The following is a 57,523-nucleotide window of genomic DNA, read 5'->3' on the forward strand; positions in this document are numbered from 1 at the left end:
GTCAAATCACCGATAGCATTGATTCGTTTAATATAGGATTCAATGGCCTTATTCTCTGTAATTTTTTTGATATCTTCACCCTTGATATTCCCCGCACCACGTGGAGTTCCTTGATTGACCCTGCGGTTGATTTGCATGGAGAAACTATTGGTGATATTTTTAAAGGTTTCTTGAGAAGCCTTGGCTGTCGCACCCTTGATAGACAAGCCGACCAAACTCAAACTAGCCATCAAGAGAATGATAAGAAAGATCACAAGCGACTTGAAAAATTTTCTTGTGACATAGGCAAATGCGTTGTGTAACATAAGATTCCTTTCTAGATTTACTTCGCTTATATGTTTTTATATTTCTTTATTTCCCTTAAATAGTGCGGACGGGAGCAACTTCATTTTAGAATTTCATCCCTAATTTTTGAGCCATCTGTCTCAAAAATCCCGTCCTAGATAATAACAAAGTTATTATCTAGGATACCACTATAGCGGGAAATAACTGTTTAAGAATCACTTCGTTTATAATTCCTTAATAGTTTACTAAAGCAATTCCAAAAGTTTAAGAAGTAGACTCTATTTTTCAGTCAGTTTCTTATCCTTCAATTCAAGTGTAATATCTGATGCTTGTGCCACTTCCTTACTGTGGGTCACAACAATCACACACTTACCTGTTTTCTCAGCAAGAGATTTGAGGAGCTCGATGATATCCCCAGCTGTCTTAGGGTCTAGGTTTCCGGTTGGTTCATCTGCTAAAATCACTGGTGCTTCAGATACAAGGCTACGAGCAATGGCAACACGTTGTTGCTGCCCACCTGATAATTGGAGAACATTCCTCTTGATTTGACTTTCATCTAAACCAAGTTCAAGAAGGGTATCCTTGCTAGCTTTTTTATTAACCAAACGGATATTTTCCAATGGAGAAAGATAATCAATCAAGTTATAGTTTTGGAAAACCAAAGAGATATGGTGCATACGATGATAAGAATAACCTTGTTCACGAATATCCTTGCCTTCGAATAGGATAGCACCTTCGACTGGGCTATCAAGTCCTGCTAATAGAGATAAGAGTGTTGACTTCCCAGCACCTGATTCTCCAATGATGCTATAGAATTTTCCAGGTTCAAAATCGTAATTGATTTTATACAAGACTGCTTCTGCAGTATTTTTATAACGATAAGTAAGATCCTGTAATTGTAGTAAAGTCATGATTTCTCCTTTATTAACTAATAGATGATAAAATTTCTTTCGGTGATTTTCTAAATAAAAATATAAAACAAAGTGCAACTGACAAGCAGCTAATCACAAGGAGAAAGACATAAGATTCTCCAAATGAAAGAAGACTTGTTGAAAGATTAGTTGCTTTTGCTAGCGTATCTTGTAGTGCAGCTTGATCGCCACTTGCTAGTACAGTTTTTAAAAGATAGGAAGTAATGGCATTTCCTGCAAGAAATGCTGGTAGAATTGCTGCCAATGAAACCAGAATGACTTCTAGGCAGAATTGGCTAAAGATTGCTCCTTTTCCCTTACCTAGTGCCAATAAAATACCAACCTCGTAGACTCGCTCTCGTAACCAAAGTGACAAGACCAAGACCAGCGCTCCTACCCCAGCGATCATAACGCCATAGAGGAAAATTTGGAGGAAGGTTTGGAAGGTCGAAACTGAATCCTTGATTTGTTCAAAAGCCTTATTTTCCTTTTCAACTTGATAACCTTTCGTTTCAAGAGATAACTTTTCAACCTCTTGAATAATACTATCCATATCTTTTGGATTTTCTAGATAGAAACGAGCGGCAGTAACTTGAGCTTCCTTATTTCCAAGAAGAGTTTGGCTACTTTCGTAGTCTGTATAGACCGTGTTTTCACTAAAGTCTGATGATAGACCGGTAAATTTCTCTTGCTTCTTACCTGAGAAAATACCTACAATTTCATAGTCTAGTCTTTGTCCACTATTTCCTTCTACTTGACCAGGATTTAAGTTAATCTTATCTCCTAGCTTTAGATTGTTTTTCTTGGCTAAATCTTCATGGATTAAGATTTTTTTACGATCCCCTTTTTCGATATGTCTTCCTTCTTTAAGGGTAAAGGCAGAACTTGTAAAAGAAACATCCTTGGAAGAATCTTCCAAAGCAATTAAACTGATAAGATTTTTTTCAGCCTCTGTCAAATCATCCCTTTGGATACTTTGTTCTCCAGTTACCACTTCTTTGTCAGTCAACTTAGCTATTGTCTCAAGCTCTGGGAAAATCTCCTCAAGACCCTTTATTTTTTTAAGGTCATCTAGTTGAGACAGTTGAAAAATCTGATCTGCTTCTATTCTTTTAATAGAAAAAGACGTATTCAATGAGCGATAGAGATTATTTTCTACTGTTTTGTTGGACTTCATAAGCGTCAGACAAGCCGATATTCCAGCCAATAAGACAAATAGAATCAAGAATAAAATGAGACTTCTCAGTCGTTTTCTGCTGACGTAAGCCCAAGCTCTTTGAGTGGGATTCATATAGCACCTCCATATTTGTAAGACTATTATAATATCCAAATATGAAATGTTTATGAAATAAGAAAAATTTTTGAAATAAAATAAGCCAGTATTTCTACTGACTTTATATTTATAAATCCCCCAGATTAAAATAGAGAAAATGCAACAACTAAACCAGACAGGATGTTAGCTAGTGCATGGATGATCCAACTTGTTAAAATGGACCCTCCAGCTTTCTTTTCATTAACAAAACCAAGATAAGCTGCTATTGCTCCAGTAAAAAATATAATGAAAAAAGTGACTTCTAAACTTACTACTGAAGCAAATAATACTCCATGAAGCAATCCAAAAGCGATAGCCTGTATCGTATTTGCAAAGACAAACGGCATGTGATTTGCCATTCGTTTCAGTAGAAATCCTCTAAATAGCAGTTCCTCTGGCAAAGATGTTTGCAAAATACTGTAAATTAGAATACTTGGTAAAGCCTTATAGCCCATACCAGAAAAAGCCGAAGTAGCCGTTTCTATACTACGTGTTAGAGGAAAGATAAACATATAAAAAATGGTAAACAAGAGAAATCCACCAATTATCCATGAGATCAGATCAGAATCTTTAACCCTTTTAATAGATTTTAAACCAATCCATTCAATAAATGGGACTTTCCCCCTCACAGTCAGAAACCACCAGATAGAAGGTAGTAAAATAATAAAGAGAATTTGAACAAAGGCACTTATGATTCGTTGAAGTTCATTAACCATCGTAATCCTCCTTTACATTTTTGAAATACCTATTTTAAATCAGGAAATACAAGTCTTTAACTATGAAAGCTTTCCCGATAATAACCGTTATAAACTAGGATAGATTAAACTTTTCTACACTACTCTCTATATTTTTTTAATACTGATTTCTTTTCCTTCTTTTCTATCTATATTGTAACACTTTTTAAAAGAAAACAAAAAACATACAAAAAACTATCTTGTATGTTTTTCACTATACCTATTTCAAAAAATAAAGAGCTAGCCGAAGCTAACTCTTATCCTATGCGGAGAGAGGGACTTGAACCCTCACGACCTAAAGCGGTCACAGGATCCTTAGTCCTGCGCGTCTGCCAATTCCGCCATCCCCGCGTTGATTACTTTACTAGTATATCAACTTTCACAAACTTTGTCAACACTTTTTTCAGATTTTTTTCAGTTTTGTTGAATACATTATTCTTTGATTTCAACTAGATTTTCATCAAGGAGTTTCGCTCCTAATGTATTCTTAAAATGTCCAAGTGCAAACTGGTGGTTTTCAGGCCAAATAGATGCGACTGCTGGCTTGACAACTTCTATCTGATACCCAAGATTATAGGCATCGATAGCCGTATGCAATACACAGATATCTGTAAGAACACCTGTTAAGATAACTGTATCCACGCGACGCTCTCTCAGACGGATATCCAAATCTGTGCCAGAAAAAGCCGAATAGTGACGTTTGTCCATCCAGAAAACACGACTATCCTGGGCCTGTTCCTGATAAAATTCAGCTAACTTACCATATAGATTACGCCCGCTAGTCCCAATCAGATTATGAGGGGGAAATAGTTTACTTTCTGGATGAAATACATCATTTTCCTCATGAGCATCAATGGTAAAGAAAATATAATCTCCACGATCAAATGCTAATCTAGTTACCTGATTGATCGCTTCTGATATTGCTTGAGCAGGAGCTCCTGCTGTCAATTTTCCATGATCCGCTACAAAATCTTCTGTATAGTCTATCGAAATTAAAGCCTTAGCCATTAATAGTCCCTCTTTTTCACTTCTTCAAAGATATCTGGGATCAAGACCTTAAGATAAGTTCCCTTCATCCCCAGTGAACGACTTTCAATAATTCCTGCTGATTCGAGTTTTCGAAGGGCATTGACAATCACAGAACGCGTAATACCAATACGGTCTGCAATGACTGACGCAGTTAATTGTCCTTCATTGCCTTTCAATTCACCCAAAATAGCTGATACTGCTCGTAACTCAGAGTAAGAAAGGGTGTTGACTGCCATCGTTACGGCTGTACGACGACGGATATTTTTCTCGTCTTCTTCACGTTGGAAGTTCAAAAGCTGAATACCAACCACCGTACTAGCAATCTCAACAAGAATCAAATCCTCATCTTCGAATTTCTTATCATTACGCCAGATAATCAAAGATCCCAAACGAATCCCAGAAACATGGATTGGAGCAATGGTTGTCAAACCTTCTGCGAAATCTGCACGACTCTCAACTGGAAAGATGCTTAATTCGTGATCTACAGTCAGATTTGCTTCTGTATCGTAAATCATATTTGCACCTTGAATATAGTCCTCAGGAAAAATTTTTGATTGGAAAAATTGCTCTACACGATCATTATTAGTCTTGTAGCGCATAAAATATCCTAAAAGACGTCCCTTACTATTTAGGATACAAGCGTTGCAATCAATAATATCCGCTAACTGGCGTGTGATGGCATTATATGGAAGATCATCTTGTAATTTCTCCTCTGCACGCTTCAGGATAGACGTAATTTTTCTCGTTTTTTCTAATAAATGTGCCATTTTTCACCTCGTATTTAATCGCTTCCATTATATCATAAAATGGCCATTATTTCAATAATTATCTGAAAATTGTTTATTGAATTGCAATTCATGACTGTTCGAAAATTTTTACTAGTTTTTTAAATTTTCTTATTGACAAGTCCCTAAATTTTTGATAAGATAATATCACAAGATAACAAATATATAAATCTATTTTCTCGTATTAAACTTTTCTTGACTCTCGGTCTCCTTATATATAAAAGCGATCCACCTCAGTGAACCGCTTTTTTTATTATTTATCACCCTTGTTACGGATTACAAAACCAGTTTTCTTCTCGCTTGAAGTATTGCGTGGTTTTTTATTATCCTTACGGTAACGGTTTTCCTTCTCAAAGCGGTCGTTTTTGCGACTGCCTTTTTTGAAGTCATCTCGACGTTCACCACGTCGATTGTCGCGACGGCGATCTCGATCGCGACGGTCATCTCCACGACGGCCTCCCTTACCTTTGCCACCAAAGCCACCACCAGATGGTTTAAATGGTAACGGTTTTTCACGTGCAATCTCAACCTCAGGAAGACTATCTGGGTCTTGAACAGTTAAGCTGAGGATATACATAGCCAATTCTTCCGGGCTGAATTCTGAGGCTAATTGACGAGCATCCTTGCCAAACTTCTCAAAGTTGCCACGGATTGTCTCATCTGCAAAATCACGTTCAATTTTCTTAAGAGCTACTTGCTTCTTAGCTTGGAAGGCTTCTTCTGCACTTGCAGGTTTGAGACCTTTCATACGTTTCTTAGTCAAGTTCTCAATGATTTGGAGGTAACCCATTTCATTAGGTGAAACGAAGGTAATAGATTGACCTGACTTACCAGCACGACCTGTACGACCAATACGGTGAACATAGCTTTCAGGATCTTGTGGGATGTCATAGTTGTAGACATGTGTTACACCAGAGATATCCAAACCACGAGCCGCAACGTCCGTTGCTACGAGGACATCCAGATTGCCATTTTTAAAATCGCGAAGGACACGAAGACGTTTGTTTTGGTCCAAATCTCCATGAATTCCTTCTGCACGGAAGCCACGGATCTTCAGACCACGAGTCAACTCATCTACACGACGTTTGGTGCGACCGAAGACAATAGACAACTCAGGCTGTTCAACATCCATAAGACGAGTCATAGTGTCAAATTTTTCTTGTTCCTTAACACGGATATAGTACTGGTCAACTAGTTCTGTGGTCAACTCCTTGGCAGCAATCTTCACATGCTCAGGTTCTTTCATGAACTGAACACCAATACGTTTGATAGCATCTGGCATAGTTGCTGAAAAGAGCAAGGTTTGACGATTTTCTGGGACACGAGAGATGATGGCTTCGATGTCTTCAAGGAATCCCATGTTGAGCATCTCATCTGCTTCGTCAAGGATGAGAGTTTCAATGTCCTGCAATTTCAAGGCCTTGCGTTTAATCAAGTCTAGGAGACGACCAGGCGTTCCTACTACGATATGAGCCCCTGATTTAAGAGCCTTGATTTGTTTTTCAATACTTGAACCACCATAGACTGAACGAACTTTTACACCCTTGCTTCTACCAAAGCGGAAAAGCTCTTCTTGGCTTTGAACTGCAAGTTCACGAGTTGGGGCAATCACCAAAGCTTGGATAGTTGCTTCTTCTGTACGAATCTTTTCAAGGGTTGGCAAGCCAAAGGCTGCAGTTTTCCCTGTACCGGTTTGAGCTTGTCCGATAACATCTTTCCCTTCAAGAGCCAAAGGAATGGTTTGCTCTTGGATAGGACTTGCTTCTACAAATCCTGCTTTTTCAATTTCTGCTAACAAATCAGCAGAAAGATTAAATTCATTAAATTTCACGTTATTCTTCTTTCTAAAGATGGTGCGAAGCCATCCTATAGCGCTTAGTTTATACTTTTCTTGTCATGACGTACTTTCAGTTTTTATGAAAGACCGTGTTGCTTCTTTTCCACAAAAGAAAAGTACTGCTTTCTTTGCAACCTATCTAGTATAACATAAGAGAGGGGCAAAAGATAGTCTAACCTCCCGATTAAATCATGTAAACGATTTTCTTTCGATTTGCTTCACTCAAAAAGTATTTGTTAGAGCATTCGGTTCCTGAAACTATTTTCCGTAGCAGATTTGTGCAAAAGTTTTTTTCTTATGCTAGAATGAAAATCGAACAGGAGGAATAAAAATGTTAACATACGATTTAATTGTAATAGGATTTGGTAAGGCAGGTAAGACGCTTGCTGGAAAACTAGCTTCAGCTGGTAAAAAAGTTGCCCTCGTTGAACGTAGCAAAGCTATGTACGGCGGTACTTGTATCAATATCGGTTGTATCCCAACTAAAACTTTGCTAGTTGCTGCAGAAAAAGACCTGTCATTTGACGAGGTCATGGCAACAAAAAATACGGTTACTACACGCCTCAATGGTAAAAACTATGCTACGATCGCTGGTACTGGAGTTGATATCATTGATGCCGAAGCCCACTTTGTTTCCAATAAAGTCATCGAAATTCAAGCTGGTGACGAAAAACAAGAACTAACTGCTGAAACAATTGTCATCAACACTGGTGCTGTTTCAAACGTATTGCCAATCCCAGGTCTAGCAACTAACAAAAATGTCTTTGATTCAACAGGTATCCAAAACTTGGAACAACTACCAGAAAAACTTGGTATCCTCGGTGGTGGTAATATCGGTCTTGAATTTGCAGGTCTTTACAATAAACTTGGCAGCAAGGTAACAGTCTTAGATGCTTTAGATACTTTCTTACCACGCGCTGAACCTTCCATCGCTTCTCTTGCTAAAAAATACATGGAAGAAGATGGTATTGAATTGCTTCAAAACATCCATACTACTAAAATCAAAAACGATGGTGACCAAGTTCTTGTTGTGACTGAAAATGAAACCTACCGTTTCGATGCCCTTCTCTACGCAACAGGACGTAAACCAAATGTGGAACCACTTCAACTTGAAAATACGGATATTGAACTAACTGAACGTGGTGCTATCAAGGTGGACAAACATTGTCAAACAAACGTTCCTGGTGTCTTTGCAGTTGGAGATGTCAACGGTGGACTTCAATTTACCTACATTTCACTAGATGACTTTCGTGTTGTTTACAGCTACCTTGCTGGTGATGGCAGCTACACACTTGAAGATCGTCTCAATGTGCCAAACACTATGTTTATCACACCTGCCCTTTCACAAGTTGGTTTGACTGAAAGCCAAGCAGCTGATTTGAAACTTCCATATGCTGTTAAGGAAATTCCTGTCGCTGCTATGCCTCGTGGTCACGTAAACGGAGACCTTCGTGGAGCCTTCAAAGCTGTTGTCAATACTGAAACTAAAGAAATTCTCGGTGCAACTATCTTCTCTGAAGGATCACAAGAAATCATCAACATCATTACTGTTGCAATGGACAACAAAATCCCATACACTTACTTCACAAAACAAATCTTCACTCACCCAACCTTGGCTGAGAACTTGAATGACTTATTTGCGATTTAAGTTGAAATTTCATCGCATCGAACAGCCCTCCTTAGGCTGTTTTTCTTTTTCTAAAATCTCAAATCTGTCTTTTTCAGCATTTATGATATAATAGAAACATGAAATTAAAAACTACTTTGGGCCTTCTTGCTGGGCGTTCTTCTCATTTTATTTTGAGTCGTCTTGGACGTGGAAGTACTCTCCCAGGAAAACTTGCCCTTCAACTTGATAAAGATATTTTACAACATTTAGCGAAGAACTATGAGATTGTTGTGGTTACTGGTACCAATGGAAAAACCTTGACGACCGCTCTCACTGTTGGTATCCTAAAGGAAATTTATGGTCAAGTTTTGACCAATCCAAGTGGTGCCAACATGATCACAGGGATTACAACCACCTTCTTGACTGCAAAATCTTCAAAAACTGGAAAAAATATTGCAGTACTTGAAATCGACGAAGCTAGTCTCTCACGTATCTGTGACTATATTCAGCCTAGCCTTTTCGTCATCACCAATATCTTCCGTGACCAAATGGACCGCTACGGTGAGATCTATACGACCTACAACATGATTTTGGATGCTATTCGGAAAGTTCCTACTGCTACTGTTCTGCTGAATGGTGACAGTCCTCTTTTCTACAAACCAACAATTCCAAATCCTGTTCAGTATTTTGGTTTTGATTTGGAAAAAGGTCCAGCAAAGCTTGCTCACTACAATACTGAAGGTATCCTCTGCCCTGAATGTCAAAGTATTTTGAAATATGAGCTAAATACATATGCCAACTTGGGAGCTTATATCTGTGATAATTGTGGATGCAAGCGTCCTGAGCTGGATTATCGTCTGACTGAACTGGTTGAATTGACCAACAATCGCTCTCGCTTTGTTATTGACGGTCAGGAATATGGTATTCAAATCGGTGGTCTCTACAACATCTACAATGCTCTGGCTGCGGTTGCTATTGCTCGCTTCCTCGAAGCTGAGCCACAACTTATCAAGCAAGGTTTTGACAAGAGCCGTGCTGTCTTTGGACGCCAAGAAACCTTTCAGATTGGTGACAAAGAATGTACCCTTGTCCTCATCAAGAATCCTGTTGGTGCAACCCAAGCCATTGAAATGATTAAATTGGCTCCTTATCCATTTAGTCTATCGATTCTCCTTAATGCTAACTATGCAGACGGCATAGATACCAGCTGGATTTGGGATGCGGATTTTGAACAGATAACTGACATGGATATTCCAGAAATCAATGCGGGTGGAGTTCGTCATTCTGAAATTGCTCGTCGTCTTCGAGTAACTGGCTATCCAGCTGATAAAATCACTGAAACAAGTAGCCTGGAACAAGTTCTCAAAACAATCGAAGCTCAAGACTGCAAGCATGCCTATATCCTTGCGACTTATACGGCTATGCTAGAATTCCGAGAATTACTAGCCAATCGTCAGCTTGTTAGAAAGGAGATGAACTAATGGTTTATACTTCACTTTCCTCAAAAGACGGCAATTATCCTTACCAACTAAATATCGCCCACCTCTATGGGAATCTCATGAACACCTACGGAGATAATGGAAACATCCTCATGCTCAAGTACGTCGCTGAAAAGCTGGGGGCTCACGTAACAGTTGACATCGTTTCACTTCATGATGATTTCGATGAACATCACTACGATATTGCCTTTTTCGGTGGTGGCCAAGACTTTGAACAAAGTATCATTGCTGATGACTTGCCTGCCAAAAAAGAAAGTATCGACAACTTTATCCAAAATGATGGTGTCGTTCTTGCTATTTGTGGTGGATTCCAACTATTAGGCCAATACTATATTGAAGCTTCTGGAAGACGCATTGAAGGCCTCGGTGTCATGGGACACTATACCCTTAATCAAACCAACAACCGCTTCATCGGTGACATTAAAATTCATAATGAAGAGTTTGATGAAACCTACTATGGTTTTGAAAACCACCAAGGCCGTACCTTCCTCTCAGATGACCAAAAACCATTGGGGCAGGTCGTATACGGAAACGGAAATAATGAAGAGAAAATCGGTGAAGGCGTTCACTATAAAAATGTCTTTGGTTCTTATTTCCACGGGCCTATTTTATCCCGTAATGCAAACTTAGCCTATCGCTTGGTCACTACTGCACTTAAGAAAAAGTATGGTCAGGACATCGTCCTTCCAGCTTATGAGGATATTCTGAGCCAAGAAGTCCCTGAAGAATACAGCGATGTGAAAAGCAAGGCAGAATTTAACTAAACTTCCATTTCCAACATGCTATTAGCTGTTGGAATTTTTTTAGGCTCTTTTCCCCTTCTCCCTTGCATTTTCTACTAATTTTTGCAAAAATAGAGGGGTAGAAAGAAGGTAGCATATGTCTAAATTACAACAAATCTTAACTTATCTTGAATCAGAAAAGCTAGACGTCGCTGTCGTATCTGACCCCGTCACAATCAATTACCTCACTGGCTTTTACAGTGATCCCCACGAACGCCAGATGTTCCTCTTTGTCCTTGGAAACCAAGAACCACTTCTCTTCGTTCCAGCCCTTGAGGTTGAGCGTGCAACTAGCACTGTCTCATTCCCAGTTGTTGGTTATGTGGACTCTGAAAACCCTTGGAAGAAAATCCAAAATGCTTTGCCACAGCTTGATTTCAAACGTGTAGCAGTTGAGTTTGATAATCTCATCTTGACTAAATACCATGGTTTAAGATCTGTCTTTGAAAGTGCTGAGTTTGAGAACTTGACTCCATTGATCCAACGCATGCGCTTGATTAAATCAGCTGACGAAGTGCAAAAGATGATGGTTGCGGGTGTTTACGCCGATAAGTCTGTTAAAGTTGGTTTTGACAATATCTCTCTTGACAATACTGAAACAGATATCATTGCGCAGATTGATTTTGCCATGAAACGCGAAGGCTATGAAATGAGCTTTGATACTATGGTCTTGACAGGTGATAACGCCGCAAATCCTCATGGTATCCCTGGAGCTAACAAGGTTGAAAAAGATGCTCTTCTCCTCTTTGACCTCGGAGTTATGGTCAATGGTTATGCATCAGATATGACTCGTACAGTCGCTGTTGGTAAACCTGACCAATTTAAGAAAGATATCTACAACTTGACCCTCGAAGCCCAACAAGCTGCCCTTGACTTTATCAAACCTGGTGTAACAGCTCATGAGGTTGACCGTGCGGCTCGTGAAGTGATCGAAAAAGCTGGCTACGGTGAGTACTTCAACCACCGTCTCGGTCACGGTATTGGTATGGACGTCCACGAATTTCCTTCCATCATGGAAGGAAACGACATGGTTATCGAAGAAGGCATGTGCTTCTCAGTTGAGCCTGGTATCTACATCCTTGGTAAAGTCGGTGTCCGCATCGAAGATTGTGGTGTTGTTACCAAAGATGGTTTCGACCTCTTTACAAGTACCAGCAAAGATTTGCTTTATTTTGATTAAAAAGTATATTACAAAAAATAAGATGGAAAAGCTTAACTTTCCATCTTATTTTTTGATTTGATAATAAATTTTATCAGCTATATAACCTTTTCGTTCAACTGCATTTGGAATTGTCTTCCAAAAAGTCATTCCAGCCTTTTCCATCACACGACCAGATGCAGGATTTAGACTTACATAGCAAGCATCAACCTCTTTAAATTCAATCTCATCCAGACAGTATGATAAAACTGCCTTCAAGGCTTCTGTCATGAGTCCTCGCCCCCAGTAGTCCATCCCTAAGATATATCCGATCTCACAGCTAAAGTTTTCTTCATCCACACTGACCAGACTAATATCTCCAATGACATAGTCTGCATTTTCTTTGAGACTAATGGCCCATTTGTAGTAATTTGGATCGTCATAGGATTTTACCCAATTGCCAATAGAATTTCGAGTCTGTTCGACATTCAGGTGTGGATTCCAAGTCACATAAGTTAGATTTTCTGAGCGTGAAGCCCAATTATCAAACATGGCTCGAGCATCACCTTCCACAAATCTCCTCAGTATCAAACGTTCTGTCTCAATAGTTTGTGTACCTAGTGCTTTCATAATCGTAACTCGCTTTCTATTTGAATGTTCAAGCTAAGAAGGTCCACTGGACCTTCTTAGTTTTCTTATTTCTAGATGAGAGGGTAAAAAAGTCCCCCGGACTTACTCTCACTTTCTAATTTCTAGGCAAGAAGGTAAAAAGGTCCCCCGGACTTTCCTCGCTTTTCTATTTTCAGGCTTGGGGTAAAAACCTCCCCCAGAGGTTTTTACTCCCAAAACGTATCAAATACGGTGATTGGTAGATGGCGTTTGTGTTGGCCTTTGTACCACCATTTTTCAATGGTTGCTTGGGCTTCTGGGCTGACTTGCTTACCTTCGAGGTAATCATCAATTTCATTGTAAGTAACTCCTAAAGCTACTTCGTCTGCAATACCTGGTTTTTCTTCTTCCAAATCTGCTGTTGGGATTTTTTCATAGAGGGCTGGATCAGCTCCAAGTTCCTTCAAAAGTTGTTTTCCTTGGCGTTTATTGAGGCGATAAAGTGGGAGAATATCTGCACCACCGTCACCAAACTTGGTGAAGAAACCTGTGATATTTTCCGCAGCATGGTCTGTCCCGATAACAGCTCCGCTATGAGCTCCTGCGAGTGCATATTGGGCAATCATACGACTGCGAGCCTTGATATTTCCCTTGTTGAAATCTGAAACAGAACTTCCTGTTGCTTCCACTGCTGTTGTCATAGCATCAGCAGATTCCTTGATATTAACGACCAAGCTCACATCTGGTCGGATAAAAGCTAGTGCTTTTTGCGCATCATCCTCGTCAGCTTGCACTCCATAAGGCAAACGAACAGCGATAAATTTATAGCTGTCATCACCTGTTTCAGCTCGCATTTCTTCCATAGCTAGTTGGGCAAGGCGACCAGCTAAAGTCGAGTCTTGACCACCAGAAATGCCCAATACAAAACTTTTAAGGAAGGGATGCTTTTTTAAATATCGCTTTAAAAAATCAACCGAACGACGAATTTCCTCCTGTGAATCAATCACAGGTTTTACTCCTAATTGTTGAATAATACTTTCTTGTAAGGTCATTCTTCTTCTCCTTCACCTAGAGCTTCCTTACGCATCTTATCAATCAAGTCCATCTTATCTTGCCACACATCACGAGCCAAGTCGACAGGGTAATGTTGTGGGTTAAGAACACGTTTGTATTCGTCCCAGAGCTTGTCAAATTCCTTACGAGCATAGGCTTGAATTTCAGATAAACTTGGTAAATCATAGACTAGCTTACCTTCCTTGAAAATGTCTACCAAGAGAGGAACAGCATCAAAATTACGGACAGTTTTCTTGATGTAAGTATAGGTTGGATGGAACATCTTGATTTCAGTCATACTAGCAACATCGACACCGTCATAGGTAATGTAATCACCTTCTGACTTGCCTTTTTCACGACTGGTGATGCGCCAAACTTGTTTCTTACCTGGTGTTGAAACCTTCTCTGCATTGTTTGAAAGTTTAATGGTATTGCGCATATGACCATTCTCATCTTCGATGGCAACAACCTTATATACTGCCCCAAGTGCTGGTTGGTCATAGGCTGTGATGAGCTTAGTTCCTACACCCCAGACATCAATCTTAGCTTTTTGCATTTTGAGGTTAAGGATGGTATTTTCATCAAGGTCATTTGATGCATAAATCTTAGCATCAGTAAATCCTGCTTCGTCCAGCTGTTGACGAACTTTTTTAGAAATATAGGCGATATCTCCAGAGTCAATACGAACACCAAGGAAATTAATCTTGTCACCAAGTTCACGCGCAACCTGAATTGCTGCTGGAACACCGATGCGAAGAGTATCGTAGGTATCCACTAGGAAGACACAGTTTTTGTGAGTTGAGGCATAAGCCTTGAAAGCCTGATAGTCATTCCCATAGACTTGAACCAAGGCATGGGCGTGAGTCCCTAAAACCGGAATCCCAAAGAGCTTACCTGCACGCACATTACTAGTTCCATTGGCACCACCAATGACAGCGGCACGAGTTCCCCAGATAGCTGCATCCATCTCTTGCGCACGACGTGTACCAAACTCCATCAAAGGTTCATCTTCAATGACTGAACGAATACGAGCAGCCTTGGTCGCAATCAAGGTTTGAAAGTTGACGATATTTAAAAGTGCTGTTTCAACCAACTGACACTGAGCCAAAGGTCCCTCCACTTGAACGATCGGTTCATTAGCAAATACTAAGTCCCCTTCTTGAGCAGAACGTACCGTCAACTCTAACTTGAGATTACGGAGATATTCCAGGAAGGCACCATGATAACCAAGTGACTCCAAATAAGCTATATCGCTATCAGAAAAGCGCAGGTTTTCTAGGTATTTTACAATTCGTTCCAAACCTGCAAATACAGCATAACCATTTTTAAACGGTTGTTGGCGGAAATAAACTTCAAAAACTGCTTTCTTGTTATGAATTCCTTGGTCGAAGTAAACCTGCATCATGTTAATCTGATACAAATCTGTGTGCAATGTTAAACTGTCATCTGGGTACATATACTGTCCTTCTTCCTTATTTGTAAAAAGAAGAAAATATTTCTTCTTTTCTCATAAATTAGTACTATTATAACACATTTTACCAAGATGGAGAAAAAGCTAACAAGCTATTCCATACTCTCAAGTTCATCCATATCCTGCTCAAACTTTTTCTGAGCCCATTCACCATAACTTTTCAAACCTAAGTTTCCAATAAAGACCCAAGGAAGATAAAGGAGATAGGTAATGACCCAAGCAGACAAGTATTTAACGTTCAAAGGACTGTGCTGGTAAATTTCGATATTGAACTGGTAGTTTTGCAGCATCAAGGTAGCTGTAATCACTAGAGTTAATAACAGGCATCCTAAAATTGTAAAATGAAAACGACTATAGTAGTTCACACCCAAATCTCGAGCACGGCCGAAAAAGTAAAAAGTTCCAATAATGATAATGATGAGAATCATTCTCGGATTAAAAAGACTTGGTGCTAATACTGCAATCATATAAGATAAAAGCAAGAAAGCTATAGAGATATAGAAACTTTCAGCCCCCGCTTTATTCATCAGTTGTTCTTCTCTTTCGTCTAGTAATTGATAATAAAAAAATCTATTTTTCATCTTCTTCCTCCCAAAATAATTGATCTAGAGTTTTCCCTAGGCATCTGCAAATGGATTGGCAAAGTGAAAGCGAAGGATTGTACTTTCCAGCTTCTATCAAGCCGATAGTCTGCCTAGTGACACCCACAGCTTCTGCCAAATCACCCTGCGTCATATCAAGCTCTACTCGAGCTAGTTTTAATTTTAAATTCTTAACCACTTGTTACCTCCTCCATAATTTTAAAAGTCGCTCTTCTTTTTTCAACTTTATTATATCATATATTTTACATTGCGCAATATATATCTGTCATTTTGTGCGATTTTTTTTACAAAAAACTCTACCACTTACATGATAGAGAGTTCTATGTTTTCAAATCCTTTTGATAATAGTGCCTTTGTCCAATGTAGGGATAATCTTTTAAGGTAAAGACTTCCTTGTAGCCCTGCTTTTGATAAAAGGCTGGCGCTTGAAACTGATAGGTATTCACAAAAGCAAAGCGACAGTTTCTCTTTTTAGCTTCACTTTCTGCTTGGTGCAATAGTTGGGAGCCGATTCCTTGTCCTCGCAAATCCTCTTTTACAAATAAATACTCGATTTCTAACCAATTCCCGAAAGTCTCTGCTACTAAACCAGCCATAAGTTGACCATTATCATTTTCGACATAAAGGTTAAGGGGCTCACTTTCAGCTGCTTCTCTCTTAGAACGATTATAGGAGCGAATCAAGTCCCCTATTTCCTGTGCTTTCTGAGACTCTGTATTATCCAATCGAATGTGCATCAAAACCTCCTCAAAGACACTCACGCCTTGATTATATTCCTATTTTGAAGAACTGTCAAACTAAAAAAACTCACCAACCTAAGTTGATGAGAGTAAAACTTATTTTCTAAATTTCCATTGGCTATAAATACCAAATGCAACAATCCAGATAGCTGAACCTCTAGCTCCCATTACAGTTGACTCTTGTAAGAAGAGTGTACCAAATACAAAGATAAAGAAGATCATGGTCAGAGGATTTAGCAAGCGATATTGAGGCATGAGATAGCCATCCGACATAAAGTCTTTAGACTTACGATATTTAAGATGGGCTACCATGATCAAGATGTAGATGGCGATATAAACACCTGATGAAGAAGCTGTAATCAAAGCAAAGGCATCTGATACGCCAGGAAGTACATTGATGAAGGCTGCAAAACCAATCAATACGGCAGAAGCAATGATTGCATTCTGAGGAACGTTGTGGCGTGAGAGTGTGTCTGCCTTAATAGCTTTCAAGAAACGATTTGGTGAATCATGGGCAATTTGGTACAAGTGACGACCTGTTGAGTAAAGGGTTGAATTCAAGGCTGACGCAGCGGAAGTCAAGACAACAAAGTTAATCAAGGCTGCTGCCCACTTAAGACCAACAAGTTCAAATACCGTTACAAATGGTGAATCTGTCGCAGAAAGCTCACGCCAAGGAATAATAGACATGATGGCTAAGAGAGCTCCACCGTAGAAAAAGATAATTCGCAAAGGAATTTCCTTAACAGCCTTAGGCAATACTTTTCGAGGATCCTTGGTTTCAGATGTTGTAACACCGATAAACTCAATCATCAAGTAAGCAAAGAAAACCATTTGAAAGGCCATGACAAAGTTCATACCTCCATTTGGGAAAAGGGAGAAATGATCACTGATATTGGCAAGGCTTGCTGAACCATAAGGCGTTTCAAAGCCAGTCAAAACTAGAAAAACACCTGTTGCAATCATGGCAAGAATGGCCACAATTTTAATCATAGCAAACCAAAATTCCACCTCACCAAAGATTTTAACAGCAATCAAGTTCACCAAACCGAGTATTGTCAGAAATACAACCTGAATCAACCAAGAGGGCCAAGATGGAAACCAAAACTGAACATAGTGAGCAATAGCCGTAATCTCGGCCATTCCGATAAAGACTACTGAGAGCCAATATGACCAGACTGAGAAGTAACCCCATCCCTGACCAAGATAACGCGTAATAAAGTTGATAAAGGTGTGTTGCTCCGGATCTTGGTACAACATTTCCCCGATAGCGCGCATCATAAGATACATGAAGCCACCCGTAATCATATAGACCAAGACGATTGACGGGCCTGTCAAACTAATAGACCGACCAGCTCCAAGAAACAGTCCTGTTCCAATTGTACCAGCAATGGCCATAACCTGAACATGGCGATTGGTTAACCCACGTTCCATTTTATTTTTCTTTTTATGCTTATTTTCTGAATTCATATAGTTTCCTCTAGTTTTTAGAATTAAGAAAAGGAGTGATGGGAAGCGCTTTCCCTGTATCTACTCCTTCTTTTCATTCCGATTAAACTGTTTTTTCTACTTTTAAGATTTTAACATCATAGCTTCCTACAGGTGTTTCAATCATAGCGGTATCACCTGTTTTCTTACCAATCAAGGCTTGCCCAATAGGGCTTTCATTTGATACTTTACCTGCAAAGGCATCTGCACCCGCTGATCCCACGATGATATATACTTCTTCGTCGTCTTCACCAATTTCTTGGATAGTGACTGTTTTCCCGATAGCAACTTCATCTTGAGCAACCGCATCGCTATTGACAATTTCAGCATAACGAATTTTTGTTTCCAAGCTAGAGATTTGTCCTTCAACGAAGGCTTGCTCGTCCTTAGCTGCTTCATACTCACTATTTTCTGACAAGTCACCGTATGAACGCGCAATCTTGATGCGTTCTACAACTTCTGGACGACGAACTAGTTTCAACTCTTCTAATTCTTTTTCGAGTTTTTCCTTTTCTTCAAGGGTCATTGGATATGTTTTTTCTGCCATTTTTCTCAACTTTCTTTTGAATAAATTTAAATTTCTTTAGGTAGTAAAGCAAAATTATGTGGTAAACCACATAATTTTACAATGAAGACAAAGTCTTTTTAGAGCTTTCCTTAAATGATTTTAATCAGTATCGACCTTTTAAAATCTGTGCTTAAACCTAATGATTCTATCACTTCTAGACTCAGATTCAAATAAGAGGTAAGCTTTTACTTTCGCAATTTCCGAACGCCTAAAACTTATAGATTTCAGGCGTTTCTAATCATAGCGGAAAGACTGGTGTGACTTGCTACTCCTGTAAAAAGAAGAGAATCTCTTCTTTTTACGGATTTAATAGCAAATCTTGTTCTAAGAGTTAGTTTGAACTACTTGATTGTGTCAGTTTACTGTTGACATGCTCTGCAACGTTTCGATCATGTTCTTCTCGTGTCGTTGCAAAGTAAACCTTGCCATCTTGTACGTTGGCTACAAAGTAAAGATTGTCACTCTTAGTTTGATTGATACTTGCTTCAATTGCATCCAGACTTGGACTGTCTACTGGGCCAGGCATTAAGCCAAGGTTTGTATAAACATTATAAGGTGAATTGATTGTTGTATCAATTGCTGCATCATCTGCCAAGCTAATATTTTGTCCTAGCTTACCTTCTGCATAGAGAATAGCAATATTACTCTGAAGTGGCATACCAAGGTTCAAACGATTATAGAAAACTCCAGCGATCAGTTTGCGATCGTCAGTTTTCAACCCTTCTTTTTCCACAAGTGATGCAATGGTGAGGAGTTCATTCACTGTCAAGTTCTTTTCTTTGATTGCAGTATAATGCCCTGACAAGTTTTTGTCCATAGCTGCCACCATTTCATCAATCAAGCTTTCAATAGTCGTGCTTTCTTTGATAGCATAAGTTGCTGGGAATAAGTATCCTTCTAAACGATAACGAACACCACTTTCTTTAGTTGGTAGACTTTCGAGAAGGGTTGGGTACTTAGCAACTAATTGAGAGATGAAGGTTTCATCTTGAACTTTTGCCAAGAAGGCATCCGCAGTCAAGGGTTCTTTAAAGTCTCCTTGAAGCTGACCAACTGTTTGTGCGATTTGATCAAGGGTATAACCTTCAGGAATTGTAAGATTTGCAAGTGCAACTTCTTGAGGTTGAGGAGTTCCACCCTTTTGCAATTCTTTGATGATATCATCTGTACTCATACTCTTTTGCAAATTGTAGTAACCAGATTTTAAATCAGAATAGTCTTTATACTTAGCATAAAGGCTAAAGATAAATCCGTGTTTTACCAATCCAGAGTTCTCTAATGTATCACCAATTTGCTGAAGATTAGCTCCTTCTGGAATCTGAACCGTGACATACTGTTTTGAATTTGCATCAACTGGTTGGAGTGCAGATTCGACATAACGGTAACCAAAGAAACCACCCACACCTAGTAAAACCAATAAAACAAATACTGTTACGAAAAATCCTTTCAAGCGTGATTTTTTCTTTTTCTTGATTGGTTTCACTGATTCTTTACGACTTCTTCTAGGAAGTTCAGTTCCAGTTTCAACTGGAGCAACTGGTTCTTGACTTGGAGTTTCTTTTGCAAGAACTGTTGGTTTCGGTTGAGGTTTAATATTCTTTCTAGCAGGACTTGGTTTGGCCTGATTCGTACGATAAGAAACTGGAATCCTTGTCGAAATAGCATTGAACTCTTTCTCTTCTTCCACTGGTTGAGTAGGTTCAAGAGGCTTAACGGGTTCAGCAGGTTCTGTTGATGGTAGAGGATCTGGAGCTACAGCTGGTTCTGAAGCAACAGAAGTTCCAACAGAATCATCTTGTAATACTGGACGTGGTGGAACTGTTGGTGCATTAGCAAGCAATTCATCCACTAGTGAAACAGAATTGGTCATCAAGTCTTCTACAGAAGGTTCTTCCACTGGTTTTTCCGCTTCTGAACTATTACTTAAATTTGAAAACAAATCATCGCTGCTACTTTTAGTATTCGCGATGCCGTCTTCTCTTTTTAATCTTTCTAAATCTCTTAAAATTTGTTCTTTAAAACTTAACTTTTCTTCTTCTCGAGAATTTTCGCTCAAAGGTGTTACCTCCTTGTTAATAATCCATAATATTATATCTTAAAAACTAAAGAAAAGCAACCATAGATGCCTTTCTGATGCCTAATTCGTGTTTTCCCAGACCATATCATACCATTCTTCCCCAGCAAAAGTCGACTTAGATTTTCCTTCATTCACAAAACCATGTTTCTCATAATAACCAATAAGATAGTCATGACAGGTCAGATTGATTCCCTCACGCTCATGCTCAAGAGCGATCTCTTTTAAGGCGGTCAATAATTTTCGTCCGACACCTAAAGCTTGAGCTTTCTTAGCAATGGATAGACAAGTAACAGAGATATAGCCACCTTTTTGATGGCTATAATCTTTAATGTCTTCTGTAAAGGACTTGTCTTGTAAATATCGATGAGGGATTACTGGTCCCTCAATATAGCCTAGTATTTCCCCCTCTTTTTCAGCCACTAAAAAACTAGTCTTAATTTCCTTCAGATGAGCTTCAAAAACAGGGCGAGGAATGGCTTCTTCAATTGAAAAATTTTCTAGTTCAATTTCAAAGATACGATCTAAATCTGTCAATCTCGCTGGTCTAATAATCATATTTCCTCCTAATAATAGGGATTCTGCCAACGCATGAGAAAGGCAACTTCACTGCTCCTTTCTCCATCTACAATCCCCTGTTCTACAAATCCATTCATTTCAAAGTAGGCTAACAACTCATCCTCACAAAGCAGATAAATACCTAGTCTATCTTGCTGACGGGTAACTTCCTTCAAAGCTGCTAGCAACAAAGTTCCAAAACCTTGCCCTTGGTAATCTGGATGAACAGCTAAATCTTCAAGGATGATTGAGTTCTCATTAATGAATTTCTCACCTCCAATCTCAAGCATCCATTTTCTTAAAGAGGGAAAAGGAAGTATCGTCGCAGTGATATAAGCAATCCCTTGATCATCCAGGCTAGCTAAGAGAAACGTACCCGCATGGTTGCGGATACGTTCTTCTATTATTTTTCTATTCAATATTTCTAGGGAGCTTGAAATACTTTCTTGTATCAAGCAAATCTGATCAATATCTGATTGCTGAGCTTCCCTGATTTTAATTGGAAATTCCATGATCTTCCTTACTGAACATTGCTTGTCAAATTAGACAAGAGACGTTCGAATGAATATTCATACGTTTGGATGTCGCCAGCTCCCATGAAGACATAGACAGCATTGTCATGGTCTAGGAGTGGAGAAACATTTTCAACTGTGATAACTTGATGTTTCTTGTTGATTTTATTGGCAAGGTCTTCTACTTTGACATCACCATGGTCCACCTCACGAGCTGAACCGTAGATTTGTGCGAGGTAAACCGCATCAGCCTGATTCAAGGCTTGGGCAAAATCGTCCAACAAAGCAATTGTACGAGTAAAGGTATGCGGTTGGAAGATAGCGACGATTTCCTTGCTTGGGTATTTTTGACGTGCGGCATCTAGAGTTGCTATGATTTCAGTTGGGTGATGCGCAAAGTCATCGATGATAACCGTATCATTGACAATCTTTTCTGTAAAGCGACGTTTCACTCCACCAAAAGTCTTCAAGTGTTCACGTACCAAATTCAAATCAAAGCCAGCAGTATAAAGCAAACCAATTACTGCAGTGGCATTCATGATGTTGTGGCGACCGAAAGTTGGAATGTGGAATTGGCCCAACTCTTGACCACGGAAATGAACGGTAAAGGTTGAACCTGTTGTAGAACGAAGTAAATCGCTAGCTACAAAGTCATTGTTGTCTGCTTCAAAACCGTAATAATAGATTGGGGCATTTGCTGTAATCTTACGCAACTCAGCATCTTCACCATAGACAAACAAACCTTTGGTAATTTGTTTAGCATAATCATTGAAGGCGTTGAAGACATCTTCCAAGCTTGTGAAATAGTCAGGGTGGTCAAAATCGATGTTCGTAATGATAGAATATTCTGGGTGATATGGCATGAAATGGCGCTCATACTCGTCTGATTCAAAGACAAAATACTTGGCATTTTCAGAACCACGACCTGTACCATCTCCGATCAAGTAGCTTGTATCAGTGATGTGTGACAAGACGTGAGAAAGCATACCAGTCGTTGACGTCTTACCGTGGGCACCAGCAACTCCCATACTGATAAAGTCACGCATAAAGCTACCAAGAAACTCATGGTAACGTTTGTAGCTGATACCATTTTGATCAGCATAAGCAATTTCAACATTGTTATCTGGACGGAAGGCATTACCAGCGATAATTTCTAAATCGCCTTGAAGATTTTTTTCATCAAAAGGTAAAATTGTAATTCCTGCTTGCTCTAGTCCACGTTGTGTAAAGTAGTACTTTTCAACGTCAGAACCTTGCACCTTGTGCCCCATTTGATGCAACATCAAAGCCAAGGCACTCATACCTGATCCTTTGATTCCGATAAAATGATAGGTTTTTGCCATTTTCTTCCCCTCTATTCGCTCATTCTAGTCAAGTTAAGCTCTTGGGCCACTTGACGTTCTTGTTCTTTTTGTTTACTTTTTTTGTTATAAATTTGACTTTTCTTTAAAAAGTCATAATTGTTTTTCTTGGAACGACTTGTTTCACCGTCTGAAATTGGATGTTCCACTTGAGAAACTGTTTCTGCCAAAATATAGTGAGATTGACCTAACTTCTGACTATATTTCGCAAATTCTCCTGGATTTTCCTTTTGAAAAGGTGCTGTCGGTTGATTTGCTGGACGCACCTGGCTTGGTTTCGTTTGACGTCTCGTATGACTCACATCCTGAGTCAAATATCGAGCCGAGCGCTTCTTTTTCAAATCCGCACGAGCTTCTTCACGTGCTAATTCAGCATAGGATTTTTCTTTTTTCTCAATCGGTTTTACAAGAGGCTTGGCTTTCTCTTGCTTTTTTTCTTCAGTGATTGGAGACCACTCTAAGTAGTTTTTATCTTGATAATCACCTTTGATATTACTGATGAAATCAGACTCATCGTAGAGATTCATAACTGGCATTTCTGTCAACATGACTTCATCATCTGCCACTATTGGAAATCGTTTTTGTGTCATATTTATTTCCTTTCAATACTCCATTATAGCGTAATGTCTTGATTTTTCAAGTATAGGCTCATGAAATCCCTAAAATTTCTCGTATTTCAGCTAGACTCAGACTTCCTCGAGACTCTGTTCCATCCAAGATTTCAGAAACAAGATTTTTCTTTTTCTCTTGTAATTCTTGAATCTTTTCTTCAATTGTACCTCGAGTCACAAGGCGATAAACTTCAACAGCCTGCTCTTGCCCCATACGATGGGCTCGACCGATAGCCTGAGATTCAACTGCAGGATTCCACCATAAGTCTACTAGAATGACCGTATCCGCACCAGTGAGATTGAGTCCAACCCCACCAGCCTTTAGAGAAATCAAGAATACATCGCGCTCTCCTTGGTTAAAAGCCTTGGTCATTTCCTGACGTTCTTGAGAAGGAGTTGAACCCGTAATTTTAAAGGAAGTCAAGCCTAAGTCAGGTAGCTCTTGCTCAATCCGATCCAACATACCTCTAAATTGTGAGAAGATAAGTACACGGTGTCCACCTTCAGCAATCTGAACCAGCAAATCTCGTAAACTATCCAGTTTCCCGCTCTCTCCTTGGTAGTCCTCCATAAAGAGCCCAGGTGTATCACAAATCTGACGCAGACGCATGAGACCAGTCAAAATTTCGACGCGATTTCGTTGAAATTCCGAATCGCTTACCTGTCCCAGACGCTCCTGCATCTGTTGCAGCTGAGCAAGATAGATAGCTTTTTGTTGATCCTCCAGTTCATTCTTATAGACGACTTCAATCAAGTCAGGCAACTCTGTCAAAACCTCTTCTTTCTTGCGTCTCATGACAAAGGGTTTGATAAATTGAGCCACTCTCTCAGTTGATAGTTTCATAAACTCCTTCTTAGCAGGTAAGAGGCCTGGTAAGACAATCTGAAAAATCGACCAGAGTTCTCCCAGATGGTTTTCAATCGGTGTTCCTGATAGTGCAAAGACGGATGGAACCACAAATCGTCGCAAACTTTGAGCAATCTTCGTTTGTGCATTTTTCATCACTTGAGCTTCATCTAGAAAAAGAAAATCAAAAGATAGGTCTCGATAAATCTCACTGTCCTGACGGAAAGTAGCATAGCTTGTCACATAAATCTGATGATTTTCTGCCAAAATTGACTCTCGATGAGATTTTAAGCCATGCACAACCGCTACATCCAAATCTGGAGCAAACTTTTGAAATTCATCAGCCCAGTTATAGATTAAGCCAGATGGAGCAAGGATTAGGACACTAGTATCTGTTTGAACCTGACTACTTAAAAAGGCGATGGTTTGCAAGGTCTTCCCAAGTCCCATATCGTCTGCTAAAATCCCACCAAAGCCATAATGGTGAAGCATTTGAAGCCACTGAATTCCCTTTTTCTGATAGTCTCTAAGTTCTGCTTGGATATTCAGCACTTTCATCGGAAAATCTTCTGGATGCGTCAAATCATGGGCCAGATTGCGAAATTCTTCGGTGAAAGAAATTTGATCCTGGTCCTTAAATAGATGAGATAGGGTATAAGCTAGGGATTTACGAGCTCGAAAAGCTCCATCTTGTAGGTCCTCTATCCCTAATTCTTCTAAATCCTGACGGATACGCTTGGTCTGATCATCGAAATAGTAAACCTGATTCGAAGAGCTGATGTAATAATCCTGCTTCTCAACTAGTGCTTTCATCGCTCGATCGATTTCTTCTTGATCTATATCTTGAAAATCAAATTGAATTTCTAATAGGCTTCCCTTGGATGAGATGTGAACTTGAGGCTTCTGAACCTGATAAAGGTCTTGCAAGCTCTCAGAAATCTTTAATTCTCCAAGTGCTGCAAAGGCTGGCAAAACTTCCTGGAAGAAGGCATGGACTGCATCAGCTTTCAAACTTTGACGCCATGAACGAAAATCTGCTTCAAATCCAGCTGATAGAGCTAGTTGAAAAATCTCTTTCTCTAGTTGAATATCGCTAGCAAAAGGAAGATTCTCTAGTTCATTACAATTCCTTACTAGGCAAGTTTCATACTGAAACTGCATATCCAAACGAATAGAACCGTCTTCTTCTCCTTCCATGTAGAAAGAAGGACGGAAAGACTGAATTTGAAGCGCATCAGGGGCTTTTACCTCTCCTATGTCTTTAAACTGCGACAAGGTCGAAGCTAAAAGGTCTCGATCACTGGTATCAAATTGTAAAATCTTTCTACCACTCTTATCGATAGATACTTTTTTTAATTTTTCTATAAGTCTAGCTTGTTCTTTAGACAGAAGGTAAAATGTACCTTTAGTAAACAAGACTTGTCCCTTATAAAACGAATTAAGCCCTACCTGTTGAACAATTTCCATCTCAAAATAGTTGGACTTTTCTTCAATTTGAAAGGTAAACAAACCTGCTTGACCATCAAAATCTTGAAATACAAGGTGGTGATAATTCGAAATCTGATGGTCAAATTGAAATGCATCTAAGCCCATCAGCAGACTAACACCCTGCTCAAAAAAAGACAGCGGGAAATAAAGATGACGACCTTGATTTTGGAAAAAGAGGGCATTTTCAGCCTCATCTTCTACAATTCCTTGAAGGAAATTTAGAACAAATTGACTACTTTCATCAAACTGACGAATATTCAAGGAAGTTTCATATAACTTCCCAATCATATAGGGTTTGCTAGTTTCTAAAACCTTCAGAAAAAGGGGTATATCTCGGATTACATAGAATTTCTGTGTCTGAATAAGACCGACTCTCAAAGTCCAAATAATACGATTAGTCCCTGCTTCAACCTGCCCTTGAGCAGACAACTGATAGATTTCAGAAAGTTTCGGAATTTGAATGGATTCTAAAAACTTTCCTCCAAAAGTAACCTGAGTTTCAACTTCTTCTTTCTTTTCGTGCACATTTTCCAGATTTCCTAAGAGTTCCTGACCAATCGGATCATTTTTAAGGTAATGTTCTAGTGCTGCCAAATGCACACAAAACCCTCTTTTTTGGAAAAAATCACAAGCACAAAAAACCAAATCATCATCCAGGCTATAGCGAATTTCTTCATCTGCTACACGCGCATAGAGACGATGGTCTTTCTCTTTGATAATTTCAATCTGACTAGTTTCGTAGAGTTGAGCTCCCTCCATTCGAAGCTTACCTGGAATCAATTTAGCCATATGTTCCCCTTTTCTTTATCTCCTAATTATACCATATTTTCGCCTATGAAAATAGCCTTCTAGGGTACTTTTCCCCCAGAAGGCTAGCTTGTTAAAGGTTAGCGAAAGTGGTTAGAATTCGTTGACAAACTTCTTGCAGTAGAGATTTAGGCATGGCTACATTGAGGCGGGCATGAAGACTTCCTTCATCCCCATAATCCAAACCAGGATTGAGGATAACCTTGGCTTCATTTTTCAAAAGCTCTTGTAATTTTTCATCAGTCAGGTCATAAGCTGAAAAATCAAGCCAAATCAAGTAGGTTCCTTGCGGCTTCATGACCTTGATTTTAGTCTCTTTTTCAAATAAATCTACCACATAATTAATATGGTCTTCAAAGACTTGCTTGAGTTCCTCTAACCAATCCTTCCCATAGCGATAGGCAGCTTCTGTTGCCAAATATCCCAACCCTGAGATTTCATGTTGATTATTAGCCAGCTGGCGTTTTTGGAAAGCCACTCTCAACTTGGGATTTTCGATAATGGCGTAAGAATTCTTGGTTCCAGCAATATTGAAGGTCTTGGTCGCACTGCTTAAAATCAGTGAAAATTCTTTAAAATCTTCATTTACCGTATTGAATGACTGGTGTTTATTTCCAAACAAGGCTAAATCTTGGTGAATCTCATCAGATACCAGCAAGACTCCATGTTTTTGACAAAGTTGTCCAATCTTCTCTAAGACTTCCTTTTCCCAAACGCGTCCACCAGGATTATGAGGATTGCAGAGAACGTAGAGTTTCACATCCTCTTCGACAAAGGCTTTCTCCAATTGATCAAAGTCAATCTCAAAAAGTCCGTCTTTTTCTACTAGAGAGTTGGTGATTAATCGACGATTATTGAGCTTAATGCTCCGAGCAAAAGGTGGATATACCGGTGTGTTAATGAGCACTGCTTCACCCTCTTTGGTAAAAGCTTGAATGGCTGTTGAAATGGCTGGTACTACTCCTTCGATAAAGACTAGAGCATCCTTATCAAAACGATAACCATGGTGTTTTTCTTCCCAGTCTTGAACTGCGTCAATCAATCCATCACTAGCATAGGTATAGCCATAGACTAATTGCTCTGCATAATCATGAACTGTCTGACGGATCTCAGGTAAGACTTCAAAGTCCATATCAGCAATCCAGGCCGGCAATACTTGACGGTCAGTCTCTGCTTCTTTCCATTTATAGGTATGGTGTCCAAAACGATTGGGCAGAGTCGTAAAATCATATTTTCCCATAGTCTTATCCTTCCAAGGCTTGACGCAAATCTTCAATCAAATCCCTAGCATCCTCAATACCAATAGACAAGCGTAAAAGGTCATCTGTTAATCCATAAGAATGACGAACCTCTGCCGGAATGTCTGCATGGGTTTGAGTGGTTGGATATGTAATTAGACTTTCTACACCACCCAAACTTTCAGCAAAAGAGAATACTTTCAAAGTATTCAAGATATGAGGGATTCGTTTTTCATCTGCCACTTTAAAGGAAATCATTCCCCCTCGTCCTGTATACAAAACTTCTTTGACAGCAGGTGATTGTTCCAAAAAGGATACAATCTCTTGAGCATTAGCTGTTGAGCGCTCCATGCGAAGTGATAAGGTTTTAAGACCACGAATCAATTGATAACTATCAAATGGTGACAAAACAGCCCCTGTCGTGTTGAGATTGTAAAAAAGTTTTTCGTACAAATCAGCATTATCTGTCACAACTACACCAGCTAGAACATCATTATGGCCTGCAAGGTATTTTGTCGCTGAATGCAGGACAATATCTGCTCCATCTTCAATTGGACGTTGGTAAATCGGGCTATAGAAGGTATTGTCGACGACAACTTTAGCACCCTTAGCATGAGCTAATTTTGACAATTTTTCAATATCAAATTCCAACATCAAAGGGTTGGTTGGTGTTTCAATATAGAGTACATCCACATCCTTTTCTAGCTCAGCAACTAGCTCTTCTTCTGTGTTGGCATAGGTAAAGTGGAAACGTCCTTCCTGTTCAACTTGATTGAACCAGCGGAAAGAGCCACCGTAAAGGTCACGGACAGCCAAAACCTTGCTTCCTACTGGAAAAACGCTAAAGGCTAACACAATCGCAGACATACCTGAACTAGTCGCCAAAGCATACTTGGCTGATTCAATTGCTGCCAAAACTTCCTCTGCCTTGCTACGAGTTGGGTTTTTGGTACGGGTATAGTCAAATCCAGTTGATTGACCAAATTCTGGATGCTGATAAGTCGTTGAAAAGTGAATAGGTGTAACCAAAGCACCTGTTGCTTCATCAGACTTAATTCCCGCTTGTGCTAAAATTGTGTTAATGTGAAATTCTTTGCTCATACAATACCTCCAAATCTATAGTAACTATTGTACCACTTATTTTGGATCCTTCGTTTTCTTGTTTTCAAGAGCTAGTTATAGTTTCAAACTATATAAAAACGATAGCCTCTTAAGAAACTATCGTTTTTCCTGTTGAATAGACTGATTATTTAATGTGTTTAGCTAATTCTTCTTGGGCTTTTTTGTTAGATTCCTCTTTTTCTTTCAGCCATTTTTGTCTAGCTGCTTCATATTCAGCCGTTGTGACTACTTTATCTTGCAATTTGACGTATTTGTATGATTCAACACCTTTATTTCCTGCTTGAGAGAAGGCAGCAGAGAATGGTACAGTTCTTCTCAATCCAGGAGTTCCTCCTTGAGAAACGTTTGGAAGAGCAAGCGAACTGTCAACTAACCAGGCTTGAGCTTCAGCGTACTTATCATAACGTTTGTTCAAATCTTGTTCAGCATTAGCTTCTTCTAACATCTTAGTATAGACATCCAAACCAACAGCTGTTGCTTTGGCATTTGCTTCTCCTGGTTCTAGACCAAGGTTTTGCAATGAGCCACCACTTGTTAAACTTAGAGTATCAAGGTAGGTTGATGGATCTTGATAGTCAGGTCCCCAACCACCGTTATAGAGGTCATAGTCTTTTTGCGCTGCCGTATTTGCTAGATAACCAATACTATCCATTTCTTCTGTAGTCAGCATTTGAATATCGATAACGACATTATCTGAACCTAGGACAGATTCAATAGACTGTTTGAAAGAGCTTGCCTCTTGGACACCCTTTTTAAAGGTTTGGTCAACTGGTAAATCCAGGTGAATTGGGAATTGAACACCTTTGGCTTCCAATTCTTTCTTGGCTTGTGCAAAAGTTTCTTTGGCCTTGTCAGCATTATAGTAAGCATCTTGGGCATCAGCAAAGTTCATATTATCCCAAACTTTACCGTAGTTAACCATCTTAGAAGCAACGACATCACCAAAATCTTTACCATCAAGTGTTACAAATGATGGTGGAACGAGCAAGTTTCTGATAATCTTAGTTGCTCCATCTTCCCCTTGAGATTGGGCACCATAAGCAGTACGGTCATAGGCAAAGTTGATAGCTTGACGGAATGATTTGTTTAAGACTGCTTCTTGCTGAGCTGTTTTTTCAGCATCTGTCGTTTTTGATGTGTGGTTATATGATTTTCTATCTAGGTTAAAGTTATAATAGTAGGATGTCGCATTCTGCATACTATAAATGATGTTATCTTTATATTTCTCTTTCACACCTGAGAAGCTTGAGCTATTTGGATAGAGACGAGCAAAGCTATAAACTCCCTCGCTAAAGCTACGAACTAGAGAATCTTGATCACTACCATCATAGTAGGTTAATTTAACATCATCTACAAATACATTTTTAGCATCCCAATAGTTTGGATTTTTCTTGTATTCCATGACAGATTTAGAGGTGAATGATTTAAGAATAAAAGGACCATTATACAAGATATTTGCTGGGTCCACCTTACCAAAGTCATCCCCTTTGGAATTCAAGAAATCAGCATTAACTGGGAACAAAATGGTTGCAGTTGTTTTTGAGTTCCAGTAAGATTCTGGGTGAGTCAAGGTATATTGAACTGTTTGGTCGTCAATAGCCTTTACACCAACTGTTGAAAAGTCTGTTGTTTTTCCGTTGATATAGTCATCCAAGCCAGCAACAGAGTCTTGAACGAGATAGAGAGCTTCAGATTTTTTATCAGCCGCATATTTCAAACCAGTCACAAAATCTTGTGCTGTAACTGGAGCGTACTCTTCACCATCTGCTGTATACCATTTGGCGTCCTTACGAAGTTTGTAAGTATAAGTCAAACCATCTTGGGAAACTGTCCAATCCTCAGCTAATGAAGGAATGTAGTTCCCGTATTGGTCATTTTCCATCAAACCATCTACCAAGTTTGTGACAACATCACCTGTTGTTGCGCGATTCTCTAAGAGATAGTTTAGACTAGATGGATCGCTACTATATACATAGTTGTATGATTTTGAAGAGCTAGCTGAGTTACCACAAGCTCCCAAGAGCAAACCAGCAGTTAAGACGACGCCTGCTAGCGTCAGGTATTTTGCCTTAGACTTTTTCATAAACAGAACCTCCAAATTTAAATATTTGTATCATTATACAGCTATTGTTTTTTTTAGTCAAGTAATAATTCTCTAAAAATTCATTTTTTTCTACATTTTTTATTTTTTTCTCTCTTTTTTAAATAAAAAATGAACAATTTAAACTTTTTTAGAGTTGAAAGTTCAAATTGTTCATTTTATTTATAAAGCATTATGATAATTTTAATCGTGCTCGTAACTGGTCAGCTTTTGCCTGTCCAATAACCTTATCTAAGAGACGAGTATAGAGACTCATGAATCCGTAGAGTCCACCACCGATTGTTCCGATTAGGGCGACATAGATGAAGCTCCAAAAACGTCCAGTTGGTTGGAAGACAAATCCTATCATCCATTGTAAGAAGCCTACCAAGATAAACATGACAAGAGTTAAAATGATCACTAGGATTGTTCGTTTTAGGATGATCTTTCGATGAACCCCTGTAATCTGACAGATCTCGCGATACATTAAAACAATTGGAATGATAAGACCGATGGTCGTTGAAATGAGAGGACCATAACTATGAAAAAGCGCTACTGATGGTAATTGTAAAACAATCTTAGCAATTGATCCATAAACAAAATACAAGACTGCCTTGCGGTTACGAAACATAGCCTGAAGCATAGGGGACAAGACCATGTACAATCCAAGAATGGTTGACTGCAAAACTGCAAAAACAAACAAGCCCATCGCCAAGCTATCTGGTTTACCGTAAAAGACTGTATAGAGTGGTTCTCCTACCATGACTACTCCAACCGTTGCAGGTAAGAGGAATAGGAAAAGCATGGTGATACTATTTTGAACCAAACGAGCTGCTGCTGGCAGATCCCCCTTGACATAGTTTTCTGTCAAGAGAGGCAGCCCAACGCTACCAATCGAAACTCCAACAGAAATGAGAATCATGGTGATTTTATTAGGATTGGCAGAGAAATAAGAAAACATGACAACTAAATCTTCATTATTGTAGTTGGTAAACCACTTCATGCTATTGATAAAGGTCATTTGGTCCAAAATTTGGAAAAGCTGAATAGCTGAACCTGTTATGATAAAAGGAATAGCTTCCTTAATCGTATCCATTAACAGATGTTTGCTATCAATCTTATCTCGTGTTTCAAAGACTTTTTGAAGCATTCCTTCTTTATAGAGGAAATAAAGCAAGACTGCGAAACTAGCTACCATTCCCACAAAGGCCGCAAAGGTAGATTGGGTAACCGCTGCTAGATAGTCTCCTGAACCAAGCTTCATGATGATAAAGGTTGCTAAGAGCATCCAAATAACTCGGATAACTTGCTCAGCGATTTGACTCATGGCATAAGGCTTGAGATTATTCATCCCTTGGAAAAATCCACGGATAACACTCATAGACGGGAAAATCAAGACAGCCCAAGCTAGACTCTGCATAATGGGAATCAAGTCCTTACCGACACCAGAAAGATCTGCCAACCAAGGCGCAAAGAGATATAAGACCAAAGCAAAGACAAGACCTAGTCCAGTCATAAAGCCCAGGAAACTCCGAATCAGAGCAAAACTATGCTCTTCTTCTTGCATAGTGTTATACTTGGCAACCTGCTTTGCGACTGCAACAGGGATACCTGCTGTCGAAATCAACAAGAACCAAGCATAGATATTGTAACCCATAGTAAAGAGACCATTAGCCTTAGCAGCATAAGTCCCCATCCAGATATACCAAGGGATGATGTAAATGGCCCCGAGCAGGCGACTGATAAAGTTACTAGCCGTTAGCCAGGCAGTTCCGCGTAACATCTGGGCCTGCTGATGATTATTTTCGTTAGACATAACTTCCTCATTCAATTTTAATAACGGAAATGTTCCTTATCTTCCATTATAAACTTTTCCTTGTTACTTGTAAAATTCAGACTTTCGGTTTACAATAGAAAGTATGATAAAGATTGAAACTATATTAGATATTTTAAAGAAAGATGGTCTCTTCCGTGAGATTATCGACCAAGGACATTACCACTACAACTACAACGATGTTATTTTTGACAACATCAGTTACGATAGCCGAACAACCAAAGAAAATACTCTATTTTTTGCAAAAGGAGCTGCCTTTAAAAAAGAATATCTATTTTCAGCTATCGCACAAGGGCTTGGTTGGTACGTGGCTGAACAGGATTATGAAGTTGGAATTCCTGTTATTGTTGTTAACAATATCAAGAAGGCCATGAGTTTGATTGCCATGGAATTTTATGGCAACCCTCAGGAGAAACTGAAAATCCTTGCTTTCACTGGCACTAAAGGAAAAACAACAGCAGCTTACTTTGCCTACAACATCTTAAGTCAACAACATCGTCCAGCTATGTTGTCAACCATGAACACGACCTTGGACGGTAAGACTTTCTTTAAATCTGCTCTAACAACTCCTGAAAGTATCGACCTCTTTGATATGATGGCACAGGCTGTTAAGCATGGAAGAACACACCTTATTATGGAAGTTTCCAGCCAAGCCTACTTGGTTAAACGAGTCTACGGTCTCACTTTCGATGTAGGAGTTTTTCTCAATATCAGTCCTGACCATATTGGTCCTATTGAGCATCCAACCTTTGAAGACTACTTCTACCACAAGCGTCTCTTGATGAAAAATAGCCGAGCAGTTGTCATTAATAGCGATATGGACCACTTCTCTGTTCTGAAAGAACAAGTTGTGAACCAAGAGCATGACTTCTACGGTAGCCAGTCAAATAACCAGATCGAAAACTCCAAAGCCTTTAGCTTCTCAGCTACTGGTAAATTAGCTGGAGACTATGATATCCAGTTGATTGGACATTTCAACCAAGAAAATGCAGTCGCTGCTGGACTTGCCTGTCTTCGTTTAGGTGCTAGTCTTGAAGATATCAAAAAAGGGATTGCGTCTACTCGCGTCCCTGGTCGTATGGAAGTTCTCACTCAGAAAAATGGCGCAAAAGTTTTCATTGACTATGCCCACAATGGTGACAGTCTTAAAAAACTAATCTCAGTTGTTGAAACACATCAGACTGGAAAAATTGCTCTAGTACTTGGCTCAACTGGAAACAAGGGAGAAAGCCGTCGTAAGGACTTTGGACTTCTTCTCAATCAACACCCTGAAATTCAAGTCTTTCTAACGGCTGATGATCCAAACTACGAAGATCCGATGGCCATTGCAGATGAAATCAGTAGCTACATCCATCATCCTGTTGAAAAGATTGCTGACCGTGAGCAAGCTATCAAGGCTGCGATGTCTGTTACAGATCAAGAACTGGATGCTGTCATTATCGCTGGTAAAGGAGCTGACTGCTACCAAATCATCCAAGGCAAGAAAGAAGACTATCCAGGTGATGCAGCCATCGCTGAACGTTATCTATAGTAAATTTAAAGAAGGCTAGGAAATTTCCTAGCCTTCTTCTATTTTTTTATAAAGATGAGTCTTTCTTTATCAAATTCTACAGTCAACTCATATTTTCCATCTTCATTTTGAACGATGTAACCTAATAAGACTAGGCTATCAACGAAAATATCTCTGCGTTTCTGCATGAGTTGATCTTTCTTAAGAAACTTGAGCAAAAAAGTAGTCATATACTTAAGGGCATACTCAGGATTGACATCCCCTAAAATTCCATAGAGCGCCTGCTGTTCTTCCGTCAAAGGATACTGATGTTTGACCTTATAAAAATAATTAGACAGTGTCATCTTTTCTCTTGCAAAATCGGTATATTCTTTTAAGATTGCTGCATTGGTTTGATTTCGCAATTCGGTCTGAAAATCTTTCTCCAGGATTTCTTGATAGATTGGACTATCATCTCTCACAAAGACTTCTTGGTCCAGTTCAAGAGATTCTGTAAATTCTAGAAAGGGAAGATTGAGATAATAGCGTTTATTTTCTCTCAAAATCAAACCCGCCTTAATGTATTCCTCCAAATACTTGTCAACTGGAAGATCTGGAAACTGAGCCTTGATTTCACGCAGGATAACATCATCATGCTGATCAAGATAGTCTACCAAATCTCTAAAGAATGGTTGTCGCGTCAAACGAGATGGATTAAAAATCTGAATCATGAAGATTCCTTTCTTTACAAACTAAAAGTGGTGATACTGCTAATTGACTCGGGTTAGTGCCAGGCTGATTCAGAGGTACAGGAAGTCCCAAATCTCGATAATATTCTCTCCAGAAATCACTAATTTCCTGTATATTATCCCCAAACTTCATGGGAATGGTCTCAAAAATAGGAAGAATTTCTGCTACAAACTGAGAACAGTAAAAACCAGCTCCGTCGGGATAAAAGGAAGCATTGTAGGGAGCGCCTAAAAGGCTCTCTGCCAGCTTTTTGACTTCTTTTTGATCCATTTTTGGATAGCGATAAAGGTCATATACTTTCTCAGCTTCAAAGAAATCCTCAGGAGCCTGGGCAAGGACGCCACCTTCCACCGTAGCATGATAGACCTGTCCGTCCAAAAAGATAGCCACGTGACTGTAGTTACCTGTAGATTCCTGGATGCCCTGTCCTATATCCGAATCATCTTTCACAAAAATCAAATCGCCATTTTCTAACATGATCTCCTCCTAGCAAAAAAGGAGTCGAAACTCCTTTTTTATCATGGGTTTCCCCATCTATCATTATGCATTAAAGCTTTCAGTCAATTGTGGTACCACTTGTTTCTTACGTGAAACAGCACCTGGAAGGAAAGCATGGTTGTTTTCAAGTTTGAAGTTGAAAGCTGCTTCTACCTTGTCCATGTTGGCACCAAGTGCAAGAATTTCTGAGTTTGAGTTGACGATGTCTGTAATCATCAAAACAAAGTCAGAGTAGCCGTTTGCTGCATTTGCGGCTTGGATGGCTGCTTCGATTTCAGCTTGGCGTTCCAAGACTTCAGCAATATCAACTGTATTCACTTGGGCAACACGTACGTTGTTACCGTTCAATTCAAAAGTCTTTGCATCGATGTCGATCAATTCTTCTGCTGACTTGCTTGCCAAATTTGTACCAGCCTTGAGCATTGCAAGACCGTATTCTTCCAAGTTCACACCAGCTAATTCAGCCAATTCAGGCGCAATCACCTTATCAGATGGGTGTGTTGTTGGAGATTTCAAAAGAAGAGTATCTGAAATTAAACCTGATAGCATCAAACCTGCGATTTCTTTTGGAACAGCTACACCGTGTTCTTTGAACATGCGGTAAACGATAGATGATGCTGATCCAACTGGTTCCAAACGCATGTAAAGTGGACTGGCAGTTTCAAAGTTAGCCACACGGTGGTGATCCACCACACCATAAACTTCAACTTCAGCAATATCTGAAACTGATTGTTGGAATTCATTGTGGTCAGTCAAAATGACTTGTTCTACACCTTCTGCTTTAGCTGATGTGATAACGCGCGGTGCTTCCACACCAAAATAGTTCAATACGAAAGTTGTTTCTTCATTTGGAGTTCCAAGAGCCACCGCTTCTGTATCCAATCCATAAGCCTCTTTTGCAAGATAGGCAAAGGCTACAGATGAACCAATAGCATCTGAATCTGGATTTTGGTGACCAAATACTAGAATCTTAGACATGATAATACCTCGTTTCTTTATTCTCTTTATTGTAGCATTTTTTTCAATTTTTGACAAAAGTAAGAGGAGTCAAAGAACTCCCCTCTAGTCTTCAAAATGACTGATTAAATTTTTTTCTTGGTTTTCAGATAAAAATCTTTCCTTCTGTGGCCTCTTCTTACGTTTTAGAAGCGCTTCAGCCGACATGGCTTCTTCTTTACTATCGAAACCTTCTACATAGATAAGTTTTACTGGCAACCGAGCTCGTGTGTACTTGGCTCCCTTACCACTATTGTGAACGGCGATTCTTTTTTTAACATCCGTTGTATAGCCAGTATAGTAGGTACCATCACAACATTCTACCACATACATGTAAGCCTTATGATCCATAGTAAATCTCTTGAATTTCTGGAGTATAGGAACCATCATCATTATGAACAATGAGTGGTGGCAGAACCTTAAAACCACTAGTGGAGCCGTCCTTGATAGCCTCGATCAAAAGCATATTGGCTTCTTTCTCCCGTTTAGGGTAAACAAATTGCAGACGCTTTGGAGCTAGATTATGCTGTTGAAGCGTGTCTAAAATATCTAACAATCGATCAGGACGATGGACCATGGCCAAACGCCCATTGGATTTGAGAATACTCTGGGCACTACGGCAGATTTCCTTAAGATTGGTCGTAATTTCGTGCCGAGCCAACAAATAGTGCTCACTCTCGTTCAGATTAGAATTTGGGTCCACCTTAAAATAGGGAGGATTGCATAAAATCAAATCAACCTTACTCCCCTGAATGTAAGCAGGCATATTTTTCAAATCATCACAAATGACCTGCATCTGTTCTTCTAAGCCATTTAATCGGACTGACCGGTCTGCCATATCCGCCAATCGTTCCTGGATTTCAACAGACAGAATTTTCGCCTTAGTACGACTACTGGCAAAAAGTCCAACAGCTCCATTACCCGCACAAAAATCCACTATCAAGCCATTTTTAGGAAAGCGAGGAAAGCGTGACAAAAGTACACTATCCACCGAATAGCTAAAAACCTCTCTATTTTGAATAATCTTGATATCTGTAGAAAAGAGCTGATTGATTCTCTCTCCTGATTTTAATAATTCTTCTACCATACTTCTATTATAACAAACTATATTAACATTTCAAGAGAGAAAAAATCAATTAAGACTTTTTCTTATTTAGATTAGAAATAGCTTCCTTGGTCCAGATAGGCATCATGCGAGCCAAAGGAGCAAATCCGTATTTGACACGGTCACTTGAAAAACGTCTCCGTCTCGGTAATTGATGTTTCTCTTCTTCCAAAGTCCGAATAGAAAGACTTGCTTTCCCTGTATATTCGTCCAAATCGACAACCTGGACTTGAACTTCTTCACCGATTTTCAGTACATCATAGATATTCTCGATAAATCCTGTACGAATCTCAGAAATATGAATCAAGCCTGTGATACCAGTCTCTAACTCCACAAAGGCTCCATAAGATTGAATCCCTGTAATTCGCCCTGTTAGCTTATCACCTATTTTCATCCTAGTCCTCGATTTCAATCGTTTCGATAACGACATCTTCAACTGGCTTGTCCATTACACCTGTTTCTACACCTGCAATTGCATCCAGAACTTCATAAGAAGCTTCATCTGCAAGCTGTCCAAAAACTGTGTGACGACGATCAAGGTGAGGAGTTCCACCTTGTTCCGCATAAATTTCCGCAATTGGTTCTGGCCAACCACCACGAGCAATTTCTTTCTTAGAGTATGGCAAGTGTTGATTTTGCACGATAAAGAACTGGCTACCATTTGTATTTGGCCCAGCATTAGCCATAGAAAGGGCTCCGCGGATATTGTAAAGTTCTTCTGAAAACTCGTCCTCAAATGACTCACCATAGATTGATTCGCCACCCATACCAGTTCCAGTTGGATCTCCACCTTGAATCATAAAATCTTTAATAATACGGTGGAAAATTACCCCGTCATAGTAACCGTCTTTAGACAGAGCAATAAAGTTGGCTACTGTTTTTGGTGCGTGATCAGGGAAAAGTTTGATACGCATATCCCCGTGATTTGTCTTAATAGTCGCAATTGGACCTTCTACTGCTTCAATGTCTACTTGTGGAAAATGTAATTCTTTTTCTACCATACCAAATCCTTCTAAGGCATCAAAGATGCCATCTTCTTCTAATGTTTTTGTAATATAATCTGCTTTTTCTTTGATTTTGTCATGAGAAACACCCATAGCGACACTAATGCCTGCATAATCAAAGAGCTCTAAATCGTTAAGTCCGTCCCCAAAAACCATGACGTTCTCTGGTTTAAGACCTAAATGTTCTACAACTTTTGCTACACCAGCTGCTTTTGAACCTGAAATCGGCACAATATCTGACGAATGTTCATGCCAACGTACCATACGCAAAGTCGATGCTAAACTTTCAGGCAAAGTCAGGTCATCTCCCTGATCCTCAAAAGTCCACATCTGATAGATGTCTTCTTTTTCATAAAAATCAGGATCAACATCCAAGTCAGGATAAATTGGATCAATGGCCTCACTAATCAACTTAGTTCTAGTGGAGAGTTTAGCAGTATGACTACCAACTAAACCATAGTCAATCCCCACTTCCTTAGTCCAAGCAATATAGCTTTCAACCTTATCTTTAGAGATTTTGTTACTATCAATCACATTGCCTTTTTTATCCTCAATATAGGCACCATTCAGAGTAACAAAAAAGTCAGGTTTAAGTTCGCGAATCTCTGGAACGACACCGAAAATTCCACGACCAGTCGCAATCCCAGTTAAAATACCTTTTTCACGTAATTGTTGAAATACTGTTGGAATTGAGGTTGGGATAAAACCAGTCTTTGAGTTTCGCAAAGTATCATCAATATCAAAAAAAACAATCTTTATCTTTTTTGCCTTATATCTTAATTTCGCATCCATCTCATTGCCTCCTTCAATTCACTCTTTCCATTATACCATAAAGTAGAGAAATCCCACATCCCCAATAAAATCCTTGTCTCTTATCCGAATTCCTTTACTAGATACAAAACCAAATCATCATTATTTTGGCTAGTTGCATTCATTTCTAAGGGTTGATTTCGATACCAGACACCTGTCCCATCTGGAATGTAGCCCCGTCTGATATACAATCTCTGGGCAGGGCCATAGCCTAAGTGCAAACCTACACCAAGAGTGACCTTACTCGAGACAAACTTGACTCGTTTTTCTGCTTCTTCTAGCAGTTGATTCCCAATCCCTTGATTTCGAAAAGGCTCAAACACATTAAAATCTGATAATTCTGGATAGACTTCTGCAAAAGGACCATGTTTAGCAGAGGGCAAAATGGTAACGTAGCCCGCTACAACACCATCAATCTCTCCAACTAAGACTTCTCTCTCCCCACTTTCCTGTTCCAGAAAATATCTAGCCAAAATTTCCTCTCTACCAGGCCAACCTTGATTCATAAATCCATGAGATAAGGATTCAATATCAGACTTAATCATATTTCTAATCGTACAATTCATCTTTGACTTACCCACCTTCACTCTTACTATTACCATTATAGCACGCCAAGGTCAGAAAAAAACTATCTCGTGAAAAAAGACCCAACCGGGTCTGAAAAAGAGGTCCACTCGGACCCAAACTCGCTCTCTCATTTCAAGGCTCGTGAAAAAAAGACTCGTAAGGGTCTTAATTCGCTTTCTTGTTTTCAAGCTCATGAAAAAGAGGTCCACTGGACCCAAACTCGCTCTCTCATTTCAAAGCTCGTGAAAAAAAGACCCACCCGGGTTTTAATTCGCTTCCTTATTTTCGGGCTCATGAAAAAGAGGTCCACCGGACCCCTTTTTTTAATCTTCGTTTACGAAAGGCATCAAAGCCATTACGCGAGCGCGTTTGATAGCTGTTGTTACTTTACGTTGGTTTTTAGCTGAAGTTCCTGTTACACGACGAGGAAGGATTTTCCCACGTTCTGAAACGAAACGGCTAAGAAGCTCAGTATCTTTGTAATCAACATATTCAATTTTGTTTGCTGCGATGTAATCAACTTTTTTACGGCGTTTGAATCCGCCACGACGTTGTTGAGCCATGTTTTTTTCTCCTTTATAGTATTAATTGTCCATTAGAATGGTAAATCATCATCTGAAATATCCAAAGGATTTGTTGTTCCGAATGGATTTTCATCACGTGAAAAGTCAGGCACTGATTGAGTAGGTGCTGAATAGTTTGAACTTGGTGCAGAATAAGCTCCACCAGTATGTCCTTCACGCACACTACGGCTTTCCAACATTTGGAAATTCTCAGCCACGACTTCCGTCACGTAGACACGTTGTCCTTGCTGGTTATCGTAACTACGAGTCTGAATACGGCCTGTCACCCCGATAAGTGAGCCTTTTTTTGCCCAATTAGCAAGATTTTCAGCCTGTTGGCGCCACATAACGACATTGATAAAATCAGCCTCACGTTCGCCATTTTGACTCTTAAATGTACGGTTTACTGCAAGAGTAAAAGTCGCAACTGCTACATTTGATGGGGTATAACGCAACTCAGCGTCACGAGTCATACGCCCTACAAGTACAACATTGTTAATCATAATCTACCTTCTTACGCGTCAGTTTTGACGATCATGTGACGAAGAATGTCAGCGTTGATTTTTGAAAGACGGTCAAACTCTTTAAGAGCTGCATCATCATTTGCTTCAACGTTAACGATGTGGTAAAGTCCTTCGCGGAAATCTTGGATTTCGTATGCAAGACGACGTTTTTCCCATGTTTTTGATTCAACAACAGTTGCACCGTTGTCAGTCAAGATAGAGTCAAAACGTGCTACCAAAGCGTTTTTCGCTTCTTCTTCAATGTTTGGACGAATGATATAAAGAATTTCGTATTTAGCCATTGATATGTTCCTCCTTTTGGTCTAATGACCCCAAGACTTTGCAAGGGGTAAGTGAGGTTTGCTCACAATAAATTATTATACTAGAAAAAAATTTTTTTCGCAAGTAAAAAATGCTTCTATTTTATTTTTTACAGTTTTTTTGCAGAAGTTTGTGCAATTTCTTCAACCTGAATATTCTCAGAATCAAATTTCTGTTTAAAGTTAGCTAGATCAACCGTTCCCTCAATTTGAACTTCGATAACAATCTTACCATCTTTACGTGGAATATTAACAGTATGAGAGATATTAAGATTTTCCTCAACGATTAAAGAAACAATCTTACCAAGTACCCCAACTTCATTTTCTGTGATAAAACGAACACGGATTCCCTCTTCGCCATAACCAGAAATTTCAAGAAATGCTCTGAATACATCACGGTCAGTAATGACACCATAAACTTGTTCATTATCAATAACTGGCAAGATTCCAATCTTATTTTTCAGCATAAGATAGGTTGCATCTTCCAAACTTGCATAACCGGAGACAGTTACAACATTACGAATCATGACGTCTTTTACCTTTGTTTTATTAAGCAAGTAATTCATCTCAAAGATTGAAAGACTCGTTGCTTTTGATGGACTGGCTTCAGCAATTGTTCCTTCTGTTACTAGACCAACTAATTTATCATTTTCAATAACAGGAAGACGATGCAAACCTTGTTCGCGCATCAAGTCTGCTGCATGTGCTACAGTCGTATCTGGGCTAATATATACGACCTTTCGTGTCATAAAATCTTTAACTGCCATAGGAACTCTCCTTTATGTTTATAGCTTTATTATACACTTTTTACGAAAATCAATCAAACGCTTTCATCTCTTTTTCAAGATTCTGAAAACTCTGAAATACTATAAAAAGAGCCCTATATTAGGGCCCTCAATCTTATGATTATGTAATTTGTTTGGCAATCTTTCCCGCAGACTAAGACAATCTTTATCTGCCGACTAAAAAGGTCCTCCGGACTAATGTGGATTGCTTTGCAATCTTTATCTGCCGACTAAAACAATCCACTGGTTCTGATGATTGCCAAGCAATCTCTATCCGCCGACTAAAAAGGTCCCCCGGACCTTTTTAGCCACCTAGATATGCTTTTCTGACTTCGTCTGATGCTGCGAGCTCTTTACCTGTTCCTGATAGGACAATCTTTCCTGTTTCCAGTACATAGCCTCGATCTGCGATGGCAAGTGCCTTATTGGCATTTTGCTCGATCAAAAGAACGGTCGTACCTTGTTTTTGAATATCTTGGATGATATCAAAAATTTCTTGGATAAAAATTGGAGCAAGCCCCATTGATGGTTCATCTAAGAGAAGAAGTTTAGGCGTTGACATAAGCGCACGTCCCATTGCAAGCATCTGCTGTTCACCACCTGATAGGGTAGCTGCATCTTGGTTTTTACGTTCTTCTAAACGCGGGAAACGTGAAAATACTTTTTTCAGATTTGCTTGATTTTCTTCACGATTTTTCTTAAGGAAGGCTCCCATTTCCAAGTTTTCCATAACTGTCAAACCAGGGAAGACGTGACGTCCTTCTGGTACTTGAGAAAGTCCTGATGCCACAATTTTTTGTGCAGGCATCTTTTGGATTTCTTGTCCTAAAAATTCAATCCGACCAGAACTTGGACGAACAAGGCCTGATAAGGTACGAAGGATGGTTGTTTTACCAGCACCATTTGCACCGATAAGGGAAACAACTTCTCCTTCATTTACTTCAAAGCTCACATCACGTACAGCTTGAATCATACCATAGTGTACTGAGAGGTTTTCAACTTTTAACATAGACATTAGGCTTCACCTCCAAGATAAGCTTCGATAACACGTTTATTACTCTTGATTTCATCTGGTGTCCCGTGAGCAATCAAACGGCCGTACTCAAGAACATAAATACGCTCCGTAACTTCCATAACCAAGTTCATATCATGTTCAATCAGCATGATAGTAATGTTGAATTCATCCTTAATACGACGAATCAACTCAGTCAATTCTGCAGTTTCTTGTGGATTCATACCCGCTGCAGGCTCATCCAAGAAGAGGATTTTAGGTTCTGTAGCAAGAGCACGAACAATCTCTAAGCGACGTTGTTGACCATAGGCTAAATTTTTAGCTAGAGTTTCAGCATCTCCATCCAAATCAAAGATTTTTAGTAATTCTAAGGCTTTAGCTTTCAATTCTTTTTCATTCTTATAAAAAGTTGGTAAGCGCAAGAAACTTGCAAAAACATGTTGTTTATGATGATTGCTAAATGCAATCAGAACGTTATCCAAAACTGTCAAGTCTTTAAAAAGGCGGATATTTTGGAAGGTACGCCCTAAACCAAGAGATGCGATTTTATAGGGTTGCTTGCCATTTAATAAGTGACCATCCAAGGTTACTGTTCCTTCGCTTGGTTCATAAACACCTGTCAACAAGTTGAAGAGGGTTGTTTTCCCAGCACCATTCGGTCCAATCAAACCAACAAGTTCACCTTCGTTCAATTCGAGAGTGACGTCCCCAACGGCTGTCAGACCACCAAAATGTTTGGTTAAATTTTTTACTTCAAGCAATGCCATTAGTTTTGTCCCTCCTTCTTACCTTTTTTAAAGAGACGTGATAGGCTCAATTCCCATGTCCCAAGAAGACCACCTGGTCTGAAGATCATAACGAGTACTAAGGCCAAAGCATAGATAATCATACGAACGCTGGCCACGTCTTGAAGGAGCATGTTCAAGATTCCAAGCACGATTGCAGCAACAATTGCCCCTGTAATGGATCCTAAACCACCAAATACAACGATAATCAATACATTGATAGAGTTGATGAACGTATAATCTTTTGGTACGACTGATCCGATAAATCCTGACTGAAGAGTACCAGCGATACTTGCAGTAACAGCACCAAAAACAAAAGCGATGATTTTGATTTTTGTAGTATTTACCCCTACTGACTCAGCAGCAATCTCATCTTCACGAACAGATAAAGTTAAACGCCCGATAGGACTACGAAGGAAATTGAGAGTAGCAATCGTTGTAATCACAGCAAAGAAATATACCATTTGCCAAGTTGTAAAGTTAGGAATCCCCAAAATACCAGCTGCACCGTTTGTAAGGCTTCCACCATTAATAATGAAGATACGAATAATTTCAGCAACACCAAGTGTCGCAACCGCAAGATAATCCCCTTTCAAGCGTAAGGTAGGAATTCCAACGACCAAGGCAACCAGACCAGCAATGATTGCACCGAGCAACATAGCTCCAAAGAATGCACCATAGGTTGGAGATTTTGATCCGATAATGGCTGCTGCATAGGCACCAATAGCCATAAATCCAGCATGTCCAAGTGAAAACTGACCAGAAAACCCAACGATAAGGTTAAGACCTACTGCTAGAATAATGTTGATACCGATTTGTTCAATAATCTGAATATGGAAAAGGTTCAAGACTCCTACAGAAACCAATAGGCTAATCAAACCATATCCAAGCAACAAAAGGAATAACCATAGAATATTAACTTTTAAATTTTCTTTCATTGTTTACACCTTCTCTTTCACATTCTTACCGAGGATACCAGCTGGGCGAACAATCAAGATTAAGAGCAAGATTCCGTACACAATGGCATCACGGAAATCTGACATTCCGAAGGCGGTAGCAAATGTCTCCAAAAGACCAATAACAAAGCCACCCAGAGCTGCACCAGGAATAATTCCGATACCACCAAGAACGGCAGCCACGAATGATTTTATACCTGGAGTCATTCCCATCAATGGTTCAAGAGAGTTATAGTAAAGCGCAATCAAGACACCCGCTGCACCAGCTAGAGCTGAACCCAATGCAAAGGTGAAACTGATTGTACGGTTCACGTTAATCCCCATCAGCTGAGCAGCATCACTATCTACAGAAACAGCACGCATAGCTTTCCCCATCTTGGTTTTTTGTACGATGAGTTGTAGAAGAACCATCAAAACAAGTGAGACAGTCAAAATCAACAATTGAATATTTGTTAGACTGATTGGTCCTAAGTCATAACGCACTGTTTGGATTGCTTGAGGAAAGGCACGTGTGTTAGCACCTACCAGATAGACCATTCCATACTCCAGTAAGAAGGATACCCCGATAGCTGTAATCAATACAGAGATACGAGTTGAATGACGTAATGGACGATAAGCTAGGAACTCAATGATAACACCGAGAATCGCTGTACCGATCATCGATAAGATCAAGGCAACAAAGAAATTTAATTGCAAGGAATTAATCAAAAAATAACCCATGAAAGCACCCATCATGTAAATATCACCATGAGCAAAGTTAATGAGCTTGATAATTCCATAAACCATAGTATAACCTAGGGCTAGTAGCGCATAGACACTACCCAAGATTAGACCATTGACAAGTTGTTGAAGCATATGGTTCACTCTTTCTAATTATTATTTTTAGGATTTTTAAAAAAAAATAATCCTTTCATAAATACCGAAACAGGGAGTGAGTAAAAGCTCATTCCCCATTTACAATATCTATAATTATGGTTTTACGACTTCTGCTGCTTCAACCTTACCATTGTTCATAGTCATCATGTAAGCAGTTTTGACTGTGTTGTGGTCTGCATCGAAGCTGGTTTGACCAGTTACACCTTCAAAGTCTTTTGTTTTAGCAAGGTTATCCTTGATTTCACCAGAGTTTTTAGCACCTTTTGCTGCGTTTGCTACAAGGTGAACTGAATCATAAGCCAAGGCTGCAAATGTTGATGGTTCTTCATTGTACTTAGCACGGTAAGCATCAAGGAAGGCTTTTGCTTTTGCTGAAATTTCTACAGTAGTTGAGAAACCTGAGATGAAGTAGATATTTGATGCGCGTTCAGCAGTTGCTTGTTGTACAAACTCTTCACCGTTGAATCCATCACCACCAATGATTGGTTTATCAATTCCCATACCACGAGCTTGGTTTACAATCTTACCAGCTTCTGTGTAGTAACCTGGTAATACGATTGCATCAAAGTCTTTATCTTTGATTTTTGTCAAAGCTGCTTGGAAGTCAGTATCACCTGATACAAACGTTTCATCTGCTACGATTTCGCCTGAGAATGAATCACGGAATGATTTTGCAACTCCTTTAGCGTAGTCGCTTGAGTTATCAGTATACAAAACAACTTTCTTAGCGTTCAACTTGTTTGTAACATAGTTAGAAATGATTTTTCCTTGGAAACTATCTTGGAAAGTTCCGATAAAGAGGTAATCTTGACCTTTAGTCAATCCATCTTGAGTAGCACTTGGCGAAATCAATGGAACACCTGCTTTTGTAGCGTTCGCTACCGCAGCTGCAGTTGCACCAGATGTCGCAGGTCCTACGATTGCTGATACTTTAGATTGGGTTACAAGGTTAGTTGTAACTGAAGCTGCCTCAGCTGTTTCAGACTTGTTATCTTTATCAACTACTTCGATTTGTTTTCCATCGATACCACCTGCGGCATTGATTTCATCAACGGCAAGTTGGGCACCTTTTTGTTCAGATGTTCCGTAGGCAGCTACGGCACCAGTTTCTTCGAAGTTAAATCCGATTTTGATTGTCTTTTCATCTACTGAGTTACCAGCAGCGTTTGACGCTCCAGACTTCACTTCTCCACAGGCTGCAAGAAGTGCTACACTTGCAAGCGCCACAAACGATAGGGCAAATTTTTTCTTCATCTTTTTTGTCTCCTTTTTTCTTAAATAAATAGCATGTTAAGAATATACCGAATTATCTGAAAATTGTCAACACATTTATCTAAATTTTTACATGATAACGTTTTCGTTATTTCTGTAGAGACTACCAACAAAGGGAGTTTCCAATTCTTGGATATGACATTGTCTCACTTTTTTGACAAATTTCTCTTTTCCTAAACGGCTAACCAGTTCTTCCACTTCTTCTGTTGGGACATAAAGTTGCAGATAACGGTGTTTTTTAGAGTGGTAACAAATATTACCATAATGATCGAGTTTTTTAGCATCGCGATTATAGTATAGGTAGATAATCAGACCAGACCGATTCTCTTTTTGAAACATATTACAACTTCCTTCTAACAATCTTCTTACTATTATATCAAAAAAAGCAAACTCAGTCGAGTTTGCTTCAAAAAATTAATTCAAAGAATTATTAGCCATGATTTCATCAATGAAACCATATTCAAGTGTTTCTTGAGCGCTCATCCAGTAATCACGTTCAGCATCTGCATGGATTTGCTCAACTGATTTACCAGAATTATCTGCAAGAATTTGCTCCAAAGTCTTACGAGTTTTAAGCAAGTGTTCAGCAGCAATGGCCATATCTGTTTGCTGTGTACCACCACCTGTACCACCCATCGGTTGGTGAATCATGTACTCGGCATTTGGAAGCATAAAACGCTTGCCTTTTGCTCCACTTGAAGCAATGATTGTTCCCATTGAAGCAGCCATCCCCATAACAATGGTTTGGACATCTGCCTTGATAAAGTTCATAGTATCAACGATTGCCAAACCAGCTGATACAGAACCACCTGGAGTATTTACATAAAGGTAGATATCTTTTGTACTATCTTGGGCATCCAAGAAAAGCAATTGGGCGATAACTGAATTGGCCATATTGTCTTCGACTGGTCCAGTCAACATAATGATACGATCTTTTAAAAGACGTGAGTAAATGTCATATGAACGTTCTCCACGACTTGTTTGTTCAATAACTACAGGAATCATTCATTTCTCCTTCTGATTTCTAAATTTCCTAGTCAAGCGACTTGATACAGGACTATTATATCTTTTTGGTCAAAAAAGGTCAAATTTTTGCTCTATCCTAAAAACAGACACAAAAATTCAACCTCCTTTCTAGACTAAAACTAATGGACAGTTTTAGGGTAAGCTTAGAATTCTACTTAGTTCCGAACAAACGGTCTCCAGCGTCACCAAGACCTGGAACGATATAGCCATGTTCGTTCAAGCGTTCATCCAAAGCTGCTGTAAAGATTTCTACATCTGGGTGAGCTTCTTGAAGAGCTTTTACACCTTCTGGAGCAGATACAAGGCAGACAAATTTGATGTTTGAGGCTCCACGTTTTTTGAGGGAATCAACAGCCAAGATTGCAGAACCACCTGTTGCAAGCATAGGGTCAACCACAAAAATTTGACGTTGGTCGATATCTTCAGGTAATTTAACCAAGTATTCTACTGGTTGAAGAGTTTCTTCGTCACGGTACATACCAATATGTCCAACTTTGGCTGCTGGAACCAAGCTCAACAGCCCATCGACCATCCCGATACCCGCACGCAAGATTGGAACAATTGCCAATTTTTTACCAGCCAATTGTTTTTGGACTGTTTTTGTGATGGGTGTTTCGATTTCAACGTCTTCAAGCGGAAGATCACGAAGCACTTCATATCCCATCAACATAGCAATTTCATCTACTAACTCACGAAAAGCTTTTGTAGAAGTGTCTGTGCGACGCAAGATTGACAATTTGTGTTGAATGAGCGGATGATTAATGACTTCAAGTTTTCCCATTTTTTGAATTCCTTCTTTCAATTTACTCTTCTTATTATATCAAAAAATGGTTTAAAAATCCTTCTAAACCATCTTTTTTTTAATTTTTAAATCAAGTTAGCTTCTTGAAGAGCTGCTTGTACTGTCTCAAGTGGTAAATGGGTCAACTCTGTCCCTTTTTCACGATAGAGATACTGGGCGTAGTCGTCCATACGGTACTGATTAATATAAACGACACGTTCACAACCTACCTGAAGCAATTGCTTGGTACAGTTGAGGCATGGAAAATGTGTAACGTAGGCTGTAAATCCTTTTGGAACGCCACGTTCTGCCCCTTGTAGTATAGCATTTACCTCTGCATGAAGAGTGCGTACACAGTGGCCCTCAATCACCAGACAGTCATGGTCAATACAATGCTCCGTTCCTGATACAGAACCATTGTATCCTGTTGAAATCACCTTATTATCCTTGACTAAAACAGCTCCTACCTTAGCGCGTTTACAGGTTGAACGATTGGCAATCAATAGAGCTTGAGCAGCAAAATACTCATCCCAAGCCAGTCTTTTTTCTGTCATATCTTCTCTCCTCTTGGTTTATTTTTTGAAAAATGGTAGGCGTAAATCTGCAATTTTTTCAGCCGGAACCTTCATTCCATCCTTGATCCACTTAAGCAAAACTGATACGATGGCCGAACTCCAAAAAGAATGCAGGTAAGAGCTGACTCCTTTTGATTTTCCATAGTATTTTTCTAAAAATTCTTGCATGGCTTGCACAAAGATTTTTTCCAAGTGGTAGTCCAAGGCAAGCTGAATAACCTTCGCCTCTTTCTTGGCTTCTCTAAAGAGGCGAACCCAAACCAGATAGAGGTCCGTTTTAACATCGTAATGACTCAATTGCTCCATAATGTTATGGACGCTTCGTTTAAAGACACTTTCTAAAATCTCTTCTTTGGAGTCATAGTTTCGATAAAAGGCTGCACGGGAAACACCAGCACGTTTGACCAATTCGGAAATGCTAATCTTTGTCAATTCCTTTTTCTCCAAAAGTTGCAAGAGAGCTGTTTCAATAGCTTCTCTGGTCAGTAAATTGGATTCTTGATTGGATTTTCTGAGATTTTCAAGTGAATTTTCAGAAATTCTTCGTTCGGCCATAACACTTCCTTTCTACTTGTGACAACAGAGTGACGAGACTTTTGTTTTAAGATTTTTCATGATATAATTGTAAAAAAAGACAGAACCTTTGTCAATGTATAAGTGATAAAGATGGAGAATTTCTATGACTTGGAAGATTGTAGCTGACTCTGGTTGTGATTATCGTCAACTGGCAAATCCAGCAATTGATACTGAATTCATCAGTGTTCCCTTAACCATTCAAGTGGCTGATCAAGTCTTTATTGACGATGCTAGTCTTGATATTGACAAAATGATGGAAACCATGTATGCAACTTCTGAAGCTTCAAAATCAGCTTGTCCTAGCCCTGATGATTACTTGCGAGCATTTGAAGGGGCAAAACATATTTTTGTAGTGACCATTACCGGAACTCTTTCTGGTAGTCAAAACAGCGCTCAATTAGCTAAGAATCTCTATCTCGAAGAACATCCTGATACTCAGATTCATGTTATTGACAGCTTGTCTGCTGGTGGGGAAGTTGATCTAATCGTTGAGAAAATCAATGATTTGATTGACCAAGGACTTTCTTTTGAAGAAGTGGTTAATGCTATTACTGCTTACCAAGAAAAAACTAAGTTATTGTTCGTTCTCGCTAAGGTTGATAATCTGGTTAAGAATGGTCGCTTGAGTAAACTGATCGGTACAGTTGTTGGGCTCCTCAATATTCGTATGGTTGGGGAAGCAAGTGAAACTGGAACCTTGGAACTTCTCCAAAAGGCTCGTGGTGCTAAAAAATCTCTTCAAGCTGCCTATGAAGAATTAATTAAAGCCGGCTATGCTGGTGGACGTATCGTTATGGCTCACCGCAGTAATGATAAATTCTGCCAACAGCTCTCAGAGCTCTTACGTGAAAAATTCCCACAAGCTGAAATCAAAATTATCCCAACCTCTGGACTCTGCAGTTTTTATGCTGAAGAAGGTGGACTCCTCATGGGATATGAAATTGACTAATTTATATAAGACAGAGGTCGGGATTCAATGTCCCGACCTCAATTTTTATCAGCAATTATCTTTTCTACTGTAGCTGAGTAGACTTTTGTACTGATAATTTCATCTTGTCAATACATAAGTTTGAAGAAGCCACCGGTTTGATAAAGATTCACGGGACTAGGTACTATCATGCAAAACTTGATCTATCGATTTCTGCCCCTCCGTCTTTTTTATGATACAATACTTTTATGAAATATTTTGACACTATTGTAATCGGGGGAGGCCCGGCTGGTATGATGGCTACGATTTCAAGTAGCTTTTATGGGCAGAAAACACTTCTCATCGAAAAAAATCGAAAACTTGGAAAAAAATTAGCTGGTACTGGTGGTGGTCGTTGCAACGTGACCAACAATGGAACTCTGGATGACCTATTAGCTGGCATCCCCGGAAATGGCCGCTTTCTATACAGTGTCTTTTCCCAGTTTGACAACCATGATATCATCAACTTTTTTACTGAAAATGGCGTAAAACTCAAGGTCGAAGACCATGGCCGCGTCTTTCCAGCCAGTGACAAATCTCGGACCATTATCGAAGCACTGGAAAAGAAAATCATGGAGCTAGGTGGGCAAGTTGCCACTCAAACAGAGATTGTTTCGGTTAAAAAGATTGACGACCAGTTTGTCCTGAAGTCTACAGATCAAACCTTCACTTGTGATAAACTCATTGTCACAACAGGTGGAAAATCCTATCCTTCTACTGGCTCTACTGGTTTTGGTTATGAGATTGCTCGCCATTTCAAACACACCATTACCGAGCTTGAGGCTGCTGAAAGTCCATTGTTGACTGATTTCCCGCATAAGGCCTTGCAGGGGATTTCCCTAGACGATGTGACCCTAAGCTATGGCAAGCATGTCATCACTCATGACCTACTCTTTACCCACTTTGGTTTGTCAGGTCCTGCTGCGCTACGCATGTCTAGCTTTGTCAAGGGTGGGGAAATTCCCTCTCTAGATGTCTTGCCACAACTTTCAGAAGGTGACTTAGTTGACTTTTTAGAAGAGAACCGTGAAAAATCCTTGAAAAATGCCTTAAAAGCTATACTCCCTGAACGCTTGGCAGAATTTTTTGTGCAAGGATATCCTGAAAAAGTCAAACAACTAACTGAAAGAGAACGCGATCAACTTCTCCAGTCTATCAAGGCACTCAAAATCCCTGTGACAGGAAAAATGTCCTTGGCTAAATCCTTTGTTACCAAAGGAGGTGTTAGTCTCAAGGAAATCAATCCTAAAACGCTGGAAAGTAAACTGGTTCCTGGCCTTCACTTTGCAGGAGAGGTCCTAGATATCAACGCCCACACGGGTGGCTTTAACATCACTTCTGCCCTCTGTACTGGCTGGGTGGCAGGCTCAAACTTAATCTATAAATGATTTAGTATCTAAGGATGTTAGATAAGAAAGGAACTACTTTGGAACATATTATCTTACTAAGGGGAGTTACTCCTAATGGAAAAAATGCTATCCCTAAAATGTCTTATCTAGTAGATATCTTGATAGAGGCTGATTTTCAACACGTTCGAACCTATATTCAAAGTGGGAATATCATTCTTGAAAGTGACTTATCTCTGGAAGAAATACGAGAACAGGTTCACACTCTAATAAAGGAAAAAATTGGTGCTGATTTAAAAATGGTAATCAAGAACAAAAATGATTTTGCAAAAATTGTCCAAGAAAACCCATTTGGAAAACACTATCTTTTTGACCGAATACATGTGATCCTTTTTCAAAATGATATCCAAAGTCTACCATTAGAAAAATTGGATAGTGACTATGGTGAAGAAGAAATTTGTATCGGCAACCATTGTCTTTACCTCTATCTCCCTAGAACTGCAAAACGAAAAAAGCTTAATACCAACTATCTTGAAAAGCTGTTCGGCGTTGATTTGACCATGCGAAAGTTAAACGTGGTAGAAACATTACTAACAAAATAGGAAAAATAATATGAGCAGAAGAGAATCAGTCGAATTTGTCAACATGTGCTTGATTAAAAATGGGGACAAGGTCCTAGTTCAAGACCGAGTTAGTCCTAACTGGCCTGGCATTACTTTTCCTGGTGGCCATGTTGAACGTGGCGAATCCTTTGTCGATGCTGTCATTCGCGAAGTGAAGGAAGAAACTGGTCTGACCATTTCTAAGCCTCAACTCTGTGGTATCAAAGATTGGTATGATGACGAGGACTATCGTTATGTTGTCCTCTTTTACAAAGCAGAACACTTTACTGGTGAGCTCCAATCTTCAGACGAAGGAAAAGTCTGGTGGGAGGCTTTTGAAAATCTATCTCATCTTAAACTGGCTACTGAGGATATGTCTGATATGCTTCGTGTTTTTCTTGAAGAAGATCTCAGTGAGTTCTTTTACTATAAGGATGGGGAAGACTGGTCTTACCAACTCAAATAACAGTAAATCGGCAGAGGTATCTCCGCCGATTTTTAGCTTGTCTAATCTTCAAGCTAGGTCTGTGTCCTCCAATTAAAATTCTGTTACTGGCTTTTTCAGTTCTAGCTTGGTCTTTGAGTTTTATCGAGTTTGTGTGCCTACATAGTGGGCAATGACATCTGATGTGTACTGTGCTGTTCCTGGCCCAAATTTGTCAATATTTTCCTTAAACTCTGGATTATAGACATATCCTTTTCCGATATGACCGAAGACTTCCATAGAGCAGTCAAATCCATAAGTACGAATAGCTTGTAAGAGCTTGGCTGCTTCCTCTTGATTTTCAGATGCTGTTGCAGGTAGACCATCTTTGAGATTTTGAGCCAAGGCTTGAAAGATTTGATTAAAGGCTGTTGTAGCTTCATCCTCTCGTCCTTTTTGACGATCAAGGGCTTGATCCATGACTTCTTGGCCATATTTGTCTACCGCCTCTTGGTGGTATTTTTGATTGTCTTGGTAGCTAAATCCAGTGAATTTTTCCTCAATAGTCATTTTTCTTTCTCCTTTTTGTTCTTGAATGGTTTTTTGTAAGGTTGAAATCAAGGTGTCTAGATGTTGCCTCTCCTGGGTTAAATAATCCAACTGTCTAGTTAAATGTGACAATATATCTGTCGTATCTTCCTTCAATAACTCTGCTATTTTTTCTAAAGAAAAGCCTAGATACTTGTAATAGAGGATAACCTGAAGTCGTTCTAAATCCTCTTGACTGTAGGTTCGATAGCCATTTTCTGACTTTAACGGAACCAAGAGTCCTATCTTATCATAATGGTAGAGGGTCTTGACGGAGACACCTGAAAGTTGCGCAGCTTCTTTGATATGGTACATGATTTCCTCCTCACATGAATAGTATATCCCCTTACCTTAGGGTAGAGTCAAGTATTTTATCATATTTTTTATGAAAACATGAAAATCGCTTTCTTGACAGGCTTGAAAAATCATGATAGGATAATCAAGTCTATTAATCAAATAAAAGGCTCTTAAAGAGCAATTGAGAGAGGGCTATTTGACAACTCAAGTAGCCTTTTCTTATTTAGAAAACTAGATTGGAGTTTAACAATGTCTGAAAAATCGCAATGGGGCTCAAAACTGGGCTTTATCCTTGCATCTGCTGGTTCTGCTATTGGTCTTGGAGCCGTTTGGAAGTTCCCTTATATGACCGCTGCCAATGGTGGGGGAGGGTTTTTACTGGTCTTTCTCATCTCGACACTATTGATTGGATTTCCACTTCTCTTGGCTGAATTTGCCCTCGGTCGGAGCGCTGGCGTGTCAGCAATCAAAACCTTTGGAAAACTTGGCAACAATAACAAGTACAATTTTATCGGTTGGATCGGTGCCTTTGCCCTTTTCATCCTCTTATCTTTTTATAGTGTTATTGGGGGATGGGTTTTAGTGTATCTAGGTATCGCTATTGCTAAAGCCTTCCAAGTTGGGATTAGCAGTGATTATGCCCAACTCTTTACAGACATCATTTCAAATCCTTGGATTGCCCTTGGGTCTCAAGCTCTTTTTATCTTCCTCAATATCTTTATCGTATCTAAGGGAGTCCAAAAAGGGATTGAAAGAGCATCTAAGGTCATGATGCCCCTGCTATTTATCATCTTTGTCATTATTATCGGGCGCTCTCTCAGCTTGCCAAATGCCATGGAAGGTGTGGTTTACTTCCTCAAACCTGACTTTTCAAAACTGACAAGTGCTGGTTTCCTCTATGCTCTAGGACAGTCGTTCTTTGCTTTATCTCTCGGTGTTACTGCCATGTTGACCTATGCTTCTTACCTAGATAAGAAAACCAATCTAGTCCAATCAGGTATGTCTATCGTTACCATGAACATTTCTGTATCGATCATGGCAGGACTAGCTATTTTCCCAGCTATGTCAGCATTTAATATCCAGTCTGAAGGTGGTCCGAGTCTCCTCTTTATCGTCTTGCCCCAACTCTTTGACAAGATGCCTCTTGGAAGTATTTTCTATATTCTCTTCCTATTACTTTTCCTCTTTGCAACAGTAACCTCTTCAGTTGTCATGCTTGAGATTAATGTTGGAAATATCACTGGCCAAGATAACGAAAAACGTAATAAATGGAGTCTTATTTTAGGTATCTTAACCTTTATCTTTGGTATCCCTTCGGCCCTATCCTACGGTGTCATGGCGGATGTTCAAATCTTTGGAAAGACCTTCTTTGACGCTATGGATTTCTTGGTTTCCAACCTCCTCATGCCATTTGGAGCTCTCTGTCTTTCACTTTTTACAGGCTATATCTTTAAAAAGGCTCTTGCTATGGAGGAACTCCATCTTGATGAAACACCTTTGAAACAAGGACTTTTCCAAGTCTGGCTCTTCCTTCTTCGTTTCATCATCCCAATTATCATCATTGTGGTCTTTATCGCCCAATTTATGTAAATACAAAAAAGGACTTGAGTAATGAACTCAGGCCCTTTCTTTTTATGGATGACTAACAATCAATTCTAGATCTTGACCTTCCAAAGTCCATGCTTCAACATCGCTTGGCAAGATAAAGTGGCTACCTTTTTGGATTGGATATTCCTTACCGTCTACAATGAGCTGACCTTGACCAGTCAAGACACTTAACAAGCTGTAATCAGCTGTTTTTTCAAAGTCAACTTTTCCAGTAATTTCCCACTTGTAAACTGCGAAGAAATCATTAGAGACAAGTAAAGTTGAACGTAAATCATCTGCTTTGACAGTCACAGGACGGCTATTTGCAGGCTCACCGATATTTAAAACATCGATGGATTTTTCAAGATGAAGCTCACGCAAGTTGCCATTATCATCCCTACGGTCAAAGTCATAAACACGGTAGGTTGTATCACTAGACTGTTGCGTTTCAAGGATCAAGATACCTGCCCCGATAGCGTGCATGGTTCCACTTGGAACATAGAAGAAATCCCCAGCCTTAACAGGAACCTTTGTCAGCAAGGCATCCCAGTTTTTATCTTCAATTTGCTGGCGGAGTTCTTCCTTTGACTTGGCATTGTGACCGTAAATAATCTCTGAACCTTCATCTGCGGCGATGATGTACCAGCACTCTGTTTTTCCGAGTTCGCCCTCATGCTCTAGTCCATAAGCATCATCTGGATGAACTTGAACACTGAGCCAGTCATTAGCATCAAGGATTTTGGTCAAAAGTGGAAATACTGGTTCTGGACGGTTGCCAAACAACTCACGGTGTTTCGCATATAAAGTAGCGAGGTCTGTTCCTTGATAGCGTCCATTGGCTACCTTAGAAACTCCATTTGGATGAGCTGAGATTGCCCAATACTCACCAATCTTTTCACTTGGAATGTCGTAGCCAAACTCATCACGTAGTTTAGTCCCACCCCAGATTTTTTCTTGCATAACTGATTGTAAAAATAATGGTTCTGACATCTTGATCTCCTGTCTGATTTTTCTCCCCTCATTATAGCAAAAAGCTAGGTCTAATTGAACTCTTTTTCACATCTTATAAAGTAGGGAGAAGATTTTGTAAAAATAGTGAATAAATGTGTTCTACTCAATGCTTGCACCATTGCTGGCAATGACGTCCTTGTACCAGTAGAAGGATTTCTTTTTACTGCGTTTGAGAGTCCCATGACCAGCATTATCTCGATCCACATAGATAAAGCCATAGCGTTTATTCATTTCACCTGTTCCAGCTGAAACCAGATCTATACAGCCCCAAGTTGTATAACCAAGCAAGTCTACTCCATCTTGATAAATAGCATCTCGCATAGCCTTGATGTGGGCCTCTAGATAAGCAATCCTATAGTCATCTTCCACATAACCATTCTCATCAGGGGTATCCATAGCACCGAGGCCATTTTCTACGATGAACATGGGCTTTTGGTAACGATCCCAGATGGTATTGAGGGTGATTCG

At 39.5% G+C, this 57,523-nt stretch carries 60 protein-coding genes and 1 tRNA gene (2 of these 61 running past the window's edge); 10 read left to right on the forward strand and 51 right to left on the reverse strand.

The window, feature by feature from the left end:
• The 8 genes from vex3 to cshA all read right to left on the reverse strand — a co-directional run.
• A protein-coding gene (vex3, locus tag O3633_RS02565) for an ABC transporter permease subunit Vex3 (protein ID WP_371620278.1) crosses the window boundary here: on the reverse strand, positions 1 to 305 show its beginning. The gene continues 1,075 nt to the left of window position 1, outside the view; only the first 305 of its 1,380 coding nucleotides appear in the window; it begins with the start codon at positions 303 to 305; its stop codon lies beyond the left edge, outside the window.
• 258 nt (positions 306 to 563) lie between these two features.
• A complete protein-coding gene (gene vex2, locus O3633_RS02570) occupies positions 564 to 1,196 on the reverse strand; it encodes an ABC transporter ATP-binding subunit Vex2 (protein WP_371620279.1) in 633 nt (210 codons plus the stop codon).
• 13 nt (positions 1,197 to 1,209) lie between these two features.
• A complete protein-coding gene (locus O3633_RS02575; protein ID WP_371620280.1) occupies positions 1,210 to 2,487 on the reverse strand; it encodes an ABC transporter permease in 1,278 nt (425 codons plus the stop codon).
• 125 nt (positions 2,488 to 2,612) lie between these two features.
• Positions 2,613 to 3,224 carry a CPBP family intramembrane glutamic endopeptidase gene (locus O3633_RS02580; protein ID WP_371620281.1) on the reverse strand — a complete coding sequence of 204 codons (612 nt, stop codon included), beginning with the start codon at positions 3,222 to 3,224 and terminating at the stop codon, positions 2,613 to 2,615.
• A gap of 283 nt (positions 3,225 to 3,507) precedes the next feature.
• Positions 3,508 to 3,593: transfer RNA gene (locus tag O3633_RS02585), tRNA-Leu, on the reverse strand.
• A gap of 81 nt (positions 3,594 to 3,674) precedes the next feature.
• On the reverse strand, positions 3,675 to 4,250 hold the full coding sequence (locus O3633_RS02590) for a cysteine hydrolase family protein (protein WP_070459159.1): 576 nt from the start codon (positions 4,248 to 4,250) through the stop codon (positions 3,675 to 3,677).
• Positions 4,250 to 5,038, reverse strand: coding sequence for a GTP-sensing pleiotropic transcriptional regulator CodY (gene codY, locus O3633_RS02595; protein ID WP_000940719.1), 789 nt, complete (start codon positions 5,036 to 5,038; stop codon positions 4,250 to 4,252). Before codY ends, O3633_RS02590 begins: the two co-directional genes overlap by 1 nt.
• A 271-nt stretch (positions 5,039 to 5,309) precedes the next feature.
• Positions 5,310 to 6,887 carry a degradosome RNA helicase CshA gene (cshA, locus tag O3633_RS02600; RefSeq protein ID WP_371620282.1) on the reverse strand — a complete coding sequence of 526 codons (1,578 nt, stop codon included), beginning with the start codon at positions 6,885 to 6,887 and terminating at the stop codon, positions 5,310 to 5,312.
• Positions 6,888 to 7,224: 337 nt separating this feature from the next.
• Here cshA and O3633_RS02605 point away from each other — a divergent pair, with 337 nt between their 5' ends.
• The 4 genes from O3633_RS02605 (at position 7,225) to O3633_RS02620 (ending at position 11,963) form a co-directional block, all read left to right on the forward strand.
• Entirely contained in the window at positions 7,225 to 8,541 is a 1,317-nt protein-coding gene (locus tag O3633_RS02605) for an FAD-containing oxidoreductase (RefSeq protein ID WP_371620283.1), read from the forward strand.
• A 98-nt stretch (positions 8,542 to 8,639) separates the two neighbouring features.
• A complete protein-coding gene (gene murT / locus O3633_RS02610) occupies positions 8,640 to 9,983 on the forward strand; it encodes a lipid II isoglutaminyl synthase subunit MurT (RefSeq protein WP_371620284.1) in 1,344 nt (447 codons plus the stop codon).
• Positions 9,983 to 10,765 carry a lipid II isoglutaminyl synthase subunit GatD gene (gene gatD / locus O3633_RS02615; RefSeq protein WP_371620285.1) on the forward strand — a complete coding sequence of 261 codons (783 nt, stop codon included), beginning with the start codon at positions 9,983 to 9,985 and terminating at the stop codon, positions 10,763 to 10,765. Before murT ends, gatD begins: the two co-directional genes overlap by 1 nt.
• Positions 10,766 to 10,880: 115 nt before the next feature.
• A complete protein-coding gene (locus tag O3633_RS02620) occupies positions 10,881 to 11,963 on the forward strand; it encodes a M24 family metallopeptidase (RefSeq protein ID WP_371620286.1) in 1,083 nt (360 codons plus the stop codon).
• A gap of 45 nt (positions 11,964 to 12,008) precedes the next feature.
• Here the strand turns inward: O3633_RS02620 and O3633_RS02625 are convergent, their stop codons facing one another.
• The 18 genes from O3633_RS02625 to O3633_RS02710 all read right to left on the reverse strand — a co-directional run bounded on the left by O3633_RS02625 (position 12,009) and on the right by O3633_RS02710 (position 32,966).
• Positions 12,009 to 12,551, reverse strand: coding sequence for a GNAT family N-acetyltransferase (locus O3633_RS02625; RefSeq protein WP_320692249.1), 543 nt, complete (start codon positions 12,549 to 12,551; stop codon positions 12,009 to 12,011).
• A gap of 206 nt (positions 12,552 to 12,757) precedes the next feature.
• A complete protein-coding gene (nadE, locus tag O3633_RS02630) occupies positions 12,758 to 13,582 on the reverse strand; it encodes an NAD(+) synthase (protein WP_371620287.1) in 825 nt (274 codons plus the stop codon).
• Entirely contained in the window at positions 13,579 to 15,039 is a 1,461-nt protein-coding gene (locus O3633_RS02635; protein WP_371620288.1) for a nicotinate phosphoribosyltransferase, read from the reverse strand. The genes nadE and O3633_RS02635 overlap by 4 nt, the downstream gene beginning before the upstream one ends.
• Before the next feature lie 107 nt (positions 15,040 to 15,146).
• Entirely contained in the window at positions 15,147 to 15,635 is a 489-nt protein-coding gene (locus tag O3633_RS02640; protein ID WP_371620289.1) for a DUF6773 family protein, read from the reverse strand.
• On the reverse strand, positions 15,625 to 15,834 hold the full coding sequence (locus O3633_RS02645; RefSeq protein ID WP_006151491.1) for a helix-turn-helix transcriptional regulator: 210 nt from the start codon (positions 15,832 to 15,834) through the stop codon (positions 15,625 to 15,627). The genes O3633_RS02640 and O3633_RS02645 overlap by 11 nt, the downstream gene beginning before the upstream one ends.
• Positions 15,835 to 15,976: 142 nt before the next feature.
• Entirely contained in the window at positions 15,977 to 16,393 is a 417-nt protein-coding gene (locus O3633_RS02650; RefSeq protein WP_371620290.1) for a GNAT family N-acetyltransferase, read from the reverse strand.
• A gap of 99 nt (positions 16,394 to 16,492) precedes the next feature.
• Positions 16,493 to 17,866 carry an amino acid permease gene (locus tag O3633_RS02655; protein WP_371620291.1) on the reverse strand — a complete coding sequence of 458 codons (1,374 nt, stop codon included), beginning with the start codon at positions 17,864 to 17,866 and terminating at the stop codon, positions 16,493 to 16,495.
• A gap of 82 nt (positions 17,867 to 17,948) precedes the next feature.
• Positions 17,949 to 18,431 (reverse strand): transcription elongation factor GreA, encoded by a 483-nt coding sequence (gene greA, locus O3633_RS02660; protein WP_371620292.1) that lies wholly within the window; start codon positions 18,429 to 18,431, stop codon positions 17,949 to 17,951.
• A 352-nt stretch (positions 18,432 to 18,783) separates the two neighbouring features.
• Positions 18,784 to 20,508, reverse strand: a complete 1,725-nt coding sequence (gene mltG / locus O3633_RS02665) for an endolytic transglycosylase MltG (RefSeq protein WP_049530638.1) — start codon at positions 20,506 to 20,508, stop codon at positions 18,784 to 18,786.
• A gap of 81 nt (positions 20,509 to 20,589) precedes the next feature.
• Complete coding sequence (locus O3633_RS02670) at positions 20,590 to 21,084, reverse strand: GNAT family N-acetyltransferase (RefSeq protein ID WP_371620293.1); 495 nt, start codon at positions 21,082 to 21,084, stop codon at positions 20,590 to 20,592.
• A gap of 8 nt (positions 21,085 to 21,092) precedes the next feature.
• The gene (locus O3633_RS02675) at positions 21,093 to 21,596 is read right to left on the reverse strand and encodes a GNAT family N-acetyltransferase (protein ID WP_371620294.1); all 504 of its coding nucleotides are present in this window, start codon (positions 21,594 to 21,596) and stop codon (positions 21,093 to 21,095) included.
• An 8-nt stretch (positions 21,597 to 21,604) separates the two neighbouring features.
• Positions 21,605 to 22,939, reverse strand: coding sequence for a UDP-N-acetylmuramate--L-alanine ligase (gene murC / locus O3633_RS02680; RefSeq protein WP_049530641.1), 1,335 nt, complete (start codon positions 22,937 to 22,939; stop codon positions 21,605 to 21,607).
• Positions 22,940 to 22,950: 11 nt separating this feature from the next.
• Positions 22,951 to 23,547 (reverse strand): divisome accessory protein ZapJ, encoded by a 597-nt coding sequence (zapJ, locus tag O3633_RS02685; RefSeq protein ID WP_000192398.1) that lies wholly within the window; start codon positions 23,545 to 23,547, stop codon positions 22,951 to 22,953.
• A gap of 58 nt (positions 23,548 to 23,605) precedes the next feature.
• Positions 23,606 to 26,692 (reverse strand): pilus expression-regulating Snf2 family helicase, encoded by a 3,087-nt coding sequence (locus tag O3633_RS02690; protein ID WP_371620295.1) that lies wholly within the window; start codon positions 26,690 to 26,692, stop codon positions 23,606 to 23,608.
• 91 nt (positions 26,693 to 26,783) lie between these two features.
• Entirely contained in the window at positions 26,784 to 27,950 is a 1,167-nt protein-coding gene (locus tag O3633_RS02695; RefSeq protein WP_371620296.1) for a MalY/PatB family protein, read from the reverse strand.
• A gap of 4 nt (positions 27,951 to 27,954) precedes the next feature.
• Positions 27,955 to 29,049, reverse strand: a complete 1,095-nt coding sequence (locus tag O3633_RS02700; protein ID WP_371620297.1) for a cystathionine gamma-synthase — start codon at positions 29,047 to 29,049, stop codon at positions 27,955 to 27,957.
• A 145-nt stretch (positions 29,050 to 29,194) separates the two neighbouring features.
• On the reverse strand, positions 29,195 to 31,153 hold the full coding sequence (locus O3633_RS02705) for a peptide ABC transporter substrate-binding protein (RefSeq protein ID WP_371620298.1): 1,959 nt from the start codon (positions 31,151 to 31,153) through the stop codon (positions 29,195 to 29,197).
• A gap of 190 nt (positions 31,154 to 31,343) precedes the next feature.
• A complete protein-coding gene (locus O3633_RS02710; RefSeq protein ID WP_371620299.1) occupies positions 31,344 to 32,966 on the reverse strand; it encodes a putative polysaccharide biosynthesis protein in 1,623 nt (540 codons plus the stop codon).
• A 103-nt stretch (positions 32,967 to 33,069) separates the two neighbouring features.
• Here O3633_RS02710 and O3633_RS02715 point away from each other — a divergent pair, with 103 nt between their 5' ends.
• On the forward strand, positions 33,070 to 34,515 hold the full coding sequence (locus O3633_RS02715) for a UDP-N-acetylmuramoyl-L-alanyl-D-glutamate--L-lysine ligase (protein WP_371620300.1): 1,446 nt from the start codon (positions 33,070 to 33,072) through the stop codon (positions 34,513 to 34,515).
• Between the two features lie 38 nt (positions 34,516 to 34,553).
• On the opposite strand, the gene O3633_RS02720 is transcribed toward O3633_RS02715, so the two are convergent.
• The 22 genes from O3633_RS02720 to O3633_RS02825 form a co-directional block, all read right to left on the reverse strand.
• Complete coding sequence (locus O3633_RS02720) at positions 34,554 to 35,204, reverse strand: DUF1803 domain-containing protein (RefSeq protein WP_371620301.1); 651 nt, start codon at positions 35,202 to 35,204, stop codon at positions 34,554 to 34,556.
• On the reverse strand, positions 35,188 to 35,700 hold the full coding sequence (locus tag O3633_RS02725; protein ID WP_371620302.1) for a YiiX/YebB-like N1pC/P60 family cysteine hydrolase: 513 nt from the start codon (positions 35,698 to 35,700) through the stop codon (positions 35,188 to 35,190). Before O3633_RS02725 ends, O3633_RS02720 begins: the two co-directional genes overlap by 17 nt.
• Before the next feature lie 63 nt (positions 35,701 to 35,763).
• Positions 35,764 to 36,699 carry a manganese-dependent inorganic pyrophosphatase gene (locus O3633_RS02730; protein ID WP_371620303.1) on the reverse strand — a complete coding sequence of 312 codons (936 nt, stop codon included), beginning with the start codon at positions 36,697 to 36,699 and terminating at the stop codon, positions 35,764 to 35,766.
• 84 nt (positions 36,700 to 36,783) lie between these two features.
• Positions 36,784 to 37,068, reverse strand: a complete 285-nt coding sequence (locus O3633_RS02735) for a GIY-YIG nuclease family protein (protein WP_371620304.1) — start codon at positions 37,066 to 37,068, stop codon at positions 36,784 to 36,786.
• On the reverse strand, positions 37,058 to 37,804 hold the full coding sequence (locus O3633_RS02740; RefSeq protein ID WP_000229054.1) for a tRNA1(Val) (adenine(37)-N6)-methyltransferase: 747 nt from the start codon (positions 37,802 to 37,804) through the stop codon (positions 37,058 to 37,060). Before O3633_RS02740 ends, O3633_RS02735 begins: the two co-directional genes overlap by 11 nt.
• A 49-nt stretch (positions 37,805 to 37,853) precedes the next feature.
• Positions 37,854 to 38,216, reverse strand: a complete 363-nt coding sequence (locus O3633_RS02745; RefSeq protein ID WP_000689622.1) for a S1 RNA-binding domain-containing protein — start codon at positions 38,214 to 38,216, stop codon at positions 37,854 to 37,856.
• A 1-nt stretch (position 38,217) separates the two neighbouring features.
• On the reverse strand, positions 38,218 to 39,618 hold the full coding sequence (locus O3633_RS02750; RefSeq protein ID WP_371620305.1) for a bifunctional Cof-type HAD-IIB family hydrolase/peptidylprolyl isomerase: 1,401 nt from the start codon (positions 39,616 to 39,618) through the stop codon (positions 38,218 to 38,220).
• An 80-nt stretch (positions 39,619 to 39,698) separates the two neighbouring features.
• Entirely contained in the window at positions 39,699 to 40,202 is a 504-nt protein-coding gene (locus O3633_RS02755) for a GNAT family N-acetyltransferase (RefSeq protein ID WP_371620306.1), read from the reverse strand.
• Positions 40,203 to 40,526: 324 nt separating this feature from the next.
• On the reverse strand, positions 40,527 to 40,766 hold the full coding sequence (gene rpsR, locus O3633_RS02760; RefSeq protein WP_000068664.1) for a 30S ribosomal protein S18: 240 nt from the start codon (positions 40,764 to 40,766) through the stop codon (positions 40,527 to 40,529).
• Positions 40,767 to 40,798: 32 nt separating this feature from the next.
• On the reverse strand, positions 40,799 to 41,269 hold the full coding sequence (gene ssbA / locus O3633_RS02765) for a single-stranded DNA-binding protein SsbA (protein ID WP_000609604.1): 471 nt from the start codon (positions 41,267 to 41,269) through the stop codon (positions 40,799 to 40,801).
• An 11-nt stretch (positions 41,270 to 41,280) separates the two neighbouring features.
• Entirely contained in the window at positions 41,281 to 41,571 is a 291-nt protein-coding gene (gene rpsF / locus O3633_RS02770; protein WP_001151786.1) for a 30S ribosomal protein S6, read from the reverse strand.
• Between the two features lie 128 nt (positions 41,572 to 41,699).
• The gene (locus O3633_RS02775; protein WP_371620307.1) at positions 41,700 to 42,356 is read right to left on the reverse strand and encodes a CBS domain-containing protein; all 657 of its coding nucleotides are present in this window, start codon (positions 42,354 to 42,356) and stop codon (positions 41,700 to 41,702) included.
• Positions 42,357 to 42,678: 322 nt separating this feature from the next.
• Complete coding sequence (locus O3633_RS02780; protein ID WP_000062228.1) at positions 42,679 to 43,389, reverse strand: ABC transporter ATP-binding protein; 711 nt, start codon at positions 43,387 to 43,389, stop codon at positions 42,679 to 42,681.
• Entirely contained in the window at positions 43,389 to 44,153 is a 765-nt protein-coding gene (locus tag O3633_RS02785) for an ABC transporter ATP-binding protein (protein WP_371620308.1), read from the reverse strand. Before O3633_RS02785 ends, O3633_RS02780 begins: the two co-directional genes overlap by 1 nt.
• A complete protein-coding gene (locus O3633_RS02790) occupies positions 44,153 to 45,109 on the reverse strand; it encodes a branched-chain amino acid ABC transporter permease (protein WP_000662278.1) in 957 nt (318 codons plus the stop codon). Before O3633_RS02790 ends, O3633_RS02785 begins: the two co-directional genes overlap by 1 nt.
• Before the next feature lie 3 nt (positions 45,110 to 45,112).
• The gene (locus O3633_RS02795) at positions 45,113 to 45,982 is read right to left on the reverse strand and encodes a branched-chain amino acid ABC transporter permease (protein ID WP_000941435.1); all 870 of its coding nucleotides are present in this window, start codon (positions 45,980 to 45,982) and stop codon (positions 45,113 to 45,115) included.
• A 114-nt stretch (positions 45,983 to 46,096) separates the two neighbouring features.
• Positions 46,097 to 47,257, reverse strand: a complete 1,161-nt coding sequence (locus O3633_RS02800) for an ABC transporter substrate-binding protein (protein ID WP_049530666.1) — start codon at positions 47,255 to 47,257, stop codon at positions 46,097 to 46,099.
• A gap of 87 nt (positions 47,258 to 47,344) precedes the next feature.
• A complete protein-coding gene (locus O3633_RS02805; RefSeq protein ID WP_371620309.1) occupies positions 47,345 to 47,614 on the reverse strand; it encodes a YlbG family protein in 270 nt (89 codons plus the stop codon).
• 75 nt (positions 47,615 to 47,689) lie between these two features.
• Positions 47,690 to 48,280 (reverse strand): ATP-dependent Clp protease proteolytic subunit ClpP, encoded by a 591-nt coding sequence (clpP, locus tag O3633_RS02810; protein ID WP_000613459.1) that lies wholly within the window; start codon positions 48,278 to 48,280, stop codon positions 47,690 to 47,692.
• A gap of 172 nt (positions 48,281 to 48,452) precedes the next feature.
• On the reverse strand, positions 48,453 to 49,082 hold the full coding sequence (upp, locus tag O3633_RS02815; RefSeq protein ID WP_000517029.1) for a uracil phosphoribosyltransferase: 630 nt from the start codon (positions 49,080 to 49,082) through the stop codon (positions 48,453 to 48,455).
• Between the two features lie 86 nt (positions 49,083 to 49,168).
• Positions 49,169 to 49,636, reverse strand: a complete 468-nt coding sequence (locus O3633_RS02820; RefSeq protein ID WP_000136981.1) for a deoxycytidylate deaminase — start codon at positions 49,634 to 49,636, stop codon at positions 49,169 to 49,171.
• An 18-nt stretch (positions 49,637 to 49,654) separates the two neighbouring features.
• Positions 49,655 to 50,212, reverse strand: a complete 558-nt coding sequence (locus O3633_RS02825) for a TetR/AcrR family transcriptional regulator (protein ID WP_000840875.1) — start codon at positions 50,210 to 50,212, stop codon at positions 49,655 to 49,657.
• A 124-nt stretch (positions 50,213 to 50,336) separates the two neighbouring features.
• Between O3633_RS02825 and O3633_RS02830 the strand changes: the two genes are divergently transcribed.
• The 4 genes from O3633_RS02830 (at position 50,337) to O3633_RS02845 (ending at position 53,614) form a co-directional block, all read left to right on the forward strand.
• Positions 50,337 to 51,182 (forward strand): DegV family protein, encoded by an 846-nt coding sequence (locus tag O3633_RS02830; RefSeq protein WP_049530669.1) that lies wholly within the window; start codon positions 50,337 to 50,339, stop codon positions 51,180 to 51,182.
• 227 nt (positions 51,183 to 51,409) lie between these two features.
• On the forward strand, positions 51,410 to 52,588 hold the full coding sequence (aao, locus tag O3633_RS02835) for an aminoacetone oxidase (protein WP_049530670.1): 1,179 nt from the start codon (positions 51,410 to 51,412) through the stop codon (positions 52,586 to 52,588).
• Between the two features lie 38 nt (positions 52,589 to 52,626).
• Positions 52,627 to 53,148, forward strand: a complete 522-nt coding sequence (locus O3633_RS02840; protein ID WP_371620405.1) for a DUF1697 domain-containing protein — start codon at positions 52,627 to 52,629, stop codon at positions 53,146 to 53,148.
• Positions 53,149 to 53,158: 10 nt separating this feature from the next.
• Entirely contained in the window at positions 53,159 to 53,614 is a 456-nt protein-coding gene (locus tag O3633_RS02845; RefSeq protein ID WP_371620310.1) for an 8-oxo-dGTP diphosphatase, read from the forward strand.
• A 120-nt stretch (positions 53,615 to 53,734) separates the two neighbouring features.
• On the opposite strand, the gene O3633_RS02850 is transcribed toward O3633_RS02845, so the two are convergent.
• The gene (locus O3633_RS02850) at positions 53,735 to 54,475 is read right to left on the reverse strand and encodes a MerR family transcriptional regulator (RefSeq protein ID WP_049530672.1); all 741 of its coding nucleotides are present in this window, start codon (positions 54,473 to 54,475) and stop codon (positions 53,735 to 53,737) included.
• Between the two features lie 231 nt (positions 54,476 to 54,706).
• On the opposite strand from O3633_RS02850, the gene O3633_RS02855 reads away from it, so the two are divergent.
• Complete coding sequence (locus tag O3633_RS02855; RefSeq protein WP_371620311.1) at positions 54,707 to 56,047, forward strand: sodium-dependent transporter; 1,341 nt, start codon at positions 54,707 to 54,709, stop codon at positions 56,045 to 56,047.
• A gap of 42 nt (positions 56,048 to 56,089) precedes the next feature.
• Here the strand turns inward: O3633_RS02855 and manA are convergent, their stop codons facing one another.
• Together manA and O3633_RS02865 are read right to left on the reverse strand one after the other, a co-directional pair.
• Complete coding sequence (gene manA / locus O3633_RS02860; RefSeq protein ID WP_371620312.1) at positions 56,090 to 57,034, reverse strand: mannose-6-phosphate isomerase, class I; 945 nt, start codon at positions 57,032 to 57,034, stop codon at positions 56,090 to 56,092.
• 120 nt (positions 57,035 to 57,154) lie between these two features.
• Positions 57,155 to 57,523, reverse strand: the 3' portion of a protein-coding gene (locus O3633_RS02865) for a 6-phospho-beta-glucosidase (RefSeq protein WP_371620313.1). Its footprint extends 1,071 nt past the window's final position; only the last 369 of its 1,440 coding nucleotides appear in the window; its start codon lies off the right edge, out of view; the stop codon is at positions 57,155 to 57,157.

This window comes from Streptococcus sp. 27098_8_22 (assembly GCF_041432415.1).
Lineage (GTDB): Bacteria > Bacillota > Bacilli > Lactobacillales > Streptococcaceae > Streptococcus > Streptococcus pseudopneumoniae_M.

What these genes read in the sequence shown, in the direction of transcription:
- vex2 (WP_371620279.1), bottom strand. Translation starts at nt 1,196, where the DNA reads ATGACTTTACTACAATTACAGGATCTTACTTATCGTTATAAAAATACT.
- O3633_RS02575 (WP_371620280.1), bottom strand. Translation starts at nt 2,487, where the DNA reads ATGAATCCCACTCAAAGAGCTTGGGCTTACGTCAGCAGAAAACGACTG.
- O3633_RS02580 (WP_371620281.1), bottom strand. Translation starts at nt 3,224, where the DNA reads ATGGTTAATGAACTTCAACGAATCATAAGTGCCTTTGTTCAAATTCTC.
- O3633_RS02590 (WP_070459159.1), bottom strand. Translation starts at nt 4,250, where the DNA reads ATGGCTAAGGCTTTAATTTCGATAGACTATACAGAAGATTTTGTAGCG.
- codY (WP_000940719.1), bottom strand. Translation starts at nt 5,038, where the DNA reads ATGGCACATTTATTAGAAAAAACGAGAAAAATTACGTCTATCCTGAAG.
- O3633_RS02605 (WP_371620283.1), top strand. Translation starts at nt 7,225, where the DNA reads ATGTTAACATACGATTTAATTGTAATAGGATTTGGTAAGGCAGGTAAG.
- murT (WP_371620284.1), top strand. Translation starts at nt 8,640, where the DNA reads ATGAAATTAAAAACTACTTTGGGCCTTCTTGCTGGGCGTTCTTCTCAT.
- gatD (WP_371620285.1), top strand. Translation starts at nt 9,983, where the DNA reads ATGGTTTATACTTCACTTTCCTCAAAAGACGGCAATTATCCTTACCAA.
- O3633_RS02620 (WP_371620286.1), top strand. Translation starts at nt 10,881, where the DNA reads ATGTCTAAATTACAACAAATCTTAACTTATCTTGAATCAGAAAAGCTA.
- O3633_RS02625 (WP_320692249.1), bottom strand. Translation starts at nt 12,551, where the DNA reads ATGAAAGCACTAGGTACACAAACTATTGAGACAGAACGTTTGATACTG.
- nadE (WP_371620287.1), bottom strand. Translation starts at nt 13,582, where the DNA reads ATGACCTTACAAGAAAGTATTATTCAACAATTAGGAGTAAAACCTGTG.
- O3633_RS02635 (WP_371620288.1), bottom strand. Translation starts at nt 15,039, where the DNA reads ATGTACCCAGATGACAGTTTAACATTGCACACAGATTTGTATCAGATT.
- O3633_RS02640 (WP_371620289.1), bottom strand. Translation starts at nt 15,635, where the DNA reads ATGAAAAATAGATTTTTTTATTATCAATTACTAGACGAAAGAGAAGAA.
- O3633_RS02650 (WP_371620290.1), bottom strand. Translation starts at nt 16,393, where the DNA reads ATGCACATTCGATTGGATAATACAGAGTCTCAGAAAGCACAGGAAATA.
- O3633_RS02655 (WP_371620291.1), bottom strand. Translation starts at nt 17,866, where the DNA reads ATGAATTCAGAAAATAAGCATAAAAAGAAAAATAAAATGGAACGTGGG.
- greA (WP_371620292.1), bottom strand. Translation starts at nt 18,431, where the DNA reads ATGGCAGAAAAAACATATCCAATGACCCTTGAAGAAAAGGAAAAACTC.
- O3633_RS02670 (WP_371620293.1), bottom strand. Translation starts at nt 21,084, where the DNA reads ATGATTATTAGACCAGCGAGATTGACAGATTTAGATCGTATCTTTGAA.
- O3633_RS02675 (WP_371620294.1), bottom strand. Translation starts at nt 21,596, where the DNA reads ATGGAATTTCCAATTAAAATCAGGGAAGCTCAGCAATCAGATATTGAT.
- murC (WP_049530641.1), bottom strand. Translation starts at nt 22,939, where the DNA reads ATGGCAAAAACCTATCATTTTATCGGAATCAAAGGATCAGGTATGAGT.
- zapJ (WP_000192398.1), bottom strand. Translation starts at nt 23,547, where the DNA reads ATGACACAAAAACGATTTCCAATAGTGGCAGATGATGAAGTCATGTTG.
- O3633_RS02690 (WP_371620295.1), bottom strand. Translation starts at nt 26,692, where the DNA reads ATGGCTAAATTGATTCCAGGTAAGCTTCGAATGGAGGGAGCTCAACTC.
- O3633_RS02695 (WP_371620296.1), bottom strand. Translation starts at nt 27,950, where the DNA reads ATGGGAAAATATGATTTTACGACTCTGCCCAATCGTTTTGGACACCAT.
- O3633_RS02700 (WP_371620297.1), bottom strand. Translation starts at nt 29,049, where the DNA reads ATGAGCAAAGAATTTCACATTAACACAATTTTAGCACAAGCGGGAATT.
- O3633_RS02705 (WP_371620298.1), bottom strand. Translation starts at nt 31,153, where the DNA reads ATGAAAAAGTCTAAGGCAAAATACCTGACGCTAGCAGGCGTCGTCTTA.
- O3633_RS02710 (WP_371620299.1), bottom strand. Translation starts at nt 32,966, where the DNA reads ATGTCTAACGAAAATAATCATCAGCAGGCCCAGATGTTACGCGGAACT.
- O3633_RS02715 (WP_371620300.1), top strand. Translation starts at nt 33,070, where the DNA reads ATGATAAAGATTGAAACTATATTAGATATTTTAAAGAAAGATGGTCTC.
- O3633_RS02720 (WP_371620301.1), bottom strand. Translation starts at nt 35,204, where the DNA reads ATGATTCAGATTTTTAATCCATCTCGTTTGACGCGACAACCATTCTTT.
- O3633_RS02725 (WP_371620302.1), bottom strand. Translation starts at nt 35,700, where the DNA reads ATGTTAGAAAATGGCGATTTGATTTTTGTGAAAGATGATTCGGATATA.
- O3633_RS02730 (WP_371620303.1), bottom strand. Translation starts at nt 36,699, where the DNA reads ATGTCTAAGATTCTAGTATTTGGTCACCAAAATCCAGATTCAGATGCT.
- O3633_RS02735 (WP_371620304.1), bottom strand. Translation starts at nt 37,068, where the DNA reads ATGGATCATAAGGCTTACATGTATGTGGTAGAATGTTGTGATGGTACC.
- O3633_RS02740 (WP_000229054.1), bottom strand. Translation starts at nt 37,804, where the DNA reads ATGGTAGAAGAATTATTAAAATCAGGAGAGAGAATCAATCAGCTCTTT.
- O3633_RS02745 (WP_000689622.1), bottom strand. Translation starts at nt 38,216, where the DNA reads ATGAAAATAGGTGATAAGCTAACAGGGCGAATTACAGGGATTCAATCT.
- O3633_RS02750 (WP_371620305.1), bottom strand. Translation starts at nt 39,618, where the DNA reads ATGGATGCGAAATTAAGATATAAGGCAAAAAAGATAAAGATTGTTTTT.
- O3633_RS02755 (WP_371620306.1), bottom strand. Translation starts at nt 40,202, where the DNA reads ATGAATTGTACGATTAGAAATATGATTAAGTCTGATATTGAATCCTTA.
- rpsR (WP_000068664.1), bottom strand. Translation starts at nt 40,766, where the DNA reads ATGGCTCAACAACGTCGTGGCGGATTCAAACGCCGTAAAAAAGTTGAT.
- ssbA (WP_000609604.1), bottom strand. Translation starts at nt 41,269, where the DNA reads ATGATTAACAATGTTGTACTTGTAGGGCGTATGACTCGTGACGCTGAG.
- rpsF (WP_001151786.1), bottom strand. Translation starts at nt 41,571, where the DNA reads ATGGCTAAATACGAAATTCTTTATATCATTCGTCCAAACATTGAAGAA.
- O3633_RS02775 (WP_371620307.1), bottom strand. Translation starts at nt 42,356, where the DNA reads ATGGCAGTTAAAGATTTTATGACACGAAAGGTCGTATATATTAGCCCA.
- O3633_RS02780 (WP_000062228.1), bottom strand. Translation starts at nt 43,389, where the DNA reads ATGTCTATGTTAAAAGTTGAAAACCTCTCAGTACACTATGGTATGATT.
- O3633_RS02785 (WP_371620308.1), bottom strand. Translation starts at nt 44,153, where the DNA reads ATGGCATTGCTTGAAGTAAAAAATTTAACCAAACATTTTGGTGGTCTG.
- O3633_RS02790 (WP_000662278.1), bottom strand. Translation starts at nt 45,109, where the DNA reads ATGAAAGAAAATTTAAAAGTTAATATTCTATGGTTATTCCTTTTGTTG.
- O3633_RS02795 (WP_000941435.1), bottom strand. Translation starts at nt 45,982, where the DNA reads ATGCTTCAACAACTTGTCAATGGTCTAATCTTGGGTAGTGTCTATGCG.
- O3633_RS02800 (WP_049530666.1), bottom strand. Translation starts at nt 47,257, where the DNA reads ATGAAGAAAAAATTTGCCCTATCGTTTGTGGCGCTTGCAAGTGTAGCA.
- O3633_RS02805 (WP_371620309.1), bottom strand. Translation starts at nt 47,614, where the DNA reads ATGTTTCAAAAAGAGAATCGGTCTGGTCTGATTATCTACCTATACTAT.
- clpP (WP_000613459.1), bottom strand. Translation starts at nt 48,280, where the DNA reads ATGATTCCTGTAGTTATTGAACAAACAAGTCGTGGAGAACGTTCATAT.
- upp (WP_000517029.1), bottom strand. Translation starts at nt 49,082, where the DNA reads ATGGGAAAACTTGAAGTCATTAATCATCCGCTCATTCAACACAAATTG.
- O3633_RS02820 (WP_000136981.1), bottom strand. Translation starts at nt 49,636, where the DNA reads ATGACAGAAAAAAGACTGGCTTGGGATGAGTATTTTGCTGCTCAAGCT.
- O3633_RS02825 (WP_000840875.1), bottom strand. Translation starts at nt 50,212, where the DNA reads ATGGCCGAACGAAGAATTTCTGAAAATTCACTTGAAAATCTCAGAAAA.
- O3633_RS02830 (WP_049530669.1), top strand. Translation starts at nt 50,337, where the DNA reads ATGACTTGGAAGATTGTAGCTGACTCTGGTTGTGATTATCGTCAACTG.
- aao (WP_049530670.1), top strand. Translation starts at nt 51,410, where the DNA reads ATGAAATATTTTGACACTATTGTAATCGGGGGAGGCCCGGCTGGTATG.
- O3633_RS02845 (WP_371620310.1), top strand. Translation starts at nt 53,159, where the DNA reads ATGAGCAGAAGAGAATCAGTCGAATTTGTCAACATGTGCTTGATTAAA.
- O3633_RS02850 (WP_049530672.1), bottom strand. Translation starts at nt 54,475, where the DNA reads ATGTACCATATCAAAGAAGCTGCGCAACTTTCAGGTGTCTCCGTCAAG.
- O3633_RS02855 (WP_371620311.1), top strand. Translation starts at nt 54,707, where the DNA reads ATGTCTGAAAAATCGCAATGGGGCTCAAAACTGGGCTTTATCCTTGCA.
- manA (WP_371620312.1), bottom strand. Translation starts at nt 57,034, where the DNA reads ATGTCAGAACCATTATTTTTACAATCAGTTATGCAAGAAAAAATCTGG.